The organism is Acinetobacter sp. RW6, assembly GCF_041956835.1.
GTDB classification, from domain to species: Bacteria; Pseudomonadota; Gammaproteobacteria; order Pseudomonadales; family Moraxellaceae; genus Acinetobacter; species Acinetobacter calcoaceticus.
Genome location: NZ_CP167121.1, coordinates 1499456 through 1557126 on the forward strand (window position 1 = coordinate 1499456; position 57671 = coordinate 1557126).

At 37.2% G+C, this 57671-nt stretch carries 54 protein-coding genes and 1 pseudogene (1 of these 55 cut by a window edge); 19 read left to right on the forward strand and 36 right to left on the reverse strand.

Annotated features, from left to right (window positions below):
- Nucleotides 1-709 carry the 3' portion of an OprD family outer membrane porin gene (locus ACB088_RS06970; protein WP_375038786.1) on the forward strand. It extends 503 nt beyond the left edge of the window, so only the last 709 of its 1212 coding nucleotides appear in the window; the start codon falls outside the window, past its left edge; it ends in the stop codon at nucleotides 707-709.
- 17 nt (nucleotides 710-726) lie between these two features.
- Nucleotides 727-2070, forward strand: coding sequence for an MFS transporter (locus ACB088_RS06975; RefSeq protein WP_198495840.1), 1344 nt, complete (start codon nucleotides 727-729; stop codon nucleotides 2068-2070).
- 72 nt (nucleotides 2071-2142) lie between these two features.
- Here ACB088_RS06975 and ACB088_RS06980 read toward each other — a convergent pair whose 3' ends face one another.
- The 4 genes from ACB088_RS06980 to ACB088_RS06995 all read right to left on the reverse strand — a co-directional run bounded on the left by ACB088_RS06980 (nucleotide 2143) and on the right by ACB088_RS06995 (nucleotide 6674).
- Complete coding sequence (locus ACB088_RS06980) at nucleotides 2143-3129, reverse strand: AraC family transcriptional regulator (RefSeq protein ID WP_005047199.1); 987 nt, start codon at nucleotides 3127-3129, stop codon at nucleotides 2143-2145.
- A gap of 325 nt (nucleotides 3130-3454) precedes the next feature.
- Entirely contained in the window at nucleotides 3455-4240 is a 786-nt protein-coding gene (locus tag ACB088_RS06985; protein ID WP_375038453.1) for a 3-hydroxybutyrate dehydrogenase, read from the reverse strand.
- Between the two features lie 33 nt (nucleotides 4241-4273).
- Nucleotides 4274-5695 (reverse strand): GntP family permease, encoded by a 1422-nt coding sequence (locus ACB088_RS06990; RefSeq protein ID WP_375038454.1) that lies wholly within the window; start codon nucleotides 5693-5695, stop codon nucleotides 4274-4276.
- 535 nt (nucleotides 5696-6230) lie between these two features.
- Nucleotides 6231-6674, reverse strand: a complete 444-nt coding sequence (locus ACB088_RS06995) for a BLUF domain-containing protein (protein WP_199990674.1) — start codon at nucleotides 6672-6674, stop codon at nucleotides 6231-6233.
- A gap of 230 nt (nucleotides 6675-6904) precedes the next feature.
- Here ACB088_RS06995 and ACB088_RS07000 point away from each other — a divergent pair, with 230 nt between their 5' ends.
- Nucleotides 6905-7168 (forward strand): hypothetical protein, encoded by a 264-nt coding sequence (locus ACB088_RS07000; protein WP_092705701.1) that lies wholly within the window; start codon nucleotides 6905-6907, stop codon nucleotides 7166-7168.
- A 178-nt stretch (nucleotides 7169-7346) separates the two neighbouring features.
- On the opposite strand, the gene ACB088_RS07005 is transcribed toward ACB088_RS07000, so the two are convergent.
- The 4 genes from ACB088_RS07005 to ACB088_RS07020 form a co-directional block, all read right to left on the reverse strand.
- On the reverse strand, nucleotides 7347-7685 hold the full coding sequence (locus ACB088_RS07005; protein ID WP_092705700.1) for a hypothetical protein: 339 nt from the start codon (nucleotides 7683-7685) through the stop codon (nucleotides 7347-7349).
- Between the two features lie 438 nt (nucleotides 7686-8123).
- Entirely contained in the window at nucleotides 8124-8783 is a 660-nt protein-coding gene (locus tag ACB088_RS07010; protein ID WP_375038455.1) for a YajG family lipoprotein, read from the reverse strand.
- 181 nt (nucleotides 8784-8964) lie between these two features.
- Complete coding sequence (locus ACB088_RS07015; protein WP_375038457.1) at nucleotides 8965-9381, reverse strand: energy transducer TonB; 417 nt, start codon at nucleotides 9379-9381, stop codon at nucleotides 8965-8967.
- Between the two features lie 85 nt (nucleotides 9382-9466).
- Entirely contained in the window at nucleotides 9467-10369 is a 903-nt protein-coding gene (locus ACB088_RS07020) for an energy transducer TonB (RefSeq protein ID WP_375038458.1), read from the reverse strand.
- Nucleotides 10370-10702: 333 nt separating this feature from the next.
- Between ACB088_RS07020 and ACB088_RS07025 the strand changes: the two genes are divergently transcribed.
- Nucleotides 10703-10891 (forward strand): hypothetical protein, encoded by a 189-nt coding sequence (locus tag ACB088_RS07025; RefSeq protein ID WP_080027026.1) that lies wholly within the window; start codon nucleotides 10703-10705, stop codon nucleotides 10889-10891.
- Here ACB088_RS07025 and ACB088_RS07030 read toward each other — a convergent pair.
- From ACB088_RS07030 to ACB088_RS07040, 3 genes are all read right to left on the reverse strand, one after another.
- Nucleotides 10888-11247: a hypothetical protein gene (locus ACB088_RS07030; protein WP_375038459.1), complete on the reverse strand. Its 360-nt coding sequence runs from the start codon at nucleotides 11245-11247 to the stop codon at nucleotides 10888-10890. The two genes, ACB088_RS07025 and ACB088_RS07030, sit on opposite strands and share 4 nt — an antisense overlap.
- Before the next feature lie 244 nt (nucleotides 11248-11491).
- Entirely contained in the window at nucleotides 11492-11893 is a 402-nt protein-coding gene (locus tag ACB088_RS07035) for a J517_1871 family lipoprotein (RefSeq protein ID WP_375038460.1), read from the reverse strand.
- A 97-nt stretch (nucleotides 11894-11990) separates the two neighbouring features.
- A complete protein-coding gene (locus ACB088_RS07040) occupies nucleotides 11991-12818 on the reverse strand; it encodes an RsiV family protein (RefSeq protein WP_375038461.1) in 828 nt (275 codons plus the stop codon).
- A 187-nt stretch (nucleotides 12819-13005) separates the two neighbouring features.
- On the opposite strand from ACB088_RS07040, the gene ACB088_RS07045 reads away from it, so the two are divergent.
- From ACB088_RS07045 to ACB088_RS07070, 6 genes are all read left to right on the forward strand, one after another.
- The gene (locus ACB088_RS07045; protein ID WP_375038462.1) at nucleotides 13006-13395 is read left to right on the forward strand and encodes a hypothetical protein; all 390 of its coding nucleotides are present in this window, start codon (nucleotides 13006-13008) and stop codon (nucleotides 13393-13395) included.
- Between the two features lie 116 nt (nucleotides 13396-13511).
- The gene (locus ACB088_RS07050; RefSeq protein ID WP_375038463.1) at nucleotides 13512-14393 is read left to right on the forward strand and encodes a LysR family transcriptional regulator; all 882 of its coding nucleotides are present in this window, start codon (nucleotides 13512-13514) and stop codon (nucleotides 14391-14393) included.
- 245 nt (nucleotides 14394-14638) lie between these two features.
- The gene (locus tag ACB088_RS07055; RefSeq protein WP_375038464.1) at nucleotides 14639-15343 is read left to right on the forward strand and encodes a CoA transferase subunit A; all 705 of its coding nucleotides are present in this window, start codon (nucleotides 14639-14641) and stop codon (nucleotides 15341-15343) included.
- A gap of 1 nt (nucleotide 15344) precedes the next feature.
- Complete coding sequence (locus ACB088_RS07060; RefSeq protein ID WP_004642758.1) at nucleotides 15345-15986, forward strand: 3-oxoacid CoA-transferase subunit B; 642 nt, start codon at nucleotides 15345-15347, stop codon at nucleotides 15984-15986.
- A gap of 116 nt (nucleotides 15987-16102) precedes the next feature.
- On the forward strand, nucleotides 16103-17512 hold the full coding sequence (locus ACB088_RS07065; protein ID WP_375038465.1) for a short-chain fatty acid transporter: 1410 nt from the start codon (nucleotides 16103-16105) through the stop codon (nucleotides 17510-17512).
- Nucleotides 17513-17577: 65 nt separating this feature from the next.
- Complete coding sequence (locus tag ACB088_RS07070; RefSeq protein WP_375038466.1) at nucleotides 17578-18750, forward strand: thiolase family protein; 1173 nt, start codon at nucleotides 17578-17580, stop codon at nucleotides 18748-18750.
- Between the two features lie 49 nt (nucleotides 18751-18799).
- Here the strand turns inward: ACB088_RS07070 and ACB088_RS07075 are convergent, their stop codons facing one another.
- The 4 genes from ACB088_RS07075 to ACB088_RS07090 all read right to left on the reverse strand — a co-directional run bounded on the left by ACB088_RS07075 (nucleotide 18800) and on the right by ACB088_RS07090 (nucleotide 21880).
- On the reverse strand, nucleotides 18800-19693 hold the full coding sequence (locus ACB088_RS07075; protein ID WP_003651675.1) for a LysR family transcriptional regulator: 894 nt from the start codon (nucleotides 19691-19693) through the stop codon (nucleotides 18800-18802).
- Nucleotides 19694-19924: 231 nt separating this feature from the next.
- Nucleotides 19925-20818 carry a LysR substrate-binding domain-containing protein gene (locus tag ACB088_RS07080; RefSeq protein ID WP_004642755.1) on the reverse strand — a complete coding sequence of 298 codons (894 nt, stop codon included), beginning with the start codon at nucleotides 20816-20818 and terminating at the stop codon, nucleotides 19925-19927.
- A 547-nt stretch (nucleotides 20819-21365) separates the two neighbouring features.
- Nucleotides 21366-21587, reverse strand: a complete 222-nt coding sequence (locus tag ACB088_RS07085) for a hypothetical protein (RefSeq protein WP_080028261.1) — start codon at nucleotides 21585-21587, stop codon at nucleotides 21366-21368.
- Nucleotides 21588-21697: 110 nt separating this feature from the next.
- A complete protein-coding gene (locus tag ACB088_RS07090) occupies nucleotides 21698-21880 on the reverse strand; it encodes a hypothetical protein (protein ID WP_004642753.1) in 183 nt (60 codons plus the stop codon).
- Between the two features lie 413 nt (nucleotides 21881-22293).
- Here ACB088_RS07090 and ACB088_RS07095 point away from each other — a divergent pair, with 413 nt between their 5' ends.
- Nucleotides 22294-23712 carry an aspartate ammonia-lyase gene (locus tag ACB088_RS07095; protein ID WP_080758426.1) on the forward strand — a complete coding sequence of 473 codons (1419 nt, stop codon included), beginning with the start codon at nucleotides 22294-22296 and terminating at the stop codon, nucleotides 23710-23712.
- A 56-nt stretch (nucleotides 23713-23768) separates the two neighbouring features.
- Here the strand turns inward: ACB088_RS07095 and ACB088_RS07100 are convergent.
- Nucleotides 23769-25965, reverse strand: a pseudogene (locus ACB088_RS07100) (TonB-dependent siderophore receptor).
- Nucleotides 25966-26493: 528 nt separating this feature from the next.
- Between ACB088_RS07100 and ACB088_RS07105 the strand changes: the two are divergent.
- A complete protein-coding gene (locus ACB088_RS07105; RefSeq protein WP_045432497.1) occupies nucleotides 26494-27780 on the forward strand; it encodes an MFS transporter in 1287 nt (428 codons plus the stop codon).
- 38 nt (nucleotides 27781-27818) lie between these two features.
- On the opposite strand, the gene ACB088_RS07110 is transcribed toward ACB088_RS07105, so the two are convergent.
- The 8 genes from ACB088_RS07110 to ACB088_RS07145 are packed head-to-tail and all read right to left on the reverse strand — an operon-like array spanning nucleotide 27819 to nucleotide 35030.
- Nucleotides 27819-28100: a gamma-butyrobetaine hydroxylase-like domain-containing protein gene (locus ACB088_RS07110; RefSeq protein WP_375038467.1), complete on the reverse strand. Its 282-nt coding sequence runs from the start codon at nucleotides 28098-28100 to the stop codon at nucleotides 27819-27821.
- Nucleotides 28084-29082, reverse strand: coding sequence for a HEAT repeat domain-containing protein (locus tag ACB088_RS07115; RefSeq protein ID WP_375038468.1), 999 nt, complete (start codon nucleotides 29080-29082; stop codon nucleotides 28084-28086). The genes ACB088_RS07110 and ACB088_RS07115 overlap by 17 nt, the downstream gene beginning before the upstream one ends.
- Nucleotides 29079-29918, reverse strand: a complete 840-nt coding sequence (locus ACB088_RS07120) for an ABC transporter ATP-binding protein (RefSeq protein WP_375038469.1) — start codon at nucleotides 29916-29918, stop codon at nucleotides 29079-29081. The genes ACB088_RS07115 and ACB088_RS07120 overlap by 4 nt, the downstream gene beginning before the upstream one ends.
- 1 nt (nucleotide 29919) lies before the next feature.
- Nucleotides 29920-30774, reverse strand: a complete 855-nt coding sequence (locus ACB088_RS07125) for an ABC transporter permease (protein WP_375038470.1) — start codon at nucleotides 30772-30774, stop codon at nucleotides 29920-29922.
- A gap of 34 nt (nucleotides 30775-30808) precedes the next feature.
- Nucleotides 30809-32239, reverse strand: a complete 1431-nt coding sequence (locus tag ACB088_RS07130; protein WP_375038471.1) for an ABC transporter substrate-binding protein — start codon at nucleotides 32237-32239, stop codon at nucleotides 30809-30811.
- Nucleotides 32240-32258: 19 nt separating this feature from the next.
- Complete coding sequence (locus ACB088_RS07135) at nucleotides 32259-32504, reverse strand: ferredoxin family protein (RefSeq protein ID WP_056479873.1); 246 nt, start codon at nucleotides 32502-32504, stop codon at nucleotides 32259-32261.
- 20 nt (nucleotides 32505-32524) lie between these two features.
- Nucleotides 32525-34258: a fumarate reductase/succinate dehydrogenase flavoprotein subunit gene (locus tag ACB088_RS07140; RefSeq protein WP_375038473.1), complete on the reverse strand. Its 1734-nt coding sequence runs from the start codon at nucleotides 34256-34258 to the stop codon at nucleotides 32525-32527.
- 28 nt (nucleotides 34259-34286) lie between these two features.
- The gene (locus ACB088_RS07145; RefSeq protein ID WP_375038474.1) at nucleotides 34287-35030 is read right to left on the reverse strand and encodes a GntR family transcriptional regulator; all 744 of its coding nucleotides are present in this window, start codon (nucleotides 35028-35030) and stop codon (nucleotides 34287-34289) included.
- A 251-nt stretch (nucleotides 35031-35281) separates the two neighbouring features.
- Here ACB088_RS07145 and chrA point away from each other — a divergent pair, with 251 nt between their 5' ends.
- Nucleotides 35282-36631 (forward strand): chromate efflux transporter, encoded by a 1350-nt coding sequence (chrA, locus tag ACB088_RS07150; RefSeq protein WP_375038475.1) that lies wholly within the window; start codon nucleotides 35282-35284, stop codon nucleotides 36629-36631.
- A gap of 19 nt (nucleotides 36632-36650) precedes the next feature.
- Here chrA and ACB088_RS07155 read toward each other — a convergent pair whose 3' ends face one another.
- The gene (locus tag ACB088_RS07155) at nucleotides 36651-37505 is read right to left on the reverse strand and encodes an AraC family transcriptional regulator (RefSeq protein WP_309950773.1); all 855 of its coding nucleotides are present in this window, start codon (nucleotides 37503-37505) and stop codon (nucleotides 36651-36653) included.
- A gap of 166 nt (nucleotides 37506-37671) precedes the next feature.
- Here ACB088_RS07155 and ACB088_RS07160 point away from each other — a divergent pair, with 166 nt between their 5' ends.
- Nucleotides 37672-38589: a DMT family transporter gene (locus ACB088_RS07160; protein ID WP_375038476.1), complete on the forward strand. Its 918-nt coding sequence runs from the start codon at nucleotides 37672-37674 to the stop codon at nucleotides 38587-38589.
- A 33-nt stretch (nucleotides 38590-38622) separates the two neighbouring features.
- Here the strand turns inward: ACB088_RS07160 and ACB088_RS07165 are convergent, their stop codons facing one another.
- From ACB088_RS07165 to ACB088_RS07180, 4 genes are all read right to left on the reverse strand, one after another.
- Nucleotides 38623-39627, reverse strand: a complete 1005-nt coding sequence (locus ACB088_RS07165) for a homoserine dehydrogenase (RefSeq protein ID WP_375038477.1) — start codon at nucleotides 39625-39627, stop codon at nucleotides 38623-38625.
- Between the two features lie 111 nt (nucleotides 39628-39738).
- Nucleotides 39739-40530: a sulfite exporter TauE/SafE family protein gene (locus ACB088_RS07170; protein WP_375038478.1), complete on the reverse strand. Its 792-nt coding sequence runs from the start codon at nucleotides 40528-40530 to the stop codon at nucleotides 39739-39741.
- Between the two features lie 180 nt (nucleotides 40531-40710).
- The gene (locus ACB088_RS07175) at nucleotides 40711-42366 is read right to left on the reverse strand and encodes a TIGR01244 family sulfur transferase (RefSeq protein WP_375038479.1); all 1656 of its coding nucleotides are present in this window, start codon (nucleotides 42364-42366) and stop codon (nucleotides 40711-40713) included.
- Between the two features lie 9 nt (nucleotides 42367-42375).
- A complete protein-coding gene (locus tag ACB088_RS07180) occupies nucleotides 42376-43071 on the reverse strand; it encodes an MBL fold metallo-hydrolase (protein WP_375038480.1) in 696 nt (231 codons plus the stop codon).
- A gap of 192 nt (nucleotides 43072-43263) precedes the next feature.
- Between ACB088_RS07180 and ACB088_RS07185 the strand changes: the two genes are divergently transcribed.
- Together ACB088_RS07185 and ACB088_RS07190 are read left to right on the forward strand one after the other, a co-directional pair.
- Nucleotides 43264-44535 (forward strand): sigma-54 interaction domain-containing protein, encoded by a 1272-nt coding sequence (locus ACB088_RS07185; RefSeq protein ID WP_375038481.1) that lies wholly within the window; start codon nucleotides 43264-43266, stop codon nucleotides 44533-44535.
- 69 nt (nucleotides 44536-44604) lie between these two features.
- A complete protein-coding gene (locus ACB088_RS07190) occupies nucleotides 44605-45516 on the forward strand; it encodes a bestrophin family protein (protein WP_092705672.1) in 912 nt (303 codons plus the stop codon).
- Nucleotides 45517-45563: 47 nt separating this feature from the next.
- Here ACB088_RS07190 and ACB088_RS07195 read toward each other — a convergent pair whose 3' ends face one another.
- From ACB088_RS07195 to ACB088_RS07220, 6 genes are read right to left on the reverse strand one after another with little or no spacing between them, the layout of a single operon-like run.
- A complete protein-coding gene (locus tag ACB088_RS07195) occupies nucleotides 45564-46622 on the reverse strand; it encodes a 2,3-butanediol dehydrogenase (protein ID WP_375038482.1) in 1059 nt (352 codons plus the stop codon).
- Between the two features lie 29 nt (nucleotides 46623-46651).
- Nucleotides 46652-47437, reverse strand: coding sequence for an acetoin reductase (locus ACB088_RS07200; protein WP_375038483.1), 786 nt, complete (start codon nucleotides 47435-47437; stop codon nucleotides 46652-46654).
- 28 nt (nucleotides 47438-47465) lie between these two features.
- A complete protein-coding gene (gene lpdA, locus ACB088_RS07205) occupies nucleotides 47466-48869 on the reverse strand; it encodes a dihydrolipoyl dehydrogenase (protein ID WP_375038484.1) in 1404 nt (467 codons plus the stop codon).
- A 10-nt stretch (nucleotides 48870-48879) separates the two neighbouring features.
- Entirely contained in the window at nucleotides 48880-50418 is a 1539-nt protein-coding gene (locus ACB088_RS07210) for a 2-oxo acid dehydrogenase subunit E2 (protein ID WP_375038485.1), read from the reverse strand.
- Nucleotide 50419: 1 nt separating this feature from the next.
- Nucleotides 50420-51439, reverse strand: coding sequence for an alpha-ketoacid dehydrogenase subunit beta (locus tag ACB088_RS07215; RefSeq protein WP_375038486.1), 1020 nt, complete (start codon nucleotides 51437-51439; stop codon nucleotides 50420-50422).
- Nucleotides 51440-51452: 13 nt separating this feature from the next.
- The gene (locus ACB088_RS07220) at nucleotides 51453-52415 is read right to left on the reverse strand and encodes a thiamine pyrophosphate-dependent dehydrogenase E1 component subunit alpha (RefSeq protein WP_004642729.1); all 963 of its coding nucleotides are present in this window, start codon (nucleotides 52413-52415) and stop codon (nucleotides 51453-51455) included.
- Between the two features lie 361 nt (nucleotides 52416-52776).
- Between ACB088_RS07220 and lipA the strand changes: the two genes are divergently transcribed.
- Nucleotides 52777-53763: a lipoyl synthase gene (gene lipA, locus ACB088_RS07225; protein ID WP_375038487.1), complete on the forward strand. Its 987-nt coding sequence runs from the start codon at nucleotides 52777-52779 to the stop codon at nucleotides 53761-53763.
- A 156-nt stretch (nucleotides 53764-53919) separates the two neighbouring features.
- Nucleotides 53920-55059, forward strand: a complete 1140-nt coding sequence (locus tag ACB088_RS07230) for a transcriptional regulator (RefSeq protein WP_375038488.1) — start codon at nucleotides 53920-53922, stop codon at nucleotides 55057-55059.
- 49 nt (nucleotides 55060-55108) lie between these two features.
- Here ACB088_RS07230 and ACB088_RS07235 read toward each other — a convergent pair whose 3' ends face one another.
- Nucleotides 55109-55861 (reverse strand): TenA family transcriptional regulator, encoded by a 753-nt coding sequence (locus ACB088_RS07235; protein ID WP_375038489.1) that lies wholly within the window; start codon nucleotides 55859-55861, stop codon nucleotides 55109-55111.
- A 318-nt stretch (nucleotides 55862-56179) separates the two neighbouring features.
- Here ACB088_RS07235 and ACB088_RS07240 point away from each other — a divergent pair, with 318 nt between their 5' ends.
- A complete protein-coding gene (locus ACB088_RS07240) occupies nucleotides 56180-57409 on the forward strand; it encodes a GGDEF domain-containing protein (RefSeq protein WP_209733508.1) in 1230 nt (409 codons plus the stop codon).
- Nucleotides 57410-57671 lie beyond the last annotated feature (262 nt).

Here is a 57671-nt window from a genome sequence, read left to right on the forward strand (position 1 = left end):
TGAAAAAGTATCACCACGAAATGAAGAAGATTTTCATCGCTTTTCTTTTACTTCAAAAGGCGTGACTGGCTACTCTGATGGCCTTAACTACATAGACTTGCGCTATCAAATCACTCCTACTTTGAAAGGCGAATATTACTTCGGAAATATGGAAGATTTATATAATAAACATTATGTGGGAATGGACCACATATGGAAAAACTCCAATTTTTCAGTTAATTCAAAATTCAAATATTTCAGTGCAAAAGATAATGGAAATCTTTTCGACATCGATGCGCAAAATGTAGGGTTACTAGAAACGCTTAAAGTAAAAAATCATAGCTTTGGTTTGGGTTATCAGCAAATTATTGGTGAGTCTGCTTACCCATTACCAGATGGATTCTTGCCTGAAACTTATTTCATTAACTGGAACACGACTGGTTTCTTCAAACAAGATGAAAAGTCTTATCACTTCATCTATGGCTATGACTTTAAAGATCATGTCCCCGGTTTAAATACCACTCTGAAGTATGTATATGGCGATCACTTTAAAACAGCAGATGGCTTAAAAAACAAAGAAAGTGAAGCAAACGTTATTGTCAATTATGCCCTTCAACAGCCTTTTCTCAAAGGTTTAGCCCTTCAGTACATCTTTATTAATTACGACGTTAAGCAGGGAAACGATTTCTCTGAAAACCGTTTCTTTGTTAATTACAGCAGAAAATTTTAATGAGTTAAGGAATACATATGAAAACGATAGATGCAAATTCGGTAATCAACCGCGAAAAACTGTCCCCCTTACAGTGGATGGTTTTTATCCTAGGATTTTTTGTCTTCTTCTGTGATGGCTTAGACACAGGAATTATTGGTTTTATTGCTCCTGCATTACTTGATGACTGGGGAATTACCAAACCTCAGCTTGCTCCAGTTCTAAGTGCCGCTTTAGTGGGTATGTCAATCGGTGCCATCATTTCAGGGCCGTTGTCTGATAAGTTTGGGCGTAAAGGCGTCATTGTTTTTACAAGCCTTTTATTCTCAATATTTACCATTTTGTGTGGTTTTGCCGACTCGACCCAAGATTTAATGATTTACCGATTTATTACAGGTGTGGGTTTAGGCGCAGCCATGCCAAACATCAGTACCATTGTCTCTGAATATATGCCTGTAAAACGTAAAGCATTCCTAACTGGATTAGCTGGTTGCGGTTTTATGCTTGGTATTTCTTGTGGTGGTGTGTTGTCAGCTTATCTATTAGAAAGTTATGGCTGGGCCAAAGTCATTATTATTGGTGGAAGTATTCCCCTAATTTTAGTGGTTGCCTTATTACTTAAATTACCTGAATCAACTCAATACTTAATTACGCGCCAACAACAAGATAAAGCACAACGAATTTTAGAAAATATTCAAGGGCATCCATTCCAAGAACCAGTAAAACTTGTCTTGGCTCAAACAGAAACGGCATCAGAGGAAAATCCGGTTAAAATCGTTTTAGGAAAATACCTGTGGGGTTCAAGCATGCTTTGGCTGTGCTGCTTTACCAGCCTATTGGTGTTTTATCTTTTAACAAGCTGGATGCCAACAATTTTAAAAACAGCTGGTTTTACGACGCAACAATTTAGTTTAATCGCAGCTATTTTCCCTTTTGGTGGTGTAATTGGTGCAACCATTATGGGTTGGTACATGGACAAACTGAACCCAACCACAGTGATTAAATACTCTTATTTAATTGCTTTTGGGCTATTCATTGTCGCAGGCTTAGTCAGTTCAAATATTTTCTTATTGGGTATTACCATTTTCTTAATTGGTGCATTACTTGCTGGTGCTCAATCTTCTTTACTACCACTTGCAGCCATTTTCTACCCAGCGGTGTGCCGCGCGGTTGGCGTTTCGTGGATGCATGGTATTGGTCGTATCGGCGCAATTATAGGTGCTTTCTTTGGCTCACTCATTTTCACGTTTAACTTAAGTTTAAGCGGTATATTCTTTATTCTTGCTTTACCAACCTTCATTTCATTTATTGCTCTTAGTCTTAAAGTCATTTATGAAAAATCTAAAAGTAAGCAAGTATTGAATCTTGAAAATAGTATTTAAAATATATAGATAAATAAAAGACCTGATTGGGTTAATTCAATCAGGTCTTTTATTGCTTAAAAGATTAAATATTTAAAAAATTTTGCCCTTCGTTTCACTTGGTTTTTCACCAAACTCTTCGCGATATTCTTGAGAAAAACGACTTAAATGATTAAACCCCCAGTCATAAGCAAGCTTAGAAATAGATACTTTTCTATCAGCGCCAGTTGTACTCAAAATCTTATAAATTTGTTGTAGACGATACTTTTTCAAATAGGACATTGGGCTTGTACCGTAGTACTGCTGAAACTCGTCATACAACTTGGATTTTGAAACCCCCGCTAGGCGTTGCAAATCTTCTGCACAGATTTCTTCATGGGCGTGTTCAATAATGAAATTCCGCACCTTTCGGATATAGGCTGGTTCATCCTGATGCGAAAGTAACTTTAAACTTTCGGAATAATTATTTTCTTGAGATAAAAGTAAGGCTTTAATTACAAAATTTTCATAGTCTTCAGACAGCATCTGCAAACCATAAAAATTGCTATATTGTGATTTTAACTGTAAAAAATTCTGAATATTTTTCCACCATGCACCAATCAGTTGCTCCGAGTCCAGATGCATTTCTGGATTAAAAATGATGGGGGCATCTATCGGTTTATTCAGTAGATCTGCAAGAACAATTTGCATGCTTCGTTCTGGAATAACCACCTGAAATTTTCGACAATCTTTATCAATAATCAAATCTTGCTGATCGTTATTTGAAACAATAAGCCCTCTGTTTTCATCCGACTGATAATGAGCGCCGCGAATGTTGAGAGCTTGTCTTCCTTGTATCGGTAAGCTAATGCTATAAGCTTTTAAATTTGAGATGTTAATGGCAACATTTGCACCATAACTGATTGTGCCAATTGCCATCTTTTTATTAGGCAGGCGCATACCGTCATAGTGAAAATCGAGCGTGTCTTTGTAAATAGTATCTAGACGGTGTTCACCACAAATTGTGGACATCAAATTCTGCGCAAATTCAGCTTTGCGTGAATAATGATTGAGTTCCGTCTGTTGGCTGAGTGATATCATATCCTTTTCACCTAGCTAAATAACTTATTGCTAAAAAAGCAACTTGTATGCCAATTAATATCCTTTAATTGACGAATTTTCCTGAAAAATATCTAATCAAGAAAGAGAGTAAAGATTACTTTCTCACACTCTATTAAATTTTAAAATTGGAAATAAGTTAAATACCTTTAAAGTATAATTTCATACCTTAACAAACTTATTTTATTAGATTTTTATAAGCAACTATAGTAGAGATAAATCATCGTTTTGAACACTAAACTTACATATTTTATTATTTATAAAAAACCGCCTATTAAAAAATAAGCGGCTTTTAAAAAACTCTACATTATTGTGCGGTATAGCCACCGTCCATGACCACAGCCTGACCTGTTACCCCACCTGCTTTGTCACTCGCAAGGAAAATTGCATAATTAGCAATTTCTTCAACAGATAACAAACGTTTTTGAGGAACCATTGCCAGAATTACATCTTCAAGTGCGCTGTCTAAACTCACATTACGGGTTTTAGCCAAATCTGCAATTTGACCACGAACCAATGGTGTGTCTACATAACCTGGGCAGAGTGCATTGACTGTAATGCCATCTCTTGCACATTCTAATGCGGCAACTTTTGTCAGACCAATTAAACCATGTTTAGCACTGTTATAACCTGCTTTACCTGCAAAGCCAATCAAGCCATTAATTGAAGCCATATTAATAATACGGCCCGATTTTTGAGCTTTCATAATTGGAAAAACATGTTTAATGCCAATAAACGAACCAGTGAGCATGACCTGAACTAGCTTTTGAAAAACAGCGGTTGGAAACTCTTCAATAGGTGCAACGTGTTGAAAGCCAGCATTATTAATTAAAATATCTACTGTTCCAAAGGTCTGTTGAGTGAGTTCAATTGCTTGTTTATAAGCATCCTCATCAGTTACGTCACATGGTGCAGATAATGCATCAAAACCTTGTTCTGTTAGCAGCTTTGCCGTTTCTTGGCACTTTTCAGCATTCATATCAGAAATGACAACTTTTGCACCTTCTTTAGCAAATTTCTTAGCAATCTCTAGACCGATCCCGCTTGCAGAGCCTGTAATAAAGGCTACTTTTCCGTCTAAAAGTTTAGTCATCTATTTACTCCTTAATATTTTTAACTTGTTGGTTTAAACAATACCAGTCAAGGTAAAGACCGTAATCACCACAAATACCGCTAATGTTTTAATTACTGTGACTGCAAAAATATCCTTATACGACTGTTTATGGGTTAAACCCGTAACAGCAAGTAAGGTAATTACGGCACCATTATGAGGAAGCGTATCCATACCGCCCGATGCCATTGCAACCACACGGTGCATGACTTCTGGAGGAATACCAGCGGCTAAAATCGCAGCATTGTAGTGTTCAGCCATCGCACTTAGAGCGATACTCATACCACCAGAAGCTGAACCGGTAATACCCGCTAAAACTGTCGTGGTTACCGCACCATTCACTAAAGGATTTGTAAAAGTACTGCTCATTGCATGACTAATCAGGGCAAAGCCCGGTAATGACGCAATAATTGCACCGAAACCATATTCAGAAGCGGTATTCATCACTGCTAAAAGCGAGCCACCAATACTGGCATTAATGCCCTCTTTAAAGTTCGTCACTACACGTTGGTAGTCAAATAAAATTGCAGCAATAATTCCGACAATAAGTGCTAAACCAACAGCCCAGATTGCCCCAGTTTTTGCAACATCAACGGTGTAATCAGCTAAACCTACAGTGGCAAAATCAAAGCCATTTGGATACCACTCTTTGATTGCTTTAGACAAATATTTGTTCATTACTGCAACAAGAATGAGGGGTACAAATGCTAAAAACTGACGAGCTGTGCTTCCATTATTTTGCATAGATATATCGGCTTCAGCTTCTTGGGATGGTGTATTGTCTACTCCAAAACCAGAAAAGCCTTCACCCGCTTTTGCAGCAGCACGACGGCGCCACTCCAAATAAGCTAAACCTGCACATAAAACAAAAATAGCGCCAATAATCCCTAAAAATGGGGCGGCATAAATATTGGTACCAAAGAACGTGGTTGGAATAACGTTCTGGATTTGCGGCGTACCCGGTAAGGCATCCATGGTAAATGTAAATGCACCAAGCGCAATGGTTCCCGGAATTAAGCGTTTTGGAATATTAGCTTGTCTAAAAAGCTGGTTTGCAAAAGGATAAATTGCAAATACTGCAACAAATAAGCTGACACCGCTATACGTTAAAATTGCACCTAATAACACAACGGTTAAAATCGCTTTTTTTGCCCCAATCCATCTCACAATAGTTCGAGCGATAGACTCAGCAATTCCTGACATTTCAACAACTTTACCGAAAATTGCCCCTAGCAAAAATACAAGAAAATAATCTTTAATAAAGTTCACCATTTTGGGCATAAAAACACCCGAATAAAACGGCAAAACATTGGCTGGGTTAATGAGTAAAACTGCAAGTAAGGCACAAATTGGTGCCATGAGAATGACGGAAAAACCCTTGTAAGCTGTGTACATTAACAGCCCAAGCGAAAGTAGAATTACAAATAATTCCCACATATATTCTTTCTCCCTAAAGAATAAATATTAGGTTTAAAATTACCAGAAGATATTTAGGTTATCCCAAACCTATAATGATAAAAATCACAATATCTATGCTTGGTAATAGGTAAATGTGCCTAAAAATAAAATATCACTAAAATATTTAAAAACAATGTAATTTATTTAAATTTTAAAATATCTATAAATAACATATATATATGTTATTTATTTGGTAAAAATTTATTATTCTTAAAGTTTCATTATTTTATAAAACTTATTAATTATTGAGTAAATTAAATTAATATCTCTATATTATTTAATAAAGGCAATTAAATAATATATTTTTTAAAATAATTTAAGAAATATTCTTCATATGATTTAATTTTTTTGGAAATATCATCTAGACAAATTTTCGTATAAATTAACTTTCTAAGTGAGCCAAGCAGTCTTAAGGACTGCGGCTTACTAACACGAGTTAACTAAGAAAAGCCCTCTTTAGAGGGCTAATATTTTTAAGTAGAAAAAACTACTCTAATTCAGATCCTATCATTGATTAAATTTGATATTGATCAGCTTTAAGATTTGGTTGATCTACAAGCAATTCAATAAAAGATGGAATTGATGTAGTGTTAAGCAAATACGGGTTAAACTCATCGACATGATGATGAAAAAAGAAATCTTTTATTTTCGTATTTATAGGAGCAAATTTCATACTCCAATGCTTAAACAACCGCTGTTCGGACGGTTTCGAAAAGATGATTTCACAGTTCTGATGTCGCGAATCTTTCAAAATTGAATTATAAAATAGTGATTCAACTTGTTCTTTCTCGCCTTCCAAATACTGCAAGAAATATCCATTACCATAGTAAAGTACCCCCGTAATATCATTATAAGAGTTGAATTTGACTGCTTCTGTGAGGATATCAATTAAATCTTGTTTTACTTGACTATGTTCACTATTGGTTTTACTTGCATACATAAACCCTATTAAACTCATAGCGATAACTCGAAGATAGATGTCAGCTAAGCATTCTGACATTTACGCCTATCGCTTACAACAGAACCTATTTAAAACCTTGTATTTCAAGAGTAAAGATTATTATCATTTTGAAAATGACAAACTTTAACAACCAGAAATCTTTTGTAAATTAAAGCCAACTAACAAACTCACAAGTAAAGTATCAATTTCAGTAAAATTGAAAATTGTCTTTAATTTGTGGATGTCTAATGGAGAACCATGAAATTATTCTTCAAGACGAACATCATAAACAACTTAAGATTGTCAAAGTTCAGGATGTGCGTTTTGATGTAAATACGCTTAACAATAGTCATCAATGGTTATGGGTCTTTGATCATAGTTCAGAGTTTTTCCCATTTGAGTTGTGGGATGAGCTCGACAATGGAACTGTTCATCAAAAGATAAAACTGGGTGAGCAAGTTTTTAAAATTATTAAGATTTTGACAAAGAAAACTAAAGTCAGGCCCTCATGACATATAGCTGTACGCATACGATGGAAGCCAAGAAAAGGGTAATTCTTCAAGGTTTTTAAATCACTACACGATGAGCAATCCAATCATAGAAAAATTGTTCTTGGCAATGAGTTTGTTGATTTTCTTCAGCTATAAAAAACCCACTCATTGAGTGGGTTTGATCAATCAGAATTTGAGATTAAATAGCTTCTATGACGATATACTTTCCTTCATAGAAGACGCCTTCGGTACTTGTTTCTTTTAATTTGCAATAAATCGCAATTGGATGTGTCAGTTTTTTATTTTCGTCACTAGGAACATGTGTAATTCCAGATAAAAAATTTGAATTATTATTTTCTAAACTCCACGAGGCACCTCTGTCTTTATGCCATTTGCTATTTGGATATTTAGAATCTAGCCATTCAATACATTGCTTCATTGTTGAAAACTTTTTTGTTTCCTCTTTTTCAATTTTCGATGCTGCACTTACCGAGGCTCCAAATGTTAAGAATAAAGCTCCAATTAAAGTTTTTCTCATAAAATTACCCTTTATTATTAATAATTAAAATTTAAGAGCTTAGGGTATAAAAAAACCACCCTTAGGTGGATTAGTTTTTGGGAAGAGTTTTGTTAATTTCACTACTTGCAGTTTCTTGAGGTTTTAATAAGTTAAAACTTTCATAGTTCGCTAAAATACAAAAAAGAAGAGCGGCTAGCAAAATTAGGGTTATCTTATTCATTTCATTTTACCTTAGAGATTTTATTTTTTTAATCCCGCAATGGTACATGAAAATACTGTCAAAACCTTAATTGTTAATAATCTACCACAATTTATTACAAAAGCTGTTTGGAATACTTAATTACTTTTCTAAATCAATTGATGGTAATGCAACTGGTGAACAAACAACGATGAGACATAAAAAGCACCCTAGGGTGCTTTTTAAACTTAAATATATTTCAAAGATTTAAATAAAAACTACTGACTTTGCTTAGAAATTTCAATAATTAACTTTTCCTCGTAGTCATTGAGTACTTTGTCAATATTCTCTACCCATTTCGACTCGTTCGCTACCTGTGCTGATCTCGTTACCTTGCTATAGATTTTAAATGGTGGGCGATTAGGGTGTTTGGCATCTAAAATTTCGGTATCAATTTCAGAATTGATTTTGATTGAGGCAAATCCAGGCTGGAACCATGACCAAAATTTATTAATTTTAATATTGAGTATCAGATCGGCATTAGCTTCATTAGTGGTGTTATTAGCAAGAACTTTATATCCCGACTGCTGCAATGCTTCAGAAACACGTTTATCAACCAAATGCGATACAGTCTCATCTTTTAAAAGGATATCCCCTAAAGCCTTTCCATATCCATTTCTTTTACGAGCAACAGCTCGGGCTTTTTCTTCTGCTGTTGCATTAGATTGCTCACCTTTTAAAGATGGAATATCAGCTGATGCGGGTTTATCTTGAAATTTTCGATCATCCTCAACCTTCACTATAATCGATTTGCCTTGTGCTACTATATTTTGGGATTGATTTAGTTTTTGACCTTGAGGTATTTCAATTAAGCCCCTTGATGTTGCACACCCCATTAAACTTAAAGCAATTAAACTTGTAGCCAATATTTTCATCATGAGTTTTTAACCGTTTGTTATAAAGTTCACATAATTTAACAAATTATTTACTAAATGTCACATAAAGAAATACTCAGCTACATGGTTTAAAAATTTATATAATTATTTAAAGACATGTGAATAGCCTTTCCTTCTATTAAACAAATAAATTATTTTTTTATGAAAACTTATTAATATTAGACTAGTTCTCAAGTGTAAATAGCAGAGGTAGAGTTACATCGAAACGAACATGTTTTCCATTTATTTTATAAGGCTTTAATTTAGCTAACTTGACAGCATTTATAGATTTTTCATCAAGCTCTGCTAGCCCACTGCTTCGAGTTAAAATAACCTCTGTAATTACTCCCCATTCATCAGCTTTAACATCTAAAAGCACATGTCTATTTCGTCCTGCAAGCTCTGCTCCCGAAATAGTAAGCGATGGAGCTTTTAACCAATAAACTTTAAATGATTCAGGAACCTTATAGTAAGAATTTTTTGAATCAAAATTTGGAGGAGTTTTAACATCTAAATCTAAGTTTCTATTTAAACTTTCTACAGGTTTACTTGCACACCCCAATAAAATAAGGAACAAGCTAGTTAAAATAATCTTTTTCATAAAAGTAACCAATTTAATAATAAGTAAAATTTAACAGCTCAAAAAAACACTAATGAGTTCTTTATTTTAAATTAATATCAAATAACTATGTTGCCTTAAAGCTAATTGATAAGTTTCTTGCTATTTTTCTAACATCAGTATTTTCAGGTAAAGTAAACGGAATTGATTTTTTAATCGCTCGTTCAATACTTAACTTAAATTCTTTAGGTACCTCATTCAAAAATATTATTTGATCAATCTCACTTTTATCTGTTAATAAGACTCTAACTCTTGCATTTGTTCCTGCCGAGTTAGTAGGAACATTCCAAGCTTTAAAAATTTTTAACTGGTACTCGTTTTTATATCTTTCAGCTTCACTTGAGGTAATAGATGATGGAAAATTATAAGCAACAGTTTTACGAATAGGATAAGGTTTTCCATTAACATTTAATGGAAAAGATTTTTCACGTTTACGAAATTCATCAAGCACGAAATTATCTAATTTAATAAGCCCACTACTTTTTTGAATTTCAGATCTAGTTAGAGTTCCGTTCACATCAGCTTCTGTAAAAATAGATACTGATCTATTTTGACCATACAGATCTTCGCCATTTACTTTTATTTCCGGATAGACCTCGAGTTCAGGTTCTCTAGATTCCTCTAAGTGGAAGGGTTGTACAAATCTGACTGGATAGAAAACTCCATTTTCTTGATAAGGGGAAAATCTGGCGCTTTCCACTGCGGTTATTAACTTTAAATCTAAACTCTTAATTCCACTACTTTGCAACAATTTAACTGCTGTAATTTTACTACTTATATTAGTTTCTGCTGCTATCACAACATTTCTATCATATCCTTGTAGCTCATCATTACTGATGCTAATGCTTGGAGGTTGAATCCACTTAACCTTTTGATATCGCAATTCTCTAAAATTTCCAGCTTCTTGCGCATATGTATTTAATGCAAAGTAAAATAAAAAGCTTAAGATAAATTTTATTAAAATTTTCATAATGAATTTCATTTAATCCTAATTAATATAGGTCCATATATTTTAACTAAAAAATATAAACCACATTTAAATAGCTTAAAAGCTATCCAACAGTACAAATTTTGCAAACAACTCAATTAATTTAAGAAGGCTATCTTAATAGACTTATTTTCTTATTATTCATAAAATTTTCGCTATCTCAAAAATGTATTCTATCAAACTTACTAAATAGACTACTCCAATACGTTACCAATAAATTACCTTTAACAAATGATGATGTAGTAAGTAGGTTTTACAGGTCTAAGGATCAAGCTAAGAATACGACTACTGATCAAATCATAGGAGCAATGGACAGTGAATAACAAATACAACAATGTCTTTAGTGATGGTGAAGGATTACAATTATTGAATGAGCTAATAGAGCTATTCCATACTAAGCTTCCTTGCGATAAAGACTCAGCAACACAGACAGCCTTCAATCTAGGGCAACAAGACGTAATTAACTACATCTTGAGCCGTATAAAAGAAGCTGAAATGGATTAGGCAGATACTAGATTCTTACCTTTAAAGTAATAGATAGCTGTTCCAATATTAAGACTTATAAATAGAGTCACAATATTTAATACAACTTTCTCTACAGGTCCTACTAATAAACCAATAAGAGGAAAAAAGGCTATAAGTAAATGTAACTTGAAGGCTGTCTTCACCTTAAAACCTACAGCGGTCTTAGTATTATAGTAACCGATCCAAATGACTATAAGGATGGCTGCTGCGTAGAAAATTGCCATAGCAATGTTACGTGGAAATATCATCCTCACTAACCCGCCAATCAAGGCACTAACGATAGTTTGTACAAAGAATACTAGACCAAAAGCAATCAAAATATATTTTAAGTTCATTTTTTTAAGTTTTAAAGATATTAAAAAATAATTATATATCAACAACATTATACAAATAAAGATAATAGTTAGATGAAGTCCAATCTAAGAGAGAAGAAAATATAATTACAAATGCGGAAAAGTCATTTCAAAATCTATAAGTAGGAAGTTTTTTCCATAAAAGATGAAATACCTATCAACTTCTGCACCAGCCTTCCTAACATTTCATCATGTCAACACCTCTGCTAACTTATAAGGTAGTTATCTATAATTCTTTGGCGCACTTCAATGATGCTGACTTTAAGTCATTATCGGCTTTATAGACCATATTTGAAGTGGAAGCACTTAACGTTATTCTAGATTCGAGTATATCTTTGTTTAGAAGCTTCACTTCAAGAGCCATACCATTTTGAATGTAAATCATATTATTTGCATATTTAACTTTGTTGAATACAACATGCCCATTAGTATCGTCACAAAGTATTCCATTGCCATCTGAATCAAGTTTTATTGTTGATATGTTTGGGCCGATCGAAATCGTCCATATACCTGACACTGAAGGTATTGAAGGTTGTACTTCACTAAATTTATTATTAATCATTTGAGTAGCGGGAGTTACACACCCTCCAAATAAAACCACCACTCCTAATAAAATTATTTTTTTCATGAAATTATCCATTTTAATAATGAGTAAAATTTAACAGTTCAGAAAATGAAAAACCACCCGAAGGTGGCCTAAGTAATTTATTTAGTATTTATTGCTCTTACATTTCAGTTTTTAAAGTAGGCATTGGCGGTAAAAAATCTGGTTTTATCAGCTGATTCGTATCATAGAGCTCTAAACTCACAGGACCTGCGGCATATGGAGCCAATTCGTAAAGCTGAAAATCAAAGGTCACCCCACCCGACTGGTTGATATAAAAATTTTCACTTACTTTAAAGTCCTCTTTGCTAATAAAGGGCTGCATATCATTTTCTTGGCACCAATATTCGTACTGTTTCCATAAAGCATCTTTAAGCGCATTCATTTTTCCATTCACTACAATATCTTTTAATCCAATGCGTTTTTTGCTTTTCAAGTCAAAAACATAATCTTCAAAAGTTGCTATACCATGTGCTCCGCCAGAATATTCTGAGCTAACTTTTGAAATTTGCACATATTGACCAAACTGTCCATTAAAGCGATAAACCACACTATCTGACCAGTTATTAAGCCCCTCAGCTTGTGTTTGATTTAACTGTTTTTGCTGTTCTGATGCAGGAGTAAGAGCATCTGCATAATTTTTACGGATTTCCTTATCGATTACTTGATCAATCCAGTCAATATTACTTTTAAGTGCAATGGCTTCTTTAGAAGTACATACAATACCCTCGACATCTGGATTAGGCCCACAAATTTTGGGTTGTTCAAACCTCACAAGAAAACTGTGCGCTATTATTGCAGGAATTTGATTTTCTTTTGTTTGGGGTTGTTCGGTCGTTTTTATAGTTGAAGCATTTTCTGTTTTTTCTACAGGTTTTTCTTCAGCTTTTTTCACACAGCCACTTAATATGAGTGGCACCAGTACTAAACCAAGAATAGTTTTATTCATTAATTTTACCCTTACATAATCTCATTTATCTTTTAAATTAAGTTTTAATGAATTTAAAATTCACAAATATTTTAATTGAATTAAGACCAGCTTTATATTGAGATATAGTTTTTTTTAAAAACAGTATTTATTTAATCTTTGTTATTCAATAGAATACTCTTATAAAATATTGATAAGAAAACAAAATATGATGTGGATTAAATTTGTATTGTACCCTCTGGGCATGTTTCTACTGTGGCAAATCATTTTTATAATCGAACAACTCTCTTTAGAATATCTAAATGTACCACAAGTCCTTGTGGGTATACTTTCGCTCATCATAAATTGCGGTATGCAAATTTTGATTGGATATAAAATTCCTCAATTAGCACCGAAATATAAATTTGTAGCAAGTGCTACTTACATCATCTTTTTCACCTTTTTATTAGCAATTTATTCAACAACTATTTTATTAGAAGGTTTAAAAGTTGCACCTCAAGTAATTTGGTTAGGTCATTTATTTTTCCATGGAGTTGGAATGGCTCTATACTTTGCAAACAATACAGATGAATTTTGTTGGGAAAATTTACTAAAGTAGTTGAGTCGCTTGTCCGCTCATTCCTTTTTCTTAAATTTTTGTCAAAAACCATCTTATTAAACAAATTTTCGTATAAATTACAGCACTAGGCTGGAACTGTAATCTAAAGGAACGAAATGACGCTTAAACAACTAAAAGCTTTTTTGGCCCTTGCTCGTACGCTTAACTATGCCAATGCCTCTTTAGATTTACATCTTAGCCAGTCCGCTTTAAGTCTCACTATCAAAAGTCTAGAAGAAGAATTAGGTGGGAAACTATTTAACCGTAATACACGCCGTGTTGAACTTACTCAGGAAGGTAAATCACTTATTCCCTATGCAAAAAAATTAATTGCCAATTGGGATGAAATGGAAAATGATGTTAAACAACGGTTTAAGCTTAATCGTGGAACATTAAGTATTGCCTCCATGCCATTTGTGACTCATGCAATTTTGCCTCAAGTCATTCATGAGTTTTTGAGTCTCCACCCTAACCTTAATTTTTCAATTCATGATATTCCTAATGAAACCATTATCGAAAAAGTACAGGATGGTATTTTTGAGCTTGGCCTATGTTTTGAGCCAGACCTGACTGAAGGTTTAGAGTTTAAACCGCTGTTTGAAGAAGATTTCTTAGCTCTATTACCTAAAACTCACCCACTCGCTCAAGCACCCTCTATTACATGGCAGCAGCTTTGTTCTAACCCATTTGTCACTTTGCAAAAACCTTCAATTGTTCGTTATTTGGTTGAGCAAAATTGTTTACGAAATAATATAACGCTTGATTTAAAAGTTGAATGTCATCAAATTTCATCACTTTCAAGTTTTGTGGCCTATGGAATTGGTGTAAGTGCAATCCCAAGACATTTTGCGTCTCACATTGATAAAGAACACAATGTATTAATTGAGCTACAAGACGAAGCTATTCATAAAACAGTTGGGATTGTCTATAAAAAGAACTTTGAAATTTCAAATATTTCAGCTCAATTTATTGAGGCATTACTTCAATATAAATTTTAAAAAATTAAATACTGTATTTTAGGATGAACAAAGCTTACTGCTAAGATAAATTTATTAATTATGATAAATTTCAATGCTATGAAATTCTTTTTTTAAGATTTTTTACTTTTGTGCTTCTTATCTTTTGTTGTTAATTTGATGCGATTCATTGATTATACTTATTAATCCTTTTAAAAAATTAACTTCTATAACATAAAACTAGATGCTAAAACTAAAACCACTAAGGGATATAGGATAACAATAGAATGAATAAAGTTTATGCTAGTGCAGAGGCAGCACTGAAAGATGTTATTGCAGATAATCAAACACTTGCCGTTGGCGGTTTTGGTTTATGCGGAATTCCAGAAAAACTGATTGTTGCAGTTAAACAAAGTGGTGTAACTGGTCTCACTTGTATTTCTAATAACGCAGGTATAGATGATTTTGGCTTAGGTATTTTGCTACAAACCAAACAGATTAAAAAAATGATCTCTTCTTATGTTGGAGAAAACAAAGAATTTGAGCGTCAGTATTTAAATGGTGAACTTGATGTAGAACTCACCCCACAAGGTACTTTAGCTGAAAAGTTACGTGCTGGTGGTGCTGGAATACCTGCATTTTATACTCAAACTGGCGTAGGTACACTGATTGCTGAAGGTAAAGAAGAACGTACCTTTAAAGGGAAAAACTACATTTTAGAAGAATCTTTAACAGCAGATGTTGCTCTTGTTAAGGCCTATAAAGCAGATAAAGCAGGTAATTTAGTATTCCGTAAAACTGCTCAGAATTTTAATCCTGAATGTGCGATGGCTGGAAAAATTACAATTGCTGAAGTTGAACAGGTTGTTGAAATTGGTGAATTGGATCCGGATGAAATCCATTTAGCGGGTATTTATGTAAATCGTATTGTACTTAATGCATCACCTGAAAAGCGCATTGAGCATAAAACTTTAAGCACGGAGGCAGTATAAAATGGCTTGGTCACGCAATGAAATGGCACAACGTGCTGCAAAAGAACTTGAAGACGGTTTTTATGTCAATTTGGGTATTGGCTTACCTACCCTAGTTGCCAACTATATTCCTGAAAATATTAATGTTTGGCTTCAATCTGAAAATGGCCTATTAGGTATTGGTGAGTTTCCAACTGAAGAAACTGTTGATGCTGATTTAATTAATGCAGGTAAACAAACTGTTACTGCTCGCCCTGGCGCTGCTTTTTTCTCAAGCTCAGCGTCATTTGCCATGATCCGTGGCGGCCATGTAAACATTGCAATTTTAGGTGCAATGGAAGTTTCCGAAAATGGTGACTTGGCTAACTGGATGATCCCAGGCAAGAAAGTAAAAGGTATGGGCGGCGCAATGGATTTGGTTGTTGGTGTCCAAAAAGTTGTAGTTCTTATGGAACATTGTGCAAAAGACGGTACGCCAAAAATTGTGAAAAACTGTAGTTTACCTTTAACCGGTAAAGGTGTGGTTCATCGCGTAATTACGGACTTAGGTGTAATGGACATTACCCCACAAGGTGTCGAACTGATTGAACTTGCTAAAGATGTCACTCTAGAACAAATTCAAGCTGTTACAGGCGTCGAATTCTATAAAACCTTAGTCGCTTAAATTTTAATTTTTAGTTAGCCAAACAAGACTTAAGTTAGAAAGTGAGCTTAAGTCTTAGCTCTTTTAAGCACCGGATGTGCTGTCAACGAATAAGAACGAGAAGGATTTTTTCAGCTATGGAAAAACAGCAAGGAATTTTTGAAAGATTTGCCCTTCGGATTAGTGATTGGTCTGAAAAGTGGTTTCCAGATTCATATATTTTTGCACTACTCGGCGTCATTATTGTTTCTGTTGCCGCTTTAGGTATTGGTGCACCTATTCAAGATGTAGCGACCTCATTTGGTAATGGTTTTTGGAGTCTTATTCCATTTACGCTACAAATGACCATGCTAATTATTGTGGGTTATGTCGTTTCCGTATCTAAGCCCATCAAATTTCTGATTCAAAAAATGGCGCGTATTCCAAATTCTGGCCGTGGTGCTATTGTTTTGGTTGCGACCGTCAGCTTATTAATTTCGCTGGTCAATTGGGCGGTAAGTACGATTCTTACTGCACTTTTAGTTATTGCATTGGCAAAACGTAAAGAACTCAATATGGATTATCGTGCTGCCGCCGCAGCTGCGATTATTGGTATGGGTGCAACTTGGGCATTAGGGATCAGTTCTTCAGCAGCACAGCTTCAAGCGAATAAAAGCAGCTTGCCTGAGTCGATTTATAATTTGACCGGTGTTATTCCATTTACAGAAACGATCTTTCTTTGGCAATCAATTGCGATGACCATTATTTTGGTGATTGTTTCAATTGCAATTGCGTATTGGTCAGCTCCAAAAGGTAATAACGTTAAAACGATTGATAGTTTTGATGTGCAATTTGAAGAAGAAAAGCCTCATGAGGAAAAGTCGACTCGTCCAGGTGACTGGTTAGAAAACTCGCCTATTTTAACGATTATTGTGGTGGCTTTAGGTTTAATCTGGATGTTTTTTGAATTTTCAAAAAGTAATCCTATCATTGCCATTTCAAGTTTAAACACATACAACTTTGTTTTTTTAATGCTAGGTCTAGCATTACATGGAACGCCACGAAACTTTTTAAATGCTGTTGCAAAGGCAGTTCCAGCTGTATCAGGAATCTTAATCCAGTTCCCGTTGTACGGAAGTATCGCCTTTATTATGACGCAAGCTTTGAATAGCCAAGATTTATCGCTATCACACTATGTTGCCGAGTTTTTCGTCTCTATCGCTTCAAAAGAAACCTTTGCGATTGTGATGGGAATTTACTCTGCCATACTCGGGTTCTTTGTACCTTCTGGCGGTGGAAAATGGATCATTGAAGCTCCATATGTCATGCAAGCGGCAAATGATTTAAAAGTTCATTTGGGTTGGTCAGTACAAATTTATAACGCAGCTGAAGCTTTACCAAACTTAATTAATCCATTCTTCATGCTTCCAATGTTGGGTATTTTAAAACTAAAAGCAAAAGATGTGATTGGTTTTACAGTCACCCAGCTCGTCGTGCATTTTCCTTTAGTTTTATTTTTATTGTGGTTCTTTGGAAGAACACTTAGCTATACCCCCCCTACTTTTTAATTTACTGGCGCCTTTAGTTTCGGCTAGAGGCAAATTTAGCAAATACATCAATAAGAGATATTAAGATGAGTTCAATTGTTATAGTTTCAGGTAGTCGTACTGCAATGGGCGGTTTTCAGGGCAGTTTATCTTCTTTAACAGCTCCAGAGCTTGGTGCTGCAGTAATCCGTGAATCGATTAAACGTGCAGGTGTTGCACCAGACCAAGTAGATGAAGTTATTTTTGGTTGCGTATTAAGTGCAGGTATAGGCCAAGGTCCCGCTCGTCAGGCTATGCGTAAAGCTGGCGTGCCCGATCACGTAGGTGCAGTCACCATTAATAAACTGTGTGGCTCTGCGATGAAAGCGGTGTTAATGGCATCAGATACTTTAAAAGCTGGTAGTGCCAACATTATTGTTGCGGGTGGTATGGAATCTATGACCAATGCGCCCTATATTTTGCCTAAAGCTCGCGGTGGTTACCGCATGGGACACGGTGAAATTAAGGACCATATGTTTTTAGATGGCCTTGAAGATGCAGAAACAGGCCGATTAATGGGTTCTTTTGCTCAAGACATGGCGAATACCAAAGGCTTTACACGTGAACAAATGGATAATTTCGCGATTGCTTCACTTAAAAAAGCGCAAACTGCGATTACAGAAGGTTATTTCAAAGAAGAAATTGTTCCTGTTGAAGTAAAAACACGTAAAGGTGTTGAAGTTGTTGATCAAGATGAACAACCATTAAAAGCGAATCTTGAAAAAATCCCAACTTTACGCCCTGCTTTTAGTAAAGACGGTACAATTACAGCGGCTAACTCAAGCTCAATTTCTGATGGTGCTGCTGCATTAGTACTCACCACTGAAGAATATGCACAAAGTCATGGTTTAAATACTTTAGCAAAAATTGTGGCGACTTCTAGTCATTCACAGCATCCAAGCGAGTTTACAATTGCTCCAATTAGCGCAATTCAAAAAGTACTTGAGCGTGCTGGTTGGTCTGTTGACGAGGTAGATGCTTGGGAAATTAATGAAGCTTTTGCAATGGTCGCAATGGCGCCAATTCATGAGCTAGGCATTGATGAAGCAAAAGTCAACGTACATGGCGGTGCGTGTGCTTTAGGACACCCAATTGGCGCAACTGGTTCAAGAATTATTCTTTCTCTTATCTATGCTTTAAAACGCCTCGGTAAAAAGAAAGGTGTTGCTGCGTTATGTATTGGTGGCGGTGAAGCTACAGCCGTCGCAATTGAAATCTAAAAACTAAACCACACAGAAGATGTAGGAGTTTTTCTTACATCTTCTTTTTTTAGACTTTAAAAAGTTCATAACAGGTTTGGCGGAACCATTTATGGCTACTTTTATGATGACAAGACATATGCCAATGTTGTTTAACATCATAAGTTGGGAAGTCGAGAGGTGCCGGTAAAATCTGTAAATTTTCTCTGACTAATAAGACTTGGCTCAAATAATACGGTACGGTTGCAATCGCATCTGTTTCTTGAACGACTAAACCCACCCCTAGATAACTGGGTAGGCGAATCAAGATATTTCTATCCAATCCTTTGTTCTGTAATTCATTTTTAATGTGGTAGTGACCGATTCCTGCATCAATATCGATATGATATTCCCGCATATAATCATCTAAAGTAAAATTATTTGGATCTAAACGAGGATGGCTCTTAGAGCTAATCACCACATAATGTTGTTTGAAAAACTTTTGTTGATAAAAGCCTTCTTCTAATTGAGGTAAAAAACCAATTGCAAGGTCAATTTCACCATTTGCCATTTGATAACTGGTTTCTGGAGTAATCGGCCGAATATTCAAACGAATTAAAGGAGCTTTCTCTTTTAAATAGTTTGTTAATTGCGGCAATAAGACCAGATGAGATACATCTGTCATCGCAATTGTAAAAAGTTGATCAGAAGTAAGCGGATCAAAGTTCACACTAAAGTTGTTAATACTTTCAACTTTATCAATCACTTCACTAATAAGTGGAAAGATTTCTTTAGCTAATTCGGTTGGAATCATCTCATTCCCAACACGAATAAAAAGCGGGTCATTAAAATGCTGACGGATTTTGTTCAGTCCATTACTAACACTCGGTTGAGTAAGACCAATAGCATCAGCAGCCATTGAAACGCTTTTAAACCGATAAATATGATAAAAAATATTTAGTAATCTACTATCTAGATCAAACAAAATTGTCTCCGTCTGGATCAAATAATCCATTCAAAAGGAATGAAATCGGGTACAGCATATATAAAAATGCTCACTAGATTTCTGAATTATTGATATATGGTCTAAATTAACAAAGAATCTAGACCATGAGCAATGCTTTATAAAGCCTTTCATCATAAAGACAAAGGTATAGGTGCTTTAATTGATTACTTTGTATATAACTTTGCTGAATACAGCCCATAATTATAAATTTTAATCAGGCTGAGTTTGGAAGCCCTTCCAGATTTGCTGGACTGCTTTGTTATCACTCAAATTATTTTTAAAAATGTAAATATCTTGGGGAAGACAATATTCATGATGATCCAACATGACCAGTTTTCCGTTAGCAAGATCTTCCTCTACATTAATTTTTGGAATCCATGCCACCCCTAGGCCTTGCAATACCAGCTCTTTCAAATTAGTTGCATTATCAGTCTCGTATAAGGTTTTATAGATCAATTTACCTTCGATCAGTTGGTCCACTAATTTTCGCAAATAAGCGTGTTTACTGTAAGCAAGCAATGAAAAATTATTCTGAATTGTATGCTTAGGCGTATGGTCGGCTTCGGTAGCTGATACAGGAACAATCTCTGTTTCCGCAATCTTGATCCCGCTTAAAATATCATCACCCACACGATTAATATGAGATCGGTCTGCATAACAAATCATAAAATCGCAGGCACCTTCTTTTAAAAGAGATAAACCCTCACCACTATTGGTCGCTACAATTTCGATTTTTAAATCACGCATAAACGTTGGAAATTTTTTCAAAAAAGTCGTTAAAAAACCTGAAGCTAATGAATGAACAACACAAAAACGAATAGTAGATTCGGTTTCATTTTTAATATTTTTAATCAGCTTAGCGGTCTCTTCCACCTGCTTTTCAATATTTTTAGACATAACGAGCATAATTCGCCCGATGTCTGTAAATTCAATATTATTTTTATTATTTCTAATAATAACTTCAGCTCCTATCATCTCTTCTAATTGCTGAATTCTACGCGTAAAAGCGGATTGACTAATAAATCGCTTTTCTGCTGCCTTTGAAATAGAACGCTCGCGCTCTAATGTTAAAAGATCTTCTACCCAACGTACTTCTAAGTTCATTTTATGCATTCCCTTTTTATATTTATGTCCTTAATTTGTCTTGTTGGGAAGCTGGATAAATAGCTGAATAGATGAATGAAAAATATAAAACATGGGAGTACCTGCAAAAATGCGATGGAAGAATGGCAAGGCCAAACGATAAAAAGTATATATTTAATAATTCTGACATAGAAAAGAGTGTAAGAGAATAAAAGACTTTGATTTAACTCATCAACTCATACAAATATAAAATTATTGCGGTAAAAATTATTTTAAATCAATAATTAAATTAAACATAACCTAAGTAAATGAACACTTCAATCTTAATAAAAAATAAAAATAATCTTATGTTTTCATCATGTTTTTAATTTTGATAAAAAAAGTCCGTACCTTGGGGAAGAATACGGACTGTAAAACTAAAATGTTACTATTTTGATTATTTCAGGATTTAAGCTTTCTGACCTAATAAAATTATTCAAATCAGAAGATATATTTGCAGTATAATTCAACTAAATAAACCTGACTATTCTACTAAAGTATCTATCCGAGATTGAGCTGAAACAAATTTCTAATATTCACCAATGAGATAATATAGCTTTCTTGAAATTTCAACCATCATATTAGAAGTATATTGAGTGATTTCAAAAACTTGCTTTTTCTGTGGGTTAAACACCATATTATCTTTTTCATCGCTAAAAAAGATATAAGTGGTGTATTTATCCATTTGATGGATATGCTCTTTTAAGCTTACTTTTTCCCCAGAATTGGGATCATAGGCGATAAACTTCATTCTCATGAATTTTGTCTCTATACATACGGTCTTTTACCTAAAGTTAATAAAATTTAGATAAAACAATATTTTGATGGATAATGTAAAATAGTTAGGCTGAGTAACCGTGGCTATTTATAAGATATTGCTACGATACTATTTGCCTTGTTTACAGAGGTTTCCGCAGAAGCAATAGATTGCTCTGCTTCTTTAAGAAGACGAGAAGTTTTTGACTCTCTCTTCTCTTCACCCTGAAAAAGTACATAGTATGTAAAACTACCCAAAATAATTAATGCAGCTGTGACTTTTAACATAAACTTAAAACTAGGATTTTTTCGTATTATAGTGCTTTTTATGTGAAATGCATCACATTTTTATATAAATTTGTTAGATAAGCTACACTCCCCATCCTATTAACCTCATTAATTTACTTGATATTTCACTTAAATTAATGAATCTATAATTTCGTATCCGGTTATTTTTTGATTACATGACCATTTTGTTCATCAGAAAATTTTTACATATTAAATTTATCTAAACAGTAAACTGTTAATTTAAAAAATAAAATTTAGATTTAATTGGTGCAGGAAAAAGAATTTTTTATTTTTAAATTTAGAAAAGAAGAAAACTGATATGCAAAAAATGCATAATTAACTTGATAAATGCATTAGAAGTGAAGCATTTCGAAATCTAATATGAATTATCTACTCTACTAATTCGAAGTTTAATGATGAACGCTGAAATTACCACCCGTATTGAGAAGGATCTTATTGGTTATAGAGAAATCAACAATAATGATTATTACGGAGTTCAAACATTACGTGCTCTAGAAAACTTTAACTTAACCCAAAGCAAGGTTGGAAATTTCCCTCATTTAATTAAAGCATTAGCAATGGTAAAACTTGCTTGTGCTGAAGCGAATCATAATCTTAAAAGCTTAGATCAAACTAAATTTGAAGCAATTGAATACAGCTGTAATCAACTTATTCGCGGTAATTTTCACGATCAATTCCCGATCGATATGTTACAAGGTGGTGCTGGTACTTCAACCAATATGAATGCAAATGAAGTATTGGCGAATGTTGCTTTAGAATATATGGGGCATGCAAAAGGCCAATATCAATATTTACACCCTAATAATGATATCAACATGTCACAGTCTACAAATGACGTGTACCCTACTGCAATTCGTTTAGGCTTATTATTAAATTTAGACGAATTGAATCTCCCTTTTAATAACTTGATCTTAAGCTTCCGAAATAAGTCTCAAGAATTTGCTCACATCTTAAAAATGGGTCGTACTCAGTTGCAAGATGCTGTACCAATGACATTGGGCCAAGAGTTTGGAGCTTTTGCAGTAACCTTACAAAAAGATCTTGAGCAAATTAATACGCTTATTCCAAATGTTTTAGCTTATATGAACCTTGGTGGCACAGCGATTGGTACGGGCATTACCACTGAATATAATTACCGTGAACTTGCGATTCAAGCACTTGCAAAAATCTCTGGTAAAAAAATTAAATCATCTCCTGACTTAATCGAAGCAACTTCAGATATGGGTGATTTCGTTCTTTTATCTGGTTTATTAAAACGCACGGCAACTAAACTTTCAAAAATTGCTAACGACTTGCGCTTACTTTCAAGTGGTCCACGTACTGGTATCAATGAAATTAACTTAGAAGCACGTCAACCAGGTAGCTCAATCATGCCGGGTAAAGTAAACCCTGTTATTCCTGAAGCAATGAACCTTGCTTGCTTCCAGATTATTGCAAATGATTTGGCTGTAACTTTAGCTGCTGAAGCTGGTCAACTACAGTTGAATGCAATGGAACCACTTATTGCATTCAAACTATTTGAATCTATGGATTTGCTTGGTAACGCGATGGCAATGTTCCAGTCAAAATGTATTGATACGATTACGGCGAACCCTGAACATTGCAAAGCTTTAGTTGAAAACTCAATTGGGATTGTGACTGCACTTAACCCATATTTAGGTTATGAAACTACAACTCGTATTGCTAAAACTGCAAACGAAACTGGGCAAAGCGTATTGGCTTTAGTTCAGAACGAAGGCTTATTATCGGCACAAGTGCTTGATGATATCTTGTCGATTAATAATATGGTTAAACCAAAAATGTCGGCTTAATTCCTGAAATAAAAAAGGAGCTTTTATAAGCTCCTTTTTTATTTGTGTTATAAATTTTAAAAATTAAAAGTTGTAGAGAATTGAGCTGTACGAGGATTACCCAAGAATAGATAGTCATCCCCCATGAATGGACCAACATCACGCCAATATTTCTTATTAAATAAGTTGTCAATATTGAATCTAAACGTCGTGTCATGCCCAGCAAAATTTGTTTTATAGGCAGCACCAATATTAAAGACGCTATATCCACCTACTTTTGCAGTTGCCTCTTTGTTTGCATATTTACTAGTACTATATTGCATGCCACTTAACAGTCTTAAACCTTCAACTGATGGTACTTTATAAGATAACTGGGCAGTTGCGCGTACTTTCGGTACATTTTGAGTTTGATGACCTTTGTAGCTGTCACTATCAACATCAACAAGGCGAGATTTGGTATAGGTAATACCTGAGCTTACGTCAACTGTATCAGTTAAGGCACCAGTCAAGCCTAATTCAATACCTTGATTGTGTTGTTCACCTTGTTCAACAAAATCGAAAGATCCATCGGCATTGACTTTGCTATATTGGTTATCCTGTTTTAAATCAAAGACAGCAGCCGTTATTAAGAAGTTTTGTACTTGTTGCTTAACACCAACTTCAAATTGTTCAGAGTTTCTAGGTGCTAAAATTTCAAGAGCATTATTAGCAAACCAAGGTGCTTCACCACCATCCGATAAACCTTTGGCATATGAAGCATACAAATTAGTGGTAGCAGTTGGGCTATACATGAGTGCTAATTGCGGTAAAAACTTATTTAGGTCTTTATCTCGGCTTTGCTGCCCATCTGGCGTATAAGCTTGCTCATCAAGATGAATAAGTTTTCCACCCAGTAAAGTTGACCATTGCTCGTTAAATTGAACTCGGTCAGACACAGTGAGTGCAAGTTGATCGCTTTCTAAAGCTTTAAAACGATTACCTAGGGTTTCTACAGGAACTTCAAAGTCAGGAGTGTCATCATAAATATTTCCAACACCCTCTAAATGAATATTACTCGGGTCATAACGCTTCAGATTTTTACGTGTATTTTGCAACCCAAAAGCTACTTGATGTTGAATACTGCCTGTATTGAATTGACCATTTAATGCCGCAGTAAACTGATTGGTTATACGTGTGTCATCTGGACTACGATAGTCATAAAGGTCATAGTTACCATCTTTATCGAATACCGCGAGTCCATTACCTGATGAGTAGTAGCTTCCATAAGGAAACACAATATAATCATCAATCACAACACGGCTTTGCGATGCACTTAAGCTGCCATTCCATTGATCGTTAAAGGCATATTGATATTTCAAGCTTGCATTTACACTGTTATTTACAACAGGTTTGCTCCAAGACTGATACCCCAACAAACGGTCTTCATCAACATTTGTTGGTACTTGCCCATCAAGCAGTTGATACCCCGGAACTGAGCGTTGGCTTTGATGCTGAGCTTCAATATCAAACAGTAGTTTAGAGCGATCATTAATTTTCCAATCTAAAGCAACTGAACCAAACTCACGTTTACCATTTGCATGATCGACATTTGGGTGAATACTTTCATGGGCTAAATTAATTCGATATCCAAATTTATCATTCAAAAAGCCGCCTACATCTGTTGCAAGTGTATAACCACCTTCTGAATTTGCATCGACGGTAACACTCTTAACATCGGCAGGTCGTTTGGTTACATAGTTGACAACACCACCTGGAGTCGACATTCCACTTTGAATAGCGGAAATCCCTTTTAAAATTTCTACTCGCTCTTTGTTTTCTAAAGCAACGTTTTGTTCACCACGAATGTTATGGCCATTAATAAGATAACTTGAACCTAAATCGAGCGAAAAACCACGAGCTACGAAATTTGGATAATAGCCAATTGCAGCATAGCCATCTCCTAACGATGAATCATTCTTAACAACATCAGTCAGTGTTTTTGCGTGCTGATCGGCCATGCGTTCAGATGTAATTGTTGTGATAGATGCAGGAATCTTTTTTATATCGCCTGTTTGAAAACCAGATAAATTAACTTTTTTTGAGGAATATAAATCGTCAGTGTTTTGGGTAGCATTCACGGTAATTGTAGGTAGTTGAGAAACCTCCGCCTCATTTGCATAGACAACAGACATCATCAGTGCAATAGATGATGCTAATGCTGTTTTAGAACATGTAATGAAGTGAAGATTTAACGAGTGTCTGTCCATTGAATAACTACCTGCCCATACCGTGCATAATATAAGTATGCTAAAAGTCGGAAATCTTCCATATTTTTTAGCCTCGAAAGAATACAGTGACACATATCGAGAAACAACAAATTATGTAATTTTCAGATCAAGTAAATTTTGTGTAATAAAGCGTCATCATTATATGAATTTCATTTATTTTCTTTGAAATTGGTACTATAACTTTTTAAGTATTACCAAATAGTCAAAATAAAACTAAGCTCAAAATAAGCTTAAAACCAAGGAGGAATACAATAAAGAATATGGTTGATAAATTAGATGTCTGATTTTAAATAAAGTTTATGGTGTATTGATCAACTCATTAAATTAAGGAAATGTTCGATAATCGATAAAAATATCTTTAAATCGAACAAAAGATCATACAATCACTAGAATGGAAATTTAAAATTATAAAAAATGCATGGAGAGGAATTCTAAGGTAAGTACTCAGGATTGAGTGATATTTAAAAACTCTTGCGATTTCCTGCTCAGTACACCTAAAAATTTCTATTTTTTTCTGCTAACTGACGGAATATATATGACATACACTAAGGAAGAAAAACGTAGCAGAATACGCGGTATTGTTGGTGCGGCCTCTGGTAACCTTGTTGAATGGTTTGACTTTTATATCTATGCAGTCTTTGCTACTTATTTTACACAAGCCTTAACTGCACCCGACATGGATAGTTCGACCAAAGCTATTTATGTTTGGGGTGTATTTGCTGCAAGTTTTTTCATGCGTCCTATTGGTAGTTGGATATTCGGACGCATTGCAGACCGACATGGTCGAAAAAAATCAATGGTCATTTCTATTTGCTTAATGGCATTGAGTTCCTTCTTATTTGCGGCCTTACCTACTTACGATCAAGTCGGATTATTTGCTCCTTTTCTTTTACTCGTTGTGCGCTTACTTCAAGGCTTATCAGTCGGTGGTGAATATGGCGCCGTTGCAACCTACATGAGTGAATTAGGATTAAAAGGTCAACGTGGTTTTTACTCCTCTTTTCAATACGTCACACTCTCTGGTGGTCAATTGCTGGCAAGTTTGCTCGGCGTAATTTTATTAGCATTTTTAAGTGAGCAACAATTACATGACGGCGGATGGCGTATTCCGTTTGTTATTGGTGGTTTTGCTGCAATTTTATCCTTACTTGCTCGTAGTCGCTTAGAAGAAACCCTTTCTCATCAAGATAGTGAACGTGAAGAGTCTGGTAGCTTAAGAGAACTCTTTAAAAAACATTGGAAAACCTTTTTATTGGTGGTTGGTTATACCTCTGCGGGTTCATTAACTTTTTATGTTGAAACTGTTTATTCAAAAACTTATTTAACTAACTTAGGTATGGATGGAAAAACCGTTGGTTATATTATGACCTTCGCATTATTTGTCTATATGTGTGCTCAACCTGTATTTGGTTCAATTTCCGACCGCATTGGGCGACGTTCTTCAATGCTGGCATTTAGCTTATTATCTGCAATTTTTATTTATCCAATTATGGCGATTGGAATGCCTAATTATATAGATTCACCGATTATCATCACCTTGCTACTCATTTTTATGATGATGATCTTGAGTTTCTATACATCAATTAGTGGCTTAGTCAAAGCAGAGATGTTCCCTCCTCATGTGCGTGCACTAGGTGTAGGCTTCTCTTATGCGGTAGGTAATGCCATTTTTGGTGGATCGGCACCTTCAGTTGCACTACAGTTTAAAGCTGCTGGAATTGAAAATACCTTCTTCATCTATGTCATTGTTATGCTCATTATCTGTTTCTTATGTAGCCTTGCGCTCCCTAAAAAACCAGATTATTTAGAACATGACCATTAAATAAATGAGATGCCTTTTGTCCCAAGCAAAAGGCATCTTTAATACTTAACAAACTCTTTTAAGAAAACCCAAGGATAAATTCCTTTGTCATGCCCATCACTAAAACAGATTTGGGCGCCATATCCTTGATCAAACATTGCGGTAATTTCAACTTCCTGCTGTTCAATTTTTATTTGTTTTATTCGTTTTGATCTGCAAAAACCGCAAGGACAAATTTCCCTAAGATGTTGGTGGCTCAAGCATAGGCTTGAACCATCATTCCAAATAAAATGAACTTGTTTATTTATAATATCTACACGGATATCAGGTCTGGTTTGCATACTTCACCTCACCAATTTGATTTAATCCAATACGAATTGCTTTTCGAACTTCTGGATCAGAATCATGTTGATGCTGCTCTAATAGCATTTGAGCTTCTCGTGTGCCAATTTCTCCAAGTGCTAAAGCAACTTCTTTACGTAAATTGCTAATTTCATGTTTAAAATTAGTAGCTAAATGAGCAACTGCCAAACTCGATTTTAACAATCCCAAACTGCGTACAGCTGCTATTTGTACTTGCCAGTAAGGATCCACTAATGCCTTAATTAATGGTGCTTCCAGTTCGGAAATACACAATTTCCCAATAGTTAATGCAGACTCCACTCTTAACTGCCAACTTTCAGCATTTAGTGAATGATTAAGCGCTTGAATTACATCAATTGATAATTTTTTACTATAAGCCAAACCACCTGTTGCAATACGTCGTACTTCATCATCTATATCCGTTTCAACAATTTTTGCCAATATTGCAATGGCTTGATCTTGTTGCAACCAGCTTAAAGCACTCACAGCTTCACGGCGTACAAGAGTATCTTGATGCTGTACCAAAGCTGATATTTCTGTAAAGAACTGCTGCGCTCGTAAAGGTTTTAAAGCGCGTAAGATTGCACTTTGTACAAAAGTGTCTTCATGCTGTAAATATGGTGCAAGTACATCGGCTGATGCAGCTTCTTTGATTTCACTTAAACTCTGGCTTGCTGCGAGACGCACATTAAGATCGGAATCACTTAAAGCCTGAGCTAATACCTCTAAACTGACGTGATCCTCCCAACTTTCTAATTTTTTTGCGGCCTCTTCACGCACTAAGGCTGACGAGTCATATTGCAGTGCTGCATGCAACCAAGGTAGTAAATCTGGATTTTCTTCGTCACCGATATTCATTAAAGTAACAAAACGAACCTTCTCATCTGGATGGTTCAACTGACCAAGAAATTCTTGATTATATTCATCTTGGTCATCTAAAGCTTGATAATAAAAACTCATTCGTATTCCTTGATTTGTGCTTTCTTTCCAAGCCCTAAAGGGTTTAAGCGGCTTAACTCTTCTTGTTGAGTGGCTTCCTTTAAAGTTTGCATGCAATGTTTTTTAATGGTTGTAAATTCACTACTTGTAACAAGTTCGATATCACGTGGACGTTCAAAATCAAGGTTGATTTCCTCAATAATTCGGCCCGGTCTATGGCTCATAATCAGTACTCTATCTGCCAGAAAAAGTGCTTCATCAATATCGTGGGTAATGAATAAAACCGAAGTTTGAATTTCTTGCCAAATGTTGAGCAATAGCATTTGCATCTTCAAACGGGTTTGCGCATCTAACGCACCAAAAGGTTCATCCATTAATAAGATGCGAGGTTCGTTAATAAGTACTCGTGCAATTTCAACTCTTTGCTGCATACCACCTGAAAGTTCAGCTGGAAATTTCTGCTCAAAACCTTTGAGCCCCACCAGATCAATCATTTTCTTTGCCTGATCTATACGGTTTTGTTTACCAACACCCTTCATTTTTAAACCGAAAGCAATATTTTCAAGCACACTTTTCCACGGAAATAACGTATGTTGCTGGAACACTAACCCTCTGTCTGGATGCGGCTCAACAATAGTTTCATTATCGACCGTTAAAGCCCCTGAACTAATGGGTAAGTGCCCTGCCAAAGCACCTAGTAATGTTGATTTTCCGCAACCTGAAGGACCAAGTAGACAAATAAACTCACCCGGTTGTATTTCGAAATTAACCCGATCTAATGCTTGAAAGCGACTTTTACCTTGCCCTAAATGTAGAGATAGATTTTGAATACGCACATGGCCTTGTATAATCGACATTTTAAGACTTCCTCAATTGATACCATGGAGTAAATCGGTTGCCAATCACACGAACTAAGGTACTACTGAACATACCTAACGCTCCGATCAGCACCATTCCAACCACAATGTTGCTATAGTTTTGTAAGGTGAACGATTCCCATGTGAAATACCCAATGCCATGTTGGCCTGAAATCATTTCAGCGGTGACTAAGCAGAACCAACAAGTGCCCATTCCAATGGATAAACCGGTAATAATGTTAGGTAATGCACCGGGAATAATGACTTCATGAATAATGGCAATATCGGAAGCCCCTAAACTTTTTGCTGATGCAACGAGTCTTGGGTCAACTGCACCAACGCCATGTACTGTGTTTAATAAAATTGGAAATAACGCACCAATAAAAGTAATAAAAATCATGGAAGCTTCTGAAGATGGAAAAATCAGAATCGCTAAAGGAATCCATGCAACTGCTGGAATTGGACGTAAAACCTCTAATGGCGGCATTAAAAATGCAGCGAGTTTTTGATAACGTCCAGCCAACAAACCAATGCCTACGCCAATCAGTGCAGCCAACACAAAACCAATTACAACTCGAAAAATACTAGATTCAACATGTTCAAATGCGGTGCTGAGTTGAAAAAATGGCCACAGCGCATGGATGACATCTAAAGGTGTCGGTACATTGCTAAAGTTCACAATGCCTAAATTTATTTTAAACTGAGCAAGTCCTTGCCAAATTACTATCCAAAAAGCTATAGATGTAAAAGCAATGACATAGTTTTTAAAATGTGTCTTATATGCTCCCAACTGCTGAAAAAATTTAATTAAAAATGTACTTTGGTTTTTGGGTTTTGTGTGGACTAAACTACTCATTTGTCACCTCCTAATCATTAGCTAAGACAACACATCAGCTCTGTGTTACAAGCTGAATAGCTTTAAAGTCATATACTTTTCCACCTTGTTGTTTAGCCCATTTTTCAGCATCATCTTTTAATAAAAAGGCCTCAATTTGCCCTGCTTTATCTGTGGCATACCATGCTAGATTGGCAAGCAACTTAATATCGGACTGATGATCTTGGCTATAAACCACACGCACCGTTTTTCCTGCCGCTTGAATTTTCTTTAAATCGGAAAATGCATGTTCAGGTGTTTCATAGCTACGAACTTTTTCTTCACCCTTTACCCAAATTTGAGTCACACGATTAAACGTTTTGATGGGTTGGCCCGTTAAAGCATCATTTGCAACCAAAGGTGATTTTGCATAGTCAGCGAGTTGCTGGCTGTAATTTAGCCCAGAAGCCTGAAATGCATCTTTAATATATTGATCATCAATAAATTTATTTACATCGAGAGTGCCATCGTTTTTGCCTAGAACTTTTAAAGTATCAACTGCGATTTGAGTTGCTTTTCGATATTCAGGTTTCCAAGTTAAATCACGAGTTTGTAGACCTAATGGACCATGAAACAGATAGACCACTTCGGCAGGAATACCTGTTTTTTCAGAAATAAATTCACTATATTTTTCAGGTTGTTCCCGAATCAGGCGATTTGCTTCAATGGTCGCTTGTAAGTAAGCCTTGATAACTTCAGGATGTTGCTGTGCATAATCCTTGCTCGCAAGTGAACCATGAAATGTCGGTGATTTTGCTTGTGAACCATCATAGATTTTTTTGGCAAAACCTTGGTAGGCAAATAACTCTCCAAACGGTACGAAGTCAGCATGCGCAGCAATCTTATAACTTTTTAATGCAGGCCCTGCAACTTCAGGAGCCTGAGCAATCACTTTAATGTCTCTATCAAGTTGCCAACCTTCAGCTTGAATCGCTCGCAGTAACAGTCCATGGGCAGTTGAAGCAAAAGGTACAGAAATGGTTTGTCCTTTTAACTCTTTTAGGGATGTTACTTTTGAGTCAATAGGGACAACAATCGCATTACCACTGCCATTAATGCTGCCTGATAAAGGCGCTAAAAAGATGCTTTCTTTTCCAGCTTTTTTAAAAGCCGCTAAATTATTTACAGCAGGAAAATCGGCCATCGCTCCCAAATCTAAACGTCCGGCTACCATTTCACTGGTTAGTGGCGCACCTGAGGTAAAGTTTTTCCATTGAATGTCGTATTTAACGTGTTTGTATTCACCATCTTTGGGTAAATATTTTGGTAATAAATTCAGTTCACGAACAAGTAATCCACCTGTTGCACAGTTAATGGTTGTGTCTTGTGTACCAATCGCTACACGAACAGTTTCTGTTTTACTGCCGCACCCCAAAGTGCCGAGTACAATGGCACCAATTAAGCTGCTGAGTAATAATTTTTTATTGATCAATTTATTTTGTCTCATGTTGAGTATTCCAAATTAATTATTTGAGTAGGTATGGGATATTTACTTTGACTGCATCTGTTGGGCAGTCCTTTTCACATGGCATGCAGTACCAACACTCATCAAATTGCATATAAGCTTTTTGAGTTAGAGGATCGATTGCCAATAAGTCCATTGGACAAACATCCACACAGACTGTGCATCCTTTATCGGCAATACATTTATCTTCATCAATAATGACGGGTGCGACAGTACGGTGCTGAACTTCTTTAAAAATAAAAGCCATTGTTTGAATTCCTGATTTATTTAGTCTGCAAGAGCAACATCTTTTTGAATACGTAAACGGTCATAAGACACAGCTTCATCTTGATTAATTGGAACCACATAAGGCTCGATTGTTTTTTTAAAACTGGTCATGTTGCCGTGTTCATCTTTTTTCAAATGTGCGTGACAGAACCAATCCGAGTTATTTTTTTGAGGGAAATCTGCTCGGTAGTGATAAAGTCCCCAACGGCTTTCCTCTCTAAAAAGTGAGGCTCTAGCTGCCATTTCCGCACAGTCTCGAATAAAAGAAACTTCAGCAGCACGCATCAGTTCATGCGGATTTCTGGCAGAGATTCGCTTAATATCTTGTTTTATTTCTTCAAAGCGTTTAAGCCCAATTTCCATTTTTTGGCGAGTTTTGGGTGGCTGCAAATAGTCATTTACAAAACGGCGCAGCTTATATTCCACCTGTTCCGCTGGTAAACCTTCTGAGCAATCAAGCGGTGCAAAGATTCGTGCTTTCTCTGCTTCTATTTCACTTTGGTTCAATTCACTATCTACAATTTCACTCACATAGTGCGCGGCATTTACTCCAGCGAACCAGCCATAGGTAAATGCACCAAGCATATAATTATGAGGTACGGCAGCCATGTCTCCTGCACTATATAAACCTTTAACTGAAGTTTCTGCTTTTTCATTTACCCATACACCAGAAGCACTGTGACCACTACAAAAACCAATTTCTGAAATATGCATTTCCACCATATCTTGACGGTAATTGGTTCCTCGGCCCTCATGAAAACGTCCACGGCTTGGGCGCTCATTGGTATGTAAAATCTCTTCAATGGTTTGAATCGTTTCTTCAGCCAAATGATCTACTTTTAAATAAACAGGACCATTACCACTTTCTAATTCTTGATAAAACTCCCACATCATTTGACCACTCCAGTAGTCACATTCAATGAAACGTTCACCTTTACTGTTGGCGGTATAACCTCCTAAAGGACCAGTCACATAGGCACAAGCTGGACCGTTATAATCTTTAATCAGCGGATTAATCTGGAAGCATTCTAAATTGGCAAGCTCAGCTCCTGCATGGTATGCCATGGCATAACCATCACCTGCATTGGTTGGGTTTTCATAAGTTCCCATTAAATAGCCTGAAGCTGGCAGACCTAAACGCCCTGCTGCACCACAACATAAAATGGCAGCTTTAGTTTTAATGACATAGAAATCGCCACTACGGCAGTCAAAACCCAATACCCCATTGATTGCACCCTGTTCATTTTTTAAAAGCTTCGTGGTGACAATCCGATTATTAATTTTGACCTGAGCACGCTTTAACTGACGATATAAAACTTTTTTAACATCATGGCCTTCGGGCATTGGCAAAACATACGCCCCCATGTGATGTACTTTTTTTACTGCAAATTCGCCAGTCTCATCTTTTTCAAATTTAATGCCCCATTGATCAAGCTGTTGAATAGTTTTAAAACTATGCTTGGCATAAGCATATACGGTTGCCTGGTTCACAACGCCATCGTTGGCAATCGTAATTTCTTTGGTGTATTGCTCTGGTGTTGCATACCCCGGAATGATGGCATTATTAAGCCCGTCCATTCCCATTGAAATCGCACCGCTACGCTTTACATTCGCTTTTTCAATGAGTAAAACTTTTAAATTGGGATTTTCTTGTTTTGCTTTAATTGCTGCCATTGGCCCAGCAGTTCCACCACCAATAACCACAATATCAAACTCAAGATATTTAGTTTCCATTGTATATTCCTTATTTTTATTTCTGTTCTTAACGATGAATACGTAAACGGTACTGGAAGGTATCGCCCGAAAAATAGAGATATTCATAGTCAAGCGGTTGGCCATTTGCATCATGAGTCAAACGTTCGACCCGTAATACCGGAGTGCCGATTTCGACTTGTAGCAAAGCAGCTAATTCTTCATCTGCTACGGTTGCATCAATACTTAAGTCTGCGTGACCCAAAGGAATGTCACACTCTTCTTCTAGGGCTTTAAAAATATCGGTAGTACGTAAATCAATCGCTTTTTCTTTAAGTTTCAAACCAATGTGTTCTGGCAAATAAGTCAACTCATAAGAAACAGGCTGACGGTTTAGCAAACGAACACGCTGAATTTCATACACATTGGCTTTAACCGGTAGTTTCAATTTCGGCACGACATGCATCGGAATTTGCTTAAGTTCAGCTGAGATGACCCTGTTCAAAATTTCGTGACCCGCAGATGACATTGCTTCTGCAAAACCCTGCAAACTTGAAATGTTCTGGAATGTTTTTGGCTTGCTTACAAAAGTCCCTTTACCTGGAACTTTAAAAATATAGCCTTCTAACTGTAATTGGTTGAGTGCTTGGCGAACTGTAATTCGACTCACACCGAACTGTTCAGCAAACTCATTTTCAGATGGAATTTGACTCAGCACAGCATATTCACCATTTACGATTTTATTGAGAATGAGTTCCCTTAATTGATCGTAAAGAGGCTTATGATTTTTTTGATCTTGGGGTAGCTGGCTCACGACTTGCAACCTGTTATAACAACTTGAGCAAATAATGTTTAAAATGTTTCCTCTTTGGAAATAATTTAAAGCGATAACTTTAGTTTAAAAAATAATTTCTATTAATTTCAAAGTATTGATATGTGCAAAAACGTAATATTGAAGAAATTATCATCAAAAGTACATTTGGCTTTGCTATGCTGTTAAAAATAATTTGGCCTTTCTAAAGCAGATATTTTTATAAATTAAGTTCTATTTTTGAAGAGATGGACATGCAACAAAAACAACAAAATACCAATGATGATTCAGTGGAACAGGTCACCTTCTGGCAAGCCTTTTTATTTTGGCTCAAGCTTGGTTTTATTAGTTTTGGGGGACCAGCTGGACAAATTGCAGTGATGCATCAGGAACTAGTTGAACAAAAACGCTGGATATCCGAAAAAAGATTTTTACACGCGCTTAACTACTGCATGTTGTTACCAGGCCCTGAAGCACAGCAATTGGCAACTTATATTGGTTGGCTTATGCACAGAACGGCTGGAGGATTAGTTGCAGGTATTCTATTTGTATTGCCCTCTTTATTTATTTTAATTGGACTGTCTTGGGTTTATATAAAATTTGGAGATGTTCCGGTTATTGCGGGAATTTTTTATGGGATTAAACCTGCTGTCACCGCAATTGTTTTCCATGCAACTTACCGTATAGGTAGTCGCTCACTTAAAAATAAGTTTTTATGGGGCGTTGCAATTGCTGCTTTCTTTGCTATTTTTGTTTTAAAACTTCCTTTCCCGCTTATCGTTTTATCGGCAGGTATTGCAGGCTATTTAACGAGTAAGAAATATCCTGAGCTATTTTCTTCAGCAGGTGGCCATAAAGCCAGCCAAAAAAATTATGGTCGAGCATTTATTGATGATGATACACCCACACCAGAGCATGCTAAATTTCACTGGTTAGGCTTACTAAAACTCGTTTTAATTGCCATCGGCTTATGGTTATTACCCATCTTAGCTTTAGGTTCATATTTTGGATGGCACCATTCTTATACTCAAATGGCATGGTTTTTTACTAAAGCAGCCTTACTTACTTTTGGTGGTGCATACGCCGTTTTACCTTATGTTTATCAAGGTGCAGTTAATAATTTTGGGTGGCTTTCACCTACTCAAATGATTGATGGACTCGCTTTAGGTGAAACCACACCAGGTCCACTGATTATGGTTGTTGCTTTTGTTGGTTTTTTAGGAGGTGTGAATCATGCACTACTTGGTCCAGAACATCTATTTTTTGCTGGAGCACTCGGTGCTGTCATTGTGACTTGGTTTACTTTTCTTTTTTCATTTTTATTTATTTTTGCTGGCGCACCCATTATTGAATCTACCCATAATGAGATTAAGTTTACTGCCCCTTTAACAGCAATAACAGCTGCTGTGGTTGGTGTGATTTTAAATCTGGCATTATTTTTTAGTTACCATGTTTTATGGCCACAGGGTTTTTCTGGTTACTTTGATATTACGGCAGCTTTAATTACAGTCGCAGCATTTATTGCCTTGTTCCGCTTTGAAATTAATGTGTTATACGTAATTTTTACATCTGCTCTTATTGGCTTGTTGGTTTATCTTTTATAGAAAATTAACCATGAGTCCTTTAACGCAACTGTGAAGGACTCATGCCATAAAACTGTTTAAAGCGATGGCTCAAATGACTTGCTGAACTAAAGCCACATACCAATGCAATGTCTTGTAAAGAAAAGTGTGAAGACTGAATTAGTCCTTTTGCCTTGGTTAAACGTCTTTGCATGACATATTGGTGAGGTGCCATATTCATAGATTGTTTAAACATATGGGCAAAATGATATTCGCTTAAGTTCACGACATTTGCCAAATCTGACAAAGTCAGAGCTTGATCGAGATGATCTTCAATCCATTCTTGAATATATTTGAGCTTATGAGGCGCAAGCCCGCCTTTAATAACAGGCTGTTGCCATTTAACATTGCTATATCTTCGAATTAAATGATTTAGCAATAAACTGGCGGTTGTACTCATTTGTAAATGGTTTGAAGAATCTTGCCAGTCACAGTCGAGTAAGAAAAACTGATATAAAGCTCGAATCCGTTCGTCGTCATTAAAGACAACTTCATTTAGTTCAATTTGATTAGGCTCTTTGTCCCATATTTTTTCAGCAACATCACGCAAATGTTGGTCGGTATAATACAAATGAACGAATTTGAGACCACCTCGTATATCCCAAGTCGACTCCTGATGTTCAGGTAATAAACAAAAACGACCCGGCCCACCGCCATTTTTCCAGCCTACTGGTGTTTTTTGATAGCTTTCATAGCCATCTTGAATATAGAGACTTAAAGTGTGGTGATCGCTACAGACACTTACACGATCTTGCTGATTAGACCAAAATGCAAGTTGCATATTTTCATCAAGCACCACGGTTTCGTGAAGCTTGGCTTTAGATTGCTGTAGCTGTTCTAAAGTTTGATAGGCCATGCAAAATTAAAACGAATATCATTGAGCTTAAGTTAAACATATTCAGTAAAATTGAGCTAGTTTAGATCTATAAAAAACGCAAGATCTTGCATGTACAACACAAGAATATATACGTGAAAAATGAAGCATTCCTCGATACTTAATGTTAGTAATCGAGGATGAATTTATGAATATTTTACTCTATGTTGCGGTGGTGTTGATTTGGGGAACAACATGGATTGGAATTGCCATTCAAAGTCACTATGCAACACCAGTCGTCGCAATTTTATGGCGTTTTGCCATTTCAGCCTTATTGCTTTGGGTTATTTTACTATTTTCAGGAAAATTACAACGAATTGCTTTAAAAGATCACTTGTTCTGTATGCTGCAAGGCCTTTGTGTTTTCGGCCTAAACTTTATTTGTTTTTATACCGCTGTTAAATATGTAAATAGCGGTTTAGAGTCTGTTATTTTTTCGATGGCTGTTTTCTTTAATGCCATTAATGCGCTTATCTTTTTTAAGCAAAAACCTTCCCCAAACTTTGCTCCAGCTGCACTTTTAGGCCTAGGTGGTATTGTTCTACTATTTTGGCATGACCTGATTAATAGCCAGTTTAATGCGCAGTTATTAATGGGTATTGGGCTATGTTCTATAGGTACTTACGGTTTTTCTTTAGGGAATATGATTAGTGTTAGACATCAGAAACGTGGCCTAAATATCTTTTCAACAAACTGTTATGCCATGACCTATGGTGCATTGGTAATGTTAAGTCTGGCTTTATTTACTGGCCAAGATTTAATGCCTCCGATGAATTTTCCATTTTTAAGTTCGGTACTTTACTTAGCTGTATTTGGTACGGTTATTGGCTTCTCTGCTTATTTTTCTCTGGTTGGGCGAATTGGTGCTTCAAAAGCAGCATATAGCACCTTACTTTTCCCTTTAGTCGCGCTTTCTGTTTCTACCTTCTTTGAAGGATATGTTTGGACCTTAAACGCTCTATTCGGAATCTTATTAATCTTACTCGGCAATTACTTAATGTTTAGTAAGTTTGAAATTGGAAAAAAGTTATTTAATAGTCAAAAAAGTTGTGAGAAGCAGGCCTAAAAGCCTGCTTTTTTTTATAAATCATGATTAATTTTAGCAGCCCGTTTTAAGCATCAGCTCGAAATCTTTTAAAGCTGCGGCTGCTGTGGCTAAGGGCGCGGATGCTCCTCCACTTACAACAAGTTCGCCCATTTCTCGCGTTAACACCCGAATGCATTTATTGGAACCTTGAAGGTGGGCAAAAGGATGATTTGCTGGAACTAATCGTAATTCAACACCTGTTTGAATTTGCTGATTCTTAATGTGAATAAAACCCACCAGACGAGGAATTAGATCTTCTTTTTTCCAGTCACGAATATGACCGGCAGTAACGTGGCTGATTCCTTGTCTTGGAATATCTTTAATTTTTACATCAGCCCCCAAAACAGTATTTGCCAATATCGTAATTTTAGCAGCGGTATCCCATCCATCTACATCAAAAGAACTATTAGGTTCGGCAATACCTTTTGCTTGGGCTTTTTCAAGAGATTCTGCAAACGCACATTCATTTTGCAACATATCATTTAAAATAAAATTTGTGGTTCCAGTAAAAACACCTTCTATTTCTAAAATCTGACAGCCAGCCAAGTTATATTCAAACAAATCAACTGTCGGTAAAGCCGCAGCCGTCGCGCCGCTAAAAAATAATTTTTTATTGTGTTGATGCGCCAAGTTAATTAATTTTTTACCTTCTACGACTAAAGCACCTTTAGATACTGCTATCGCATTCATGTTATGTGTTAAAGCATAATTTAAATAAAATAGGCCTTTGCCTCCTGTCACATAATCACTTGGCCCAGTCTCAATAATGACATCCGCTTGTACCTGTTCTAAAAACTTTTGCTCAGTTAGACCTGCTTGATATTGAGTTTTATCTAGCCATTTGGCAGCTTGTAAACCGTCTTGATCAATTAAGCCTGATGATGAGTTGCAGACACCTACTAAACGGGTATCAATTTGATATTTTTGTTTATAGTATTCAGATCGATTTAAAAGAAGCTCTGCAATTTGTTGCCCAATCCGTCCAAAACCACAAATTGCCACGTTGACTCGCTTCATATCTTTTTCTCAAAAAACTTAAATGGTTTAAATAAAAAATTTCCAAAGATAATTTTAAGGCTTCATTTGGAAACTTTGTATCTATAAAGGTGAGTTAAAATACTATATCACTTAGATATTTGTGAGATTAACAATCTTAACTACCATATAAATTGCGACAGCAAAAACCATTAAAGCAAAGACTTTTTGTACAATTGCAGCCGGAATAAAACGAATGGCTCTGCGCCCTAATAACATACCGAATGCACATGCGAGCGCAAATGCACTAGTAATAGCTACGGGATAGTGAAAACCCTCTGCAATATGCATCACAATACTCATTCCACTAATGAGAAAAATAATCATAAGAGAGGTTGCGACAATACTATGCATGTCGAGATTAGTGACTTTTCTAAGCGCAGGTACAATCACAAAACCACCGCCAACCCCTAACATTCCCGTTAAAAGCCCAGCAATAATCCCGATGCTCGCAAGAACGCTTCCCGTTTTAAAGTTCCAGATAAAACGCCCCGTACTTGGGTTGACCTGACACGGCGGGTTGTGGAAATCCGAAACTCGGTTACTGATGAGTCGATAGCCCACTGTAAACATAACTAAGCTAAACATGAGCATAAGCCAAATAGGAGAAATGGTGTTGGCTATTAAAATTCCGATATGTGCCATAGGTGCGCCAATAAGGGCGATCCAGATTGCAGCACGATAACGAACCATCTTTTTAAATAGCCCTTCAATCGTTCCAATCAGTGTAGACAGCGCAACTGCCAACAACCCAATCGGTGCTGCTTGAGCTACGCTCCAGCCTTGACTGGTCATGAGCGCAGGTACAGCAAGAATACCCCCACCTGCACCAGTAAGACCAAGTAAAAAGCCAATCACAATGCCTTCAACGACAAGTAATAACATATCAGAAGCCTAAAATTTCATGTTTTTCATTTGTAATGAACTACTGTATTTACTTGAATCTAGTTCTCACCTTCTTTCGAAGCTTTAACCGCTTCTCAGGGTAAAGCGTTGCTTTACTTATCCTCTTCCACTCGAACACAGTTCTCGTCTTGCGCTCGGGTAAAGATTATTAATCTTTACTTATCCTCGCTCAGGTTTGACCATCCATTCGCGGCCTTTGAGCATGCCTTGCCAATAAATCGGTGGCAAAATTTGCTCTTTAAGTAACCAAGCTAAGCGAGATGGTTGCTGCCCATCAATCACCCATTTTGGAAAACTTGGAAGCAGCTTGCCACCATAACCAAACTCAGCCAGAACGATTTTTCCACGCTCTACAGTCAGTGGACATGAACCATAACCGTTATATTCACAAAAGTTTTGCTCACCTTTAAGTTGCGCTAGAACATTCACAGCGACAATTGGAGCTTGAGCGCGTGCTGCCGCAGCAGTTTTGGCATTAGGCGCATTCATCACATCACCTAAAGCAAAAATATTGGCATGCTCGGTATGTTGTAAAGTTTGCGGGTTAACGCTCACCCATCCAGCTTCATCAGTGAGAGTACTGGCACGAATAAAGTCTGGAGCTTGTTGCGGTGGAACAACATGCAGCATATCGAAATCTGTCTCAACCAATGCTGCATTTTCTTCATTTACTACCTTAAAACAAGCCTTCTTCGCAGGCCCATCTACTTTGACAAGTTGATGGTTAAAGTGCAGTTCAGAACCATATTTTTCGACATATTGCATCAGTGCAGACACATATTCTTTCACACCAAATAGAACACCGCCGCTGTTATAAAAATGGATAGAAATATCTTTAAGTTTGCCTTGCTTTAACCAATAGTCGGCTGAGAGGTACATCGCTTTTTGAGGAGCACCAGCACATTTAATCGGCATAGGTGGCTGGGTAAAGATTGCTTTTCCACCGTTTAGCTGTTGTACCAATTGCCATGTATAAGGTGCCAAGTCATAGCGATAGTTAGAGGTCACTCCATTTTTACCAAGGGTTTCGACTAAACCGTCAATCCCATGCCAATTCAGTTTTAAACCGGGGCATACAACCAATGCTTTATATTGAATCGGTTGGCATCCTTCCAAAATAACTTGATTGTGCTCAGGGTCGAATCCGGCAACAGCAGCTTTCATCCATTTAACTTTGGATGGAATTACACTTGCCATTGAGCGTGCTGTTACTTGCGGCTTAAAAATTCCAGCCCCTACCATGGTCCAGCCGGGTTGATAATAATGCGTATCTGCTGGATCAATAATGACAATATCTAAATTCGGTTCACGGCATAAAAGACTAGACGCTACAGAAATTCCAGCTGCACCAGCACCCACAATCACAACGCTATAGCAAGGAATCGTTGCTGGTTCATGATCACGTTTTAAAATACGTGGCACCAAGCCTTTCAAGTTAAAGCCAAGTTTGTTACCTGTTTCGACTAAAAGTGCTGCATTTGAAGGATCAACTTCTGCTAAAGCCCATAGACTGATAGCACGCATGCCAGAACGGCAATACGCTAAAACAGGTTTCTGAGTATTGTGGTAAAACTGCTTAAACTCGGTAACTTGCTGATCGGTAATTTTGCCACTTGTCACTGGTTGATAAATTACATTTAGGCCATATCGCTGAGCTGCTTCTTCAATTTCAATCACATTCGGCTGATCCGGACCTTCTCCATCTGGACGGTTACAGATCAGAGTTTTTATCCCCTGATCTGCAATTTTTGCGACTTCATCAGCAGTGATTTGACCAGCAACATAAAAATCTTGATTAATTCGTTTGAGTTCCATATTGCCACCCTAAGATTGCGAAGTTGAGCCACAGGCTTGATTAGCTGGTAATGCTTTATCGATCTGTTTTGGATATGGCAGATTTAAATCATTCATTAATTTAATAAAATCTTCACGGGAGCGTTTTTGGCCTAATCGTGAGTTATATAAACGTTCATTTCCAATGGTTGAAGACAGACGACCTTTGTAATCATGTCCCGGATAAACAATTGTATGGTCAGGCAAACTGAAAAGTTGTTTATGAATACTGTCATAGAGCGTTCCAGCATTACCCGCTTGGAAGTCAGTTCGACCACAACCATCAATTAATAATGCATCGCCAGTGAAAACCATGTTTCCAACTAGATAACTCGTACAAGCATTGGTATGACCTGGTGTATAGCGCGCTTCAATACTGAGGTTGCCAACTTTAAGCATGCAACCATCTGTGATTAAAATATCTCCACAATTTACACCTGAATTTCGGTGTAAAACTGATTTGCAATGAAAGCGTTCACGAAGTAAATTCGCAGCAGTAATATGATCTGCATGTACATGGGTGTCTAAGGTATAGACGAGCTTAAATTGATGCTGTTCTAATTCTTTTGTATAAAGCTCTATATCTGATGCGACTGGGTCAATAAAAACGGCTTCTAATGTTTCTTCACATGCAAGCATATAAGTATAAGTCGAACTTTCTTGTTCAAAAAACTGTTTAAAGAACATGATTTATACCCCCAATAATTTATTTCTTTCCTATATTTTGCAAATAAGATGCCAATTATTTTAATTTAGATAATAAATATAAAAATCAAATATTTAAATTAATTATTAAATTTGACTTGAGAAAATAAACGCCACTTGATGTTTCAACAAAACTCAAGTATGTTTCAATGAAACGCTGGTGAAACACAAACAATGGCAAAGTTAAATTTTGAGTCAGAACAAGATTTTTTTATTCTATTTGAGCAATTAAAGGCTTTATTCCCACGTGCCAGTTTGTTTTTAGCAGATATAACGACTCAAGCAATTCACTATAAATTTAATACAGATGACATTTCCGTTGAGAGCATGGCGGCTCTGGTTCAAGATCATCACAACCAATATCTTGAAATTAATACGCATAAAATTAAAAAGCGATTTATCTATCAAGAACATGACATTTATATTAGCGAAAACCATTTTATTGGGAAGCTACATATTTTACAGCCAGTTGGCACAGAAGATGATATTGCTGATCAAGTGCAACTAACAGAGCAGTTACAAGACTTAGCCAAGGTTTTTAATAGTTGCTCACCAGAAATGGCCCGCATGTTTTCAATTATTCAAAGAGTGGCAATTACTGAGTTTCCAGTACTCGTACGCGGCGAATCTGGTAGTGGTAAAGAACTGGTGGCAAAGGCTATTCATGATTATAGCCAACGTAAAAATAAGATCTTTGTTGCCATTAACTGTGCTGCTCTAAATGCCAATATTTTAGAAAGCGAACTATTTGGGCATGTTAAAGGCGCTTTTACTGGAGCAATTCGCGACCATAAAGGCGTGTTTGAACGTGCCGCAGGTGGAACTCTGTTTCTAGATGAAATTGCCGAGATTCCTTTAGAACTTCAGGCTAAATTATTGCGGGTTTTAGAAACTGGTGAATTTACCCCAGTCGGTGGTGAAAAACCTATTCAGGCCAATGTCCGTATTATTACAGCAACACACAAAGCTTTACGTGAGGAAGCTAAGGCTGGGCGTTTCCGTCACGATCTACTCTACCGTTTACGCGTGATTCCAATTTTTATACCGCCTCTTAGAGAACGTAAAGTTGATATTCCACTCATTGTCGATCAGATTTTAAAAGAAAATTCAACTCAACTCGACACAATGCCTCGTCAAGTCAATCAAAAAGCCATGCAGGTTTTACTGAATTATGATTGGCTGGGGAATGTTCGTGAGCTTAAAAACACCTTGCTTTATGCTTTAACTATGGCAAATGGTAAGGACGAAATTGAAGTCGAAGACTTACCGAATGAACTCTTAAATGCTGAGGATTACGTTAAATTACCAGAGTCAAATACAGAGCTTAGTCCAGAAAATGTGCAAGCAGCTTTAGAAAAATACAACCACAACCTGAATATGGTGGCTAACATTTTTGGAATTAGCCGCACTACGCTTTGGCGATATAGACAAAAACATAAGCTTTAGGTAGGTATTTATCTGATCTAAGGCGTATCATACTGCACTTGGTTAGGTCCGTTAGTTCAAAGGCTTTCTATGATTGTTCGCGATAAAAGCAGCGTTTTTAAACTCTTATTTGCATGGAAAGGAACAGTTCTACCCAAGGTTTTACCTGCGCTAATTTTTGTTGTTCTTATTTCAGCATGCGTAGTCTGGCTTTCTTATTATCATTGGATTCAAATTCCTACCGTTCCCGCAATTGGATTTACCATCTTTGGTGTGATTCTTTCAATTTGTACCGGTTTTAGAAATAACGCCTGTTATGACCGTTGGTGGGAAGGACGCAAACTTTGGGGAGCTTTAATTGCAAATGCAAGGCATATTGTCAGAGATAGTCATGTTCTGTCCAATGAACAACGTGAAAATTTAATTCATCAAGTCTTAATTTTTAGTAATTTATTGCGTGACCGTTTGCGCCAACAAACAGCAGAGCCAACGAAATTTCTTGAACATGCCTATTTAAATAACTCTTCACTTGATTATTTAAATGAGCATATTAATGCGCCTCAGTTTGTACTCGAAAATATTCAAAAAGATTTAGTCAAAGCTTTAAAAGATGGCGAAATTAGTGACATTATCTACAGCACATTAACGCGTCATATTGTTGAGCTAGGTAATATTCAAGCAGGTTGTGACCGAATTGCTGGTACACCTTTACCCTATTCATATTCAGTACTTTTACATCGCGCTGTTTATTGTTTCTGTTTCATATTACCGTTTAGTCTTGAAGCAGCTTTAGGTATTTGGACACCACTTATTGTGGGCTTAATTGCTTATATGTTTTTAGGGCTAGATGCCTTAAGTGCCCAAATTGAAGAACCTTTTGGTTTGCAAGAAAATGATTTACCTCTTGATTCTATTGTACGTTTAATTGAACGAGAGTCTTTAAGCTCTTTAGGACAACCATTACCCCCTATTATTGAAGCCCAAAATAACAATTTACTTTAATAAAAAAGAGCGAATTATCGCTCTTTTTTATTGGTTTAGATGTCTACTTATGGCTGTACGATAATCTTAACGGCGGACTCATTGTTATGAATTAAGGTTTCAAAACCTTGTGAAATCAAATCATCAAGTTGAATACGCTGGGTAATAAAAGGTTCCAGATTTATTTTACCCTCCTCGACCAGCTTAATGGTTTCCTGATGGTCATTGACGTAGGCAATTGTACCTCGCACATCCAGCTCTTTCATCACCACACTATGCACATTAATTGATGCTGGATGGCTCCAGATCGAAACAATAACAATAACGCCTGTTGGTTTCACTGCCGCAACCAAAGTATCTAAAACTGTGTTCACGCTACTACATTCAAACGCAACATCAACGCCATCACCATTGGTGATTTTCATGATCTCAGAAACCACATCAACTTCAGATGGGTCTAAAATATAATCTGCAACTCCCGACTCTTTGGCTTTTTCCTTACGTTTTGCACTCAACTCGGTAATGATGACTTTAAGACCTTTCGCTTTTAAAATTGCCGAAAGCAGTAAACCAATTGGGCCCGCACCACCAACCAGAGCAATATCACCAGCCTTCGCGCCACTGCGGACATAAGCATGATGACCAACCGATAACGGTTCAATTAATGCAGCCTGATCCAGCGGAATTTTATTTGAAATTGGGTGTACCCAACGGCGTTTAACCGCAATTTTTTCCGATAGACCGCCGCCACGACCACCTAAACCAATAAAATTCATATTTTTGGAAAGATGATAATTATCTCCTGGCCCAGTCGGTACATCATCCGCCACAATATAAGGCTCTACGACCACATGTTGACCGACTTCAATATCATCAACACCTTCACCTACGGCATAGACTACACCAGAAAACTCATGTCCCATGGTGATTGGAGCAGATTCGCCTGAAATAGGATGAGGATGTCCACACGGTGGAATAAAAATCGGTCCTTCCATAAATTCATGCAAATCTGTACCACAAATTCCACACCAAGCAACCTTAATGCCTACAGTACCGGGAGTGACTTCTGGTTCTGGGATATCTTCAATACGGATATCGCCTCTGTCATAAAAACGCGCTGCTTTCATTATTATCTCCCTCAAATCAGGATGTTGTTTTAACGATAGACAATTCCGCCGTCCGTTAAAATCGATTGACCCGTAATGTAATCTGAATCTTCACTTGCCAGAAAAGCAACTAATGCAGCGACATCCTCTGGTGTTTGGGCCCTTCCCAGAGCAATTCCTTCTACATATTTTTTATAGGTCTCACCTATAGCCGCACCGGTAATTTCAGAAAACCGTTTATCGATTTCAACCCACATGTCGGTTCCAACAATTCCGGGACAATATCCGTTTACCGTAATACCATGACTGGCATATTCTTTTGCGGCAGCTTGGGTAAGCGCACGCACTGCAAACTTAGTAGCAGAATAAACACCCAACAGAGCAAACCCATCGTGACCTGCAATTGAGCAAGCATTAATGATTTTGCCTTTATGTTGGCGTTGCTTAAATTTTGCAGCAGCAGCCTGTATGCCCCACAGCACACCACCAATATTAATATCAACGATTTTGTGAAAATCATCTGGTGTTGTATCTGCAATAGCCTGAACCTGAGCAATTCCAGCATTATTAATCATGACATCAAATCCACCAAGACTCTGTTCAGCATAATTTATAGCAGCATGAACTTGCTCGCGATCACTGACATCGGCAATAAACGTACTGGCATTTACGCCTAGAGCTTGAATCTCTTGCTGTACAGCATTGAGTCGATCTTGTTTCATATCGACCAATGCAATGTGTACACCCTCTTGCGCCAAACGTAGGGCAATCCCACGGCCAATGCCTTGAGCTGCCCCTGTCACTAACGCGACTTTATTTCTTAATCCTTTAACCATTTTTTCAACTCCTGTAAATGCAGAATCACTACATATGAATCGCTCGTTGCATTGAAGCCAAAATGGATTCATGCATGGCTTCTGATAAAGTTGGATGTGGGAAAATGACTTGAGCTAGACTTTCATCAGTCGCTTCTAGATATTTAGCAATTGCAAAGCCTTGAATATGTTCGGTCACTTCATGGCCTACCATGTGTGCACCAAGTAGCTCGCCAGTCTCTGCATGTATGACAGTTTTAACGAAACCTGACGCATCTCCAATTGCTAAAGCTTTGCCATTCGCAGTTAAAGAAAACTTGCCGATTCGTACAGGTAAGTTCTGAGCTTTTGCTGCACTTTCAGTCAGACCAATACTCGCCACTTGTGGATGAGTAAAAATGCAACCCGGAATTTGGCTACGGTCGAGTGAATGTACGTTTGCCACGCCAGCAATTTTCTCGACACATATCATGGCTTCATGACTTGCTTTATGTGCAAGACATGGTGCTCCAGCAACATCACCAATGGCATAAAGCCCTGCTACGCTGGTTTTACAATAGTCGTCAATTGCCACAAAACCTTGTGGATTCAGTTCTACACCCAAACGCTCCAGTCCTAGTCCCGTGGTATTAGGCTGTACACCAATTGCTGAAAGGACACGGTCAAAAACGACTGTTTGAACGTCATTTGCCGTTTCAATCACACAGTGAACTTGTCCATTTTCAATTTGAATACTTTGAACGACAGCATCGGTTAAAACCTTCATTCCTTTTTGTTCAAATTGTTTTCTGACAAATTGAGCAACTTCCGCATCTTCGGTCGGTAAAATTTGTTTAGCCAAATCAATAAGTGTGACCTGACACCCCAAGTCCTGATAGAGGCTGGCAAACTCACTACCAATTGCACCCGAACCCACAACGAGTAAGCTTTTTGGCACCTCCTCTGGAATAAGTGCTTCTTTATAGCTCCAGACATATGTTCCATCGACAGGAAGTTGAGGAATATGTCGGGCTTTAGCACCAGTTGCCAAAATAATATGTGTTGCACTTAAAGCCTGACTTTTACCTTGAGCATCTGTAACTTCAATTTTTTCTTTAGCCGTAAGTTGAGCACGACCATTAAAAACAGTCACCTGATTCTTTTTAAGCAAGTAATTAATGCCTTGTACCAACTGTGCGGAAACTTGACGGCTATGCTGCACAAGCTTTTGAATATCAAAATCGAGTTGAGATACCTGAAAGCCAAACTGCGCAGCATTTTTAAATTGAGTTGCCAACTCTGCCCCAGCCAATAGAGCTTTGGTTGGAATACACCCCCAATTCAGGCATATTCCACCCAAATGCTGTTCTTCTACAATTGCGGTTTTTAACCCGAGCTGGGCTGCACGAATTGCAGCCACATATCCACCCGGTCCCGCACCAATCACAATTAAATCAAATTGAGCTTCTGACATGCGGGTTCTCCTACACCAAAATTAAAGCTGGGTTTTCAACAAACTGCTTAAAGCTGGCCAAGAATTTCGCTCCAACTGCACCATCAATGACTCGGTGATCGCATGACAACGTCGCTGTAACAATCTCACGAACCACGACATTTCCATTTTCAACGACAGCACGTGGCTCTGAAGCACCCAATGCCATAATTGCACCTTGTGGTGGGTTAATGATGGCATCGAACTGTTTAATACCTAACATTCCTAAATTTGAAATGCTAAAGCTGCCTCCCTGAAACTCGTCAGGTTGTAACTTTCCAGTCTTGGCACGCGTTGCCAAATCACGCATGTCATCGGAAATCTGTGCTAAAGACTTCTGATTGGCGGCTTTCACAATTGGTGTAATTAAACCGTTTGGAATCGCCACAGCCACCGAAATATCGGCTTGAGAAAATTGCAGAATCGACTGTGTGGCTTCATCAAACTGAACATTTACTTCAGGTACTTTAATGAGTGCTGCTGCCGCGGCTTTAATCAGCATGTCATTAATAGAAAGTTTCACATGTGGAACACTCTCATTAATCTGCTTACGTAAATTTTGAAGTGCTTCAACGTTTAGATCGACTACAAGACGGAAATGTGGCGCATTACGTTTTGCAGCCTGTAACCGTGAAGCAATCGCTTTACGCATACCATTCATCGCGACAGTGGTAATTGTCGATTGTGGTTGAGTAGCAGCACATTGAGTAGACTGTTCACTTCCCGCCGTTGGGTTATTACGGTTGTAAACCGCTTCAACATCTTCTTTGCAAACGCGGCCACGAGTACCTGAAACACGGCAGTCATTTAAGTTAATGCCCCATTGCTTTGCTAAACGGCGTGCAACAGGTGTTGCTAAAACTTGGCTATCATCGGCCGTAGATTTAACTACTTTAGCTTGATGCTGCTGTTTAACATCAGGCCACTGACCTCCAGCAGCTTGCACAGCCTTTTGGATGTCTTGAACGCTAATACGGCCTTCACGACCAGAACCTGTGACTTTCGCTAAGTTCACATTGTGCTTTTCAGCAAGCTTTAAAGCATGCGGTGTTGTAAACAACTCATCAGATGCTTGATAGCCTTGTAATGACTCTGGTACATCATAGTCACCTTTAGCTGCTTTTACAGGAGCTGAAGTACTTGTTGCTACAGTCTTTAGTTGTTCCGCTTTTTCAGCAACAGGTGCAGATATTTCCGCTTTACTTTGTTCAGGAGATGCTTCAGGGGCCTTAGCTGCTGAACCACCTAGTGATGCAATAAACTTCTCAATTTCTGCATCAGAAACTTGGCTTTCAGCACACACAGCAATAAGACCACCTACAGGTAAAGTATCACCGTCTTTTGCTAAGATTTTACGCAGTGTTCCCGCAAAAGGTGCTTCTAATACATTGACGATTTTTGTGGTTTCAATTTCACAAATTTCATCGCCTTTATTAAAGCTGTCACCTTCTTTAATCAACCATTGGGCAATCGTGCCTTCTTCCATGGATAATCCCCATTTCGGGATCTCCAGCGTTTTAATTTCGCTCATCCTAAGCCTCCAATGTTTTTCGCACAGCTTGCTCAATACGCTCTACACTTGGAATCCATTCTTTTTCTAAAACTGGTGAGAATGGAACAGGTGTATGTGGTGGCGTTACGAGTTCAATAGGGGCTTTTAAATAATGGAAACCTTTCTGTGCAATCAGTGCCGCAACATCATGACCAAAACCACAGCGCGCCGCTGACTCATCCACAATCACAACACGCCCTGTCGATGCCACAGACTCTAAAATTCCTTCTTCATCAAGAGGCGAAATTGTTCGAGGGTCTACTACTTCAACCGAAATACCATCTTTTGCTAGCTTATCTGCTACTTCATTAGCGCGATGGACTATCAAACCTAAAGCAATAATGGTCACGTCTGTACCTTCACGGGTGTAATTTGCTACCCCAAAAGGAATGGTATAGGCTTCATCAGGAACGTCACCTTTAATGTCATAGAGCATTTTGTGCTCACAGAACACGACAGGATCATCATCTCGAATTGCTTGAATTAAAAGTCCTTTCACGTCGTATGGACTAGATGGAACCACAACTTTTAAGCCTGGAACAGCGGCAAATACGTTATATGGTGACTGAGAATGTTGAGCTGCTGCAGAAAAGCCCGCTCCAATCATACCGCGTACAACCATCGGTGCTTTTGCTTTTCCACCAAACATATAACGGAATTTAGCGGCTTGGTTATAGAGCATGTCATGACACACACCATAGAAATCCATAAACATTAGATCGGCAACAGGACGTAAACCAGTTGCAGCAGCCCCAGCCGCCATACCAATAATTGCAGATTCAGTAATTGGTGTATCAATAACACGTTCCGAACCAAATTCTGTCCACAAACCTTTAGTTACACCCAGCACACCACCGAAACCTTCAAGCTGGTTATCTTCGGTATTTTTACCGCCATGTCCACCGCGCACATCTTCGCCAACAACAAAAACAGTTGGGTCACGGCGCATTTCTGATTCAATAGCTTCTTTAATTGCGTTACGAAAACTTTTATTTGGCATCTTTACTATTCCTTTAGTAAGAGACATAGACGTCGGTAAGGAGTTGTTCTGGTTTTGGATATGCCGCAGCACGAGCTTTAGCAACTGCATCATCAACGTTTGCCTTAGACACTGCATCAATCTCGTCTAATTTAGCTTCATCAATTTTGCCTTTAACTTTTTCTCGGAAAATTTTCAAAGGGTCTTTATTTTCTTTAACAAAGTCGACTTCCTCTTTTGAGCGAATGAGCCCTGGGTCACCTTCAAAATGTCCATAAAAACGGTTAGTAATGGTTTCAATGACACTCGGACCTTCACCACGGCGTGCACGTTCAATGGCAGTTTGAGCCGCTTCATATACCGCAAAGAAATCAGTACCATCGACTTTAACTGCTGGCAAACCAAAACCTGCTGCACGCCCAGCAATGTCTTTACTTCCTACCGCGTAGTCATGACCTGTACCCTCACCAAACCCGTTATTCTCAAAGACAAAAATCACAGGAAGTTTAAGTACGACAGCCATGTTCATCGCTTCAAAGGTAAGCCCCTGATTTGAACCGCCATCACCTGTAAAAGAAAGCCCCACACCGCCTGTCTTTAAGGTTTTAGCTGTTAGCGCAGCACCAATTGCCAAAGGAGGTCCACCACCCACAATCCCGTTGGCACCAAGCATGCCTTTGTCTAAATCGGCAATATGCATAGAACCGCCTTTTCCTCGGCACAGCCCATCATCTTTACCGAAAATTTCCAGCATCATGCCGTGAATGTCACAGCCTTTTGCAATACAGTGTCCATGGCCACGATGGGTTGAAGTGATGTAGTCTTTATCTGTTAAATTCTCACAAATACCGACTGCTACAGCCTCTTCACCACTATATAAGTGAATGAAGCCGGGAATATCACCATTGGTATTTTCTTCGTGAAGTCGATCTTCAAATTCACGAATATCACGCATGCTTTTATATGCTGCGAGTAATTGCTCTTCCGTTAATTGCATATCCTTTTCCTTTATTATCTTGATTTTAAAAATCAACCAAGTTTCAAGCGAAAATGCTAGTTCGCTATAAATACTTAAACTTAAATTCAATAATTGATCTATTAGACTAAAAAGTTTTTATTTAAAATATTTTCAATTAAATTATTAATTTCAAAAACTTAACAAACCAAAATAAATGTAAAAAAATTTTATAATTTTCATTGGCTTGTAAAACAAACCTTTAACCAACCTTTGTTATTTTATAATACTCGCCACACCCTGTGTTTATAATTAATTGTGACTTATTAAGGAAATTTAAATTAGTCTTTAAATTAAATAGGCAGGAGTTTAAGTAAGTTTTAAATAAAATGGAATTATTAATATGGATTTTACAAGACAAGTTGAAACTGGTATTAAATTACGGGGAGCTGATAAAGTCGCCCGTATTCCAATTAAGGTTTTACCAACAGAAGAGTTGCCAACTAAACCTGAGTGGATTAGAGCAAAAATTACAGATTTTGAAGAAATTAAACGTATAAAAAACCTTTTGCGTCAGCAAAAGTTACATAGCGTTTGCGAAGAAGCGGCATGTCCAAATTTACCGGAATGTTTTGGTGGAGGTACAGCAACCTTTATGATTATGGGTGATATCTGCACCAGACGTTGTCCATTCTGCGATGTAGCGCATGGTCGCCCAAAACCCCTAGACGAAGATGAACCTAAACATTTGGCAGAAACGGTCGCAAACCTAAACTTAAAATATGTAGTGATTACCTCTGTAGACCGTGATGATCTACACGATGGTGGCGCTGCACATTTTGTAAAGTGCATTGAAGAGATCAGAAAACGCTGCCCAGAAACTTTGATTGAAATTTTGGTACCCGATTTTCGCGGTCGTTTGGAGACTGCTCTTTCAACTTTGAGCTTATCTCCTCCCGATGTGTTTAATCATAATATTGAAACTGTTCCGCGTTTATATAAAGCAATGCGTCCAGGCTCAGACTATCAGCACTCATTGGAACTACTAAAACGCTTTAAAGCATATTGTCCCGATATCAAAACCAAATCTGGTTTAATGGTTGGATTAGGAGAAATTGAAGCAGAAGTACTTGCCCTACTGAACGACTTAAAAGATTATCAGGTAGACCTTATTACCATTGGACAGTACTTGCAGCCTTCAAAGTCACATGCACCTATTCATCGGTTTGTAAATTTACAAGAATTTGAAAGATATACGCGACATGGTAAACGGTTAGGTTTTAAAAATATCTGGAGTGCCCCTATGGTCCGTTCAAGCTACTTTGCTGACCGACAATATTTTGGAGAAGAAGTACCAAAACCTTTTAGTCGAAAAGATGTCTTATCTTAAGGATCATGTAATTAACAAAATTTATCCAATAGGCTAATGGTCAAGACTTATAAAAGTATTTAAGGTAAGGAGATAACGAGGAAATAGTCACAATAAAAAAGTTATAACGGTTGAGCGGCTACGGATACGCCATTTCAATGATAAAGGAATTTCGATATGGATATGTCAGAACAATTATCATCGCCTTTTATAGATACTACGCCGTCTTTATTTCGGTCAGAAAAGTCATCTCATTCTCAATATTTAGGAAAAAAGCCATCAGTTGACCTTGAAGCAGCACCTATATTTGACCTAACCGAAGAATGGGAACATTCATTATTCGGACGTTCTATTCATGAGTGTCACCGAAACTTAATGCACATTGCCGAAGATGCCGATATGGCAATTGGTGTAACCGACGCACATGGCACTCTACTTTGGACATGGAGCAGTCATCCAATGCGCTCTTCGGCAGAGCAGGTTCATTTTGTTGAAGGCGGCCAATGGTCTACTCAGGCAGTAGGACAAAATGCAATTGGTTTAGCATTAAATACTCATTCAGCTAACTGCGTTTATTCACACGAAAACCAAATGAATAGTGTAAGAGATTGGGTCTGCTATGCAGCACCTATCACCGATGCAAACACAGGCCAATTTTATGGGATTATGAATTTGTCTACAAAATCTCATAAGCATAACTCATTGGGAATTTTAGCTGTTGAGAGATGTGCGGACATTGTTAAACAAGCAATTCAGCTTCACAAAAAAAATATTTTATATATTAAGGCCTTTGGAACTCCAAAAGTTCAATATAACCAACGCAGCCTTACTTTAACTCAACGTCAAATTGAGATTCTCTGCATTCTGACACTGTGCCCTGAAGGTATTAATCTTGAAGAATTACACTATGCTTTATATGGTGATCGGCCTGTAAGTACGACCACTTTAAAAGCAGAACTATCTCAACTCAGAAACTTAATTCCCGATGTGATCGAGTCTCGTCCTTACCGACTTAACTGTGAAATTCAATGTGATTTTTTAATGGCGGAGCAAGCATTAAATTTGGGTTTCACTTCAACAACTCTTACTCTCTATAGAGGGAGTTTTTTAGCTAAATCAGAAAGTCCATTTTTGTGTGCATGGAGAGATTGTTTTGATGCTCGCTTAAGTCATGTGATTTATCAGATCGAAGATGTTGATCAATTATTACGAGTCGTAAGCCGTGTTCCTGACCGTGTAGACGCTGTTGAGCGTTTGCTTGAATTATTGCCTGAAGATACGCCTTATCGAACCAAACTGTTAAAGCTACTCGAATAAAATAAAAGGGAGAATATCCATACGATATCCTCCCTTTTTCAAGATAAGATCAAGCAGAGGCTTGAAGCTGTACCCTATAACAATCATCTAAGGCTAATTCATAATAACGCAGCCCTTCTTCAGCAGCATGAAATGCTTTTTGCTGCCAGTCGGGACGATCATTACATAAACGCTTAATCAGCTCCATGGCTTCATAAGGATGAAGATCATCATAGTGAGCATGCGCACGCAACCAAGCTAAAGAACGTTTATCAATCGTTACTTCAGGATGATCAGTATAAGTATGAATACCCTTATAGACCTGAATCGACCAATCCCCAGTTGCCCACTCAATTGCAAGATTTGTTGCAGCAAGGCACTCTGCTAAATTACCACGATGACTCATATTCCATAAGAAATGGTTCACCGCATTCATCGCAGCTGGCGGTCGTACATGATCAAGCTCATCAACAGTTAAGCCAAAACCTCCAGCCCAGTCGCGATACCATTTTAAGTGTCGCTCTTCTACCTTAATATTCTGGATTAACCAATCTCGTGCTTCTGTAACGCCAGGTTCAGAAAACCCCGTTGCTTTGCCTAACGCCCCTGCCATATATGACGGGAAATGCGCTACTAACGGATAGAAATTAAGTAAAGCATAACGGAAACTATCTAGGCTCAATCCCCCATTGGCCATTTCCGAAAAAAACGGATGTTTACTTACCCGTTCTTTCGCTGGTAGCAGGTCATCCCAGAACTGCTGTGACCATCCATTATGCGGTGTAATTTCTAAATGCATTCCATATTGATTTAGAGCAGTCATTGCTAATTTTCCTATTTATATGACAGCAATCATCTGTATTTCACGGTATAAGTCTATCCGAAAATGATAAAGTTACAATCGCTATTCGACCATTTGTAACTTTTTTCGATGGATTGTGAATCTTTGGATAATTACGACGCTAATCATTGAAATGACGTGACTTTTATCACATTTAACTCAGATAAAAATCATTACTTTTTTAAAAAAACTGTATTATTATTTTGAATAAATCACACATTATATAATCAATATTTTTAGATGGAACTTTACTAAAATAGTCTCATTTTATGACAACTTCCAATATAGAGAGCACTAATTATGAAGTTGCAAGGTTCCAATATATTGGGACAGAAACAAATAGATTTATTAACCACTCGAGGATTAAACTTCGTATGGTTTCCTAAACAGCTCGAAACGCTTTATCGTTTTCAATACCAAAACGGTGCTGCTAATGAGTTTCGCTTTAGAGCGCCTATTATTTTAATATTATATATATTTTTAAGCTTTGGTATATATCAAGTTTTACCAACTGAACAAGTTTTACCCTGGTTTAGCTATTATTCATGGGTAGGCATAATCATTCTTATTGCTTGGATTTTATCATTTATTAAAAAATTAAATCAGTATTTTGATTATTATGTAGGAGTCGGTTCAGCTTTAGCTGTGGCAATCACTTTTATTTTAATTAACGTAATTGAAAATGGCCAAGATAATGTTCTTTTTCATGCAGCGATGATGTATGCGATTGTGATTATCTATGGTGCGGTAGGTATGCGCTTTTATACCGCCATATTTGCTGGATGGATGGGCGGGCTTGTTGGAATTTTGATAAGTAATTACTTAAATGGGGTGATCGACTGGACTTTCTTGAACCGGACTTACACCTTCAGTAGTTTTTTAGGAATGACCCTTGCCTATGCAACTGACCGTCAACATAGAGAAAACTATTTACAAAACTGCATGATTGAGCTGAATCGTATTGAACTGATGCAGCAAGCACAGCAATTATCTTTACTTTCACAACAAGACGCACTCACCGGTTTAGCCAATCGACGCTATCTAGATGAAACACTTGATAATGAATGGCGCCGTGCTTTACGACATGAAATGCCCCTTACCATCATGATGGTCGATATCGACTATTTTAAAGCATACAACGACACATTAGGACATCTAAAGGGTGATGAATGCTTAAAAGAAATCGCAATTGCTATTTCTTCTATTGCTGCACGCAGTGGTGATTTAGTTGCTCGTTATGGTGGTGAAGAATTTTTACTGTTATTTCCAATGACAAATAATCAGCAAGCCTTGATCCAAGTTGAACGTTTAATGAATGCTATTGATAAAATTGCAATTAAACACCCATGTAGTGATGTTTCACCACAAGTCACTATTAGTGTTGGAGTCGCAACCACAATTCCACGTCTAAGCGATTCAATTTCTGCTTTTGTAGCTCGTGCTGACCATGCTTTGTATAAAGCAAAAACCAATGGGCGTAATCAATATAAGATTGCTGTAAACGAAGAACAAATTGTAGATTTAACTTAAAAAGTCAGACTTCTATTCAAAATGACTTTTGACTAATTATTATCTCTCTTAACTTCTTTTATCGCTCATTTCCCAATTAAAAAAACAATTAGCTTTTCCATCCGTGGCAAAGCTAAAATGTAATTTAGAACCAGTAAGTACGAAAACCTATTTTATTTAAATTTAAACCATCTGTTAAAAATGACTTATATAAACTTAATAAATTTAGCAACTTTCAATACATCAACATCCTGTTTTTATATAATGAAAATTACTAGATTCA

Bases quoted from the DNA above. Each gene is read 5' to 3' on its own strand.
- ACB088_RS07120 (WP_375038469.1), bottom strand. From the start codon at position 29,918: ATGTCGATTATACAAGGCCATGTGCGTATTCAAAATCTATCTCTACAT.
- ACB088_RS07090 (WP_004642753.1), bottom strand. From the start codon at position 21,880: ATGTTAAAAGTCACAGCTGCATTAATTATTTTGGGTAGTTTTACATAC.
- ACB088_RS07140 (WP_375038473.1), bottom strand. From the start codon at position 34,258: ATGGAAACTAAATATCTTGAGTTTGATATTGTGGTTATTGGTGGTGGA.
- ACB088_RS07210 (WP_375038485.1), bottom strand. From the start codon at position 50,418: ATGAGCGAAATTAAAACGCTGGAGATCCCGAAATGGGGATTATCCATG.
- ACB088_RS07185 (WP_375038481.1), top strand. From the start codon at position 43,264: ATGGCAAAGTTAAATTTTGAGTCAGAACAAGATTTTTTTATTCTATTT.
- ACB088_RS07080 (WP_004642755.1), bottom strand. From the start codon at position 20,818: ATGAACTTAGAAGTACGTTGGGTAGAAGATCTTTTAACATTAGAGCGC.
- chrA (WP_375038475.1), top strand. From the start codon at position 35,282: ATGCAACAAAAACAACAAAATACCAATGATGATTCAGTGGAACAGGTC.
- ACB088_RS07055 (WP_375038464.1), top strand. From the start codon at position 14,639: ATGAATAAAGTTTATGCTAGTGCAGAGGCAGCACTGAAAGATGTTATT.
- lipA (WP_375038487.1), top strand. From the start codon at position 52,777: ATGGATTTTACAAGACAAGTTGAAACTGGTATTAAATTACGGGGAGCT.
- ACB088_RS07065 (WP_375038465.1), top strand. From the start codon at position 16,103: ATGGAAAAACAGCAAGGAATTTTTGAAAGATTTGCCCTTCGGATTAGT.
- ACB088_RS07115 (WP_375038468.1), bottom strand. From the start codon at position 29,082: ATGAGTTTTTATTATCAAGCTTTAGATGACCAAGATGAATATAATCAA.
- ACB088_RS07170 (WP_375038478.1), bottom strand. From the start codon at position 40,530: ATGTTATTACTTGTCGTTGAAGGCATTGTGATTGGCTTTTTACTTGGT.
- ACB088_RS07000 (WP_092705701.1), top strand. From the start codon at position 6,905: ATGGAGAACCATGAAATTATTCTTCAAGACGAACATCATAAACAACTT.
- ACB088_RS07020 (WP_375038458.1), bottom strand. From the start codon at position 10,369: ATGAAAATTTTAATAAAATTTATCTTAAGCTTTTTATTTTACTTTGCA.
- ACB088_RS07110 (WP_375038467.1), bottom strand. From the start codon at position 28,100: ATGCAAACCAGACCTGATATCCGTGTAGATATTATAAATAAACAAGTT.
- ACB088_RS07165 (WP_375038477.1), bottom strand. From the start codon at position 39,627: ATGAAGCGAGTCAACGTGGCAATTTGTGGTTTTGGACGGATTGGGCAA.
- ACB088_RS07045 (WP_375038462.1), top strand. From the start codon at position 13,006: ATGATGTGGATTAAATTTGTATTGTACCCTCTGGGCATGTTTCTACTG.
- ACB088_RS07180 (WP_375038480.1), bottom strand. From the start codon at position 43,071: ATGTTCTTTAAACAGTTTTTTGAACAAGAAAGTTCGACTTATACTTAT.
- ACB088_RS07240 (WP_209733508.1), top strand. From the start codon at position 56,180: ATGAAGTTGCAAGGTTCCAATATATTGGGACAGAAACAAATAGATTTA.
- ACB088_RS07060 (WP_004642758.1), top strand. From the start codon at position 15,345: ATGGCTTGGTCACGCAATGAAATGGCACAACGTGCTGCAAAAGAACTT.
- ACB088_RS06980 (WP_005047199.1), bottom strand. From the start codon at position 3,129: ATGATATCACTCAGCCAACAGACGGAACTCAATCATTATTCACGCAAA.
- ACB088_RS07175 (WP_375038479.1), bottom strand. From the start codon at position 42,366: ATGGAACTCAAACGAATTAATCAAGATTTTTATGTTGCTGGTCAAATC.
- ACB088_RS06990 (WP_375038454.1), bottom strand. From the start codon at position 5,695: ATGTGGGAATTATTTGTAATTCTACTTTCGCTTGGGCTGTTAATGTAC.
- ACB088_RS06975 (WP_198495840.1), top strand. From the start codon at position 727: ATGAAAACGATAGATGCAAATTCGGTAATCAACCGCGAAAAACTGTCC.
- ACB088_RS07215 (WP_375038486.1), bottom strand. From the start codon at position 51,439: ATGCCAAATAAAAGTTTTCGTAACGCAATTAAAGAAGCTATTGAATCA.
- ACB088_RS07085 (WP_080028261.1), bottom strand. From the start codon at position 21,587: ATGAAGTTTATCGCCTATGATCCCAATTCTGGGGAAAAAGTAAGCTTA.
- ACB088_RS07125 (WP_375038470.1), bottom strand. From the start codon at position 30,774: ATGAGTAGTTTAGTCCACACAAAACCCAAAAACCAAAGTACATTTTTA.
- ACB088_RS07200 (WP_375038483.1), bottom strand. From the start codon at position 47,437: ATGGTTAAAGGATTAAGAAATAAAGTCGCGTTAGTGACAGGGGCAGCT.
- ACB088_RS07195 (WP_375038482.1), bottom strand. From the start codon at position 46,622: ATGAAAGCAGCGCGTTTTTATGACAGAGGCGATATCCGTATTGAAGAT.
- ACB088_RS07190 (WP_092705672.1), top strand. From the start codon at position 44,605: ATGATTGTTCGCGATAAAAGCAGCGTTTTTAAACTCTTATTTGCATGG.
- ACB088_RS07105 (WP_045432497.1), top strand. From the start codon at position 26,494: ATGACATACACTAAGGAAGAAAAACGTAGCAGAATACGCGGTATTGTT.
- ACB088_RS07220 (WP_004642729.1), bottom strand. From the start codon at position 52,415: ATGCAATTAACGGAAGAGCAATTACTCGCAGCATATAAAAGCATGCGT.
- ACB088_RS07035 (WP_375038460.1), bottom strand. From the start codon at position 11,893: ATGAAAAAAATAATTTTATTAGGAGTGGTGGTTTTATTTGGAGGGTGT.
- ACB088_RS07235 (WP_375038489.1), bottom strand. From the start codon at position 55,861: ATGACTGCTCTAAATCAATATGGAATGCATTTAGAAATTACACCGCAT.
- ACB088_RS07050 (WP_375038463.1), top strand. From the start codon at position 13,512: ATGACGCTTAAACAACTAAAAGCTTTTTTGGCCCTTGCTCGTACGCTT.
- ACB088_RS07005 (WP_092705700.1), bottom strand. From the start codon at position 7,685: ATGAGAAAAACTTTAATTGGAGCTTTATTCTTAACATTTGGAGCCTCG.
- ACB088_RS07155 (WP_309950773.1), bottom strand. From the start codon at position 37,505: ATGGCCTATCAAACTTTAGAACAGCTACAGCAATCTAAAGCCAAGCTT.
- ACB088_RS07010 (WP_375038455.1), bottom strand. From the start codon at position 8,783: ATGATGAAAATATTGGCTACAAGTTTAATTGCTTTAAGTTTAATGGGG.
- ACB088_RS07230 (WP_375038488.1), top strand. From the start codon at position 53,920: ATGGATATGTCAGAACAATTATCATCGCCTTTTATAGATACTACGCCG.
- lpdA (WP_375038484.1), bottom strand. From the start codon at position 48,869: ATGTCAGAAGCTCAATTTGATTTAATTGTGATTGGTGCGGGACCGGGT.
- ACB088_RS07130 (WP_375038471.1), bottom strand. From the start codon at position 32,239: ATGAGACAAAATAAATTGATCAATAAAAAATTATTACTCAGCAGCTTA.
- ACB088_RS07070 (WP_375038466.1), top strand. From the start codon at position 17,578: ATGAGTTCAATTGTTATAGTTTCAGGTAGTCGTACTGCAATGGGCGGT.
- ACB088_RS07030 (WP_375038459.1), bottom strand. From the start codon at position 11,247: ATGAACTTAAAATATATTTTGATTGCTTTTGGTCTAGTATTCTTTGTA.
- ACB088_RS06995 (WP_199990674.1), bottom strand. From the start codon at position 6,674: ATGAGTTTAATAGGGTTTATGTATGCAAGTAAAACCAATAGTGAACAT.
- ACB088_RS07135 (WP_056479873.1), bottom strand. From the start codon at position 32,504: ATGGCTTTTATTTTTAAAGAAGTTCAGCACCGTACTGTCGCACCCGTC.
- ACB088_RS06985 (WP_375038453.1), bottom strand. From the start codon at position 4,240: ATGACTAAACTTTTAGACGGAAAAGTAGCCTTTATTACAGGCTCTGCA.
- ACB088_RS07095 (WP_080758426.1), top strand. From the start codon at position 22,294: ATGATGAACGCTGAAATTACCACCCGTATTGAGAAGGATCTTATTGGT.
- ACB088_RS07015 (WP_375038457.1), bottom strand. From the start codon at position 9,381: ATGAAAAAGATTATTTTAACTAGCTTGTTCCTTATTTTATTGGGGTGT.
- ACB088_RS07160 (WP_375038476.1), top strand. From the start codon at position 37,672: ATGAATATTTTACTCTATGTTGCGGTGGTGTTGATTTGGGGAACAACA.
- ACB088_RS07040 (WP_375038461.1), bottom strand. From the start codon at position 12,818: ATGAATAAAACTATTCTTGGTTTAGTACTGGTGCCACTCATATTAAGT.